This window comes from Klebsiella oxytoca (assembly GCF_009707385.1).
GTDB lineage: Bacteria > Pseudomonadota > Gammaproteobacteria > Enterobacterales > Enterobacteriaceae > Klebsiella > Klebsiella oxytoca_C.
This window is the reverse complement of the sequence record NZ_CP046115.1, coordinates 5,230,782-5,287,610: the sequence shown is the minus strand read 5'-3', so window position 1 is coordinate 5,287,610 and position 56,829 is coordinate 5,230,782. Positions and strand designations below refer to the sequence as shown.

Sequence of the window (56,829 nt, the reverse complement as noted above, 5' to 3'; positions counted from 1 at the left end):
GTACCGTTCTCAGCGTGGTTTATACTTGCCGTTCTGCCCCATCAAACCTTAGTATTTCTTAGGAACTACGCATTTTTTGCGCAAAAACCCTGGCATTTCTAAGCATCGCAGGTTGACACATTTTATCCAAAGTTACGGGGTTTTCTGACTAAAACCGAAGCTCTTCATAACGAAAAACCCAGTAATCACAAGGCCTGTAGGCTGATTTACACTTTTCTTTATTTTGTCCTAAAACCTTAGCATTTCTTAGCATACCAACTTGACACTTTTCTCCTGAAAGCCGTCCTTGAACTTAATAATTCTGTATATTTCGGCTCGTATTTTGCCAGGAGGCCGCGATAGCAAGAGTCACAGGGCGGGTTAACACTTTGGGTGGACGTTTTGATGGAGGCGGCTCTGAGTTGAAACTTTTGCCCTTGGGCAATGGCTTACAGCGTACATTTCAACACTAACTTTCATCCTCCCCCATGTGCTCGTGGAAGCGCTTTAAACGAGCCTCATCTGTTTCAGTCGGCGTACACAATGCCTTAAGCCCCTTTATTGACCAACGGTCCCACTCAGGGTCAATATGGTCTCCTTTCCCGCGTAATTTCATCCTCAGGCAATCTGCGAGGATAAAATCTTGGATGAAGTCTATAGCATTGCCCAACTGGTGGAATCCATGAAAATAGTGCTCACAATCGTCAGGTTCGTGATAAAGCCTGACAACCTCTTCCCCGTCTTCATCACACAGGTATTCAATATCGTATGAAATTAACTGGGTGGCGGCTTCCAGCAGCTGTTTCGCTTCTTCCTGGCTTTGCGCCGCAGGGAACTTATCATGATTGGTATGAATCCATTCAATCACCTGCGAGGCAGACAGGAGCAGGTAGTTATTACCCTCAGAATCCTGGTTGCCATGCTGCATTTGTTCCGTAGCCTCAACGTCAATCTTGTTACCGGACATCACTACTTCACCCTTAGCTACCCAGTCATAAACTGTCTGGCGGCTCACACCACAGTGACGGGCATAAGCTGCTTTAGTTAACAACATATACACTCCATAAAAATTAAGCCTACCCCACTACATTATAAGTTTCAAAAAGATGAGTATTACTGCTCTTTATTAATAAACTCATCTGGAAGTGATAAATGTAGTCTGTAGCGCACGGGGTTCTCTTTTACTGGGTTTTCATTAAAAACTATTTCATATTTTGGGAAGGCTGGAAAGACCAACGACACACACGACAAAAACACATCTTCGAAGAATGTAATTAAAAACGAAAGTATTTCATTTGCTTCTTCATGAACATACTTAAGTCCCTGTCCTTGTAACCCCCATTTAGGAGCGTTTAATTCGTTTCCATTTTCAAAACTAAAATTATTGACTATCAACGGAGTATCAGTTGTGGCGGCATGTTCCTGAGCATTCCTAAAACTATAAATATGCTCGCACATCGGCAAGTATTCTTTTAGAACATTGATTAGCATTGTCGCTTCCTGATGATTTGCCTTTACTTCCTGTAACAATTTATCAATTCGCCCATGTTTGCTCTTTAATGGTAAGAAATAATTCACCATTACAGAAACTTCCTGAATGCATCGCTTGGCTGAAATTAAAAAATCCGTTGCATATCCATCTAGACCTTTTAGCTGAGGGAAGTATGCATGAGCCTTACCATTCATGACATTTTCATTTTCAATAAACTTTTTGATTTCAGCATTCGAATTATCTATCAAAGACTGCAGGGAGAGCAAGTAATTCAAAAGAACATTTTTGATATCTCTCGCCTTACTATTAATTTGAATGCGATTACTATCCTCATTAGAGTAAAGTTGCCTTAAAAACTCATTAGTCATAATTACAGTATTAGCAACTAAGGGGTTAGATGCTCCAAAGTCAGAAGTTTTAGTATAAACCCAAGGTACGTTTTGATGTTCTCTCTTAGGATCAATGCTATCTGGAGTCATGAGTTTATATGTAGATTGTTCTGTGTAAACCTCCATAAACTCGCCAAAATCTATCATAGTGATGATTTCACCTTTCTCTCCTTCAGGTAAACCAAACGAACCAGCTTCATCACGTGAATGCATATCTCTCCCGTTAGACACAATATGTTTATATCAACATCAGTAAAGCCCCAATTCATGAGGCTTATGCATGATTAGTTACAGAGAGCTCTTTTTCGCTCCCTCAATCTCCGCCTGACAGACATCATCATTTGTAAATGTATACTGTAGGTAAACATATCCCTGTGCAGAACTGTTCGCTCTGGCTTCGATAGAAATAGCGCCAATATTATTTTTTAGCGGCGTTTCTTTTGTGCCTTTCCAGGTGGCGGATAGGAAGCGCTCTTTTTTATTTAGCCCCATCATCCAGTCCTGAGGCTCTTTCCAGATTGAACCAGCCAGTAAAAGGTCTGTGGTTTCTGCCTTTCCATAAAGTGAGCTTAACGAGCTACTTAAATCTTCAAACCGGGATTTTAAGGCAAGCCCATAGCTATCGGTATCAATGTTTTTACCGACAGCCCTAATTTGACATAAGCCAGCTTTAGGCGAGATCAACAAACCATACATTTCAAAATCCGCGTTTTGCTTTGGTAGTTTATCGGAAGTATAGAGATTCACGCTGTCCGGTAGTGGTTTTAGCTTTGCCCCGATCATATCTTCGATATTTTTCTGGGTCAGACCAGCCTCAAGACCGAACGGGCCTTCAGCGGGTGGCAAAAGAGGGGGTTGTTCTTGTGTAGTTTTAGCCGTTGCTTCCTTCTTGTCACTGGCGGTTGCTGCACTGTCCTGAATTGGTGCCAGCTTAACTTCAGCGAGACCATACTTAGCGGTTAGATATTTTTGCTGCAGCATAGCCATGCTTTGTTCTTCAGTGGCAACGGCTGATAGTTTGAGTACCTGTATCAAACCGCCAGTGTACTGGCTGGCATCTGCTTTAGCTTCGTTGATTTTTGCAGTCAGATTATCGATCTCTGTTTTAATGGAGGCCGCAAGTTCAGGGTCTGGCTTGGTACCAGAGACTACTAAATCAATTTTGGCACCGGACTCAATAGCATTTATACGCTGTTCCAAAAGAGCCTTATTCGTTCCCAAAACTTCAAGTCTTGCGGTGGTTAAATTCTTGATCAGCCCACCAGAAAATTGTTGATCAACTTCTTTCGCTGCTGAGATTTCGACCTCAGTCTGTGATAGCTCAGTCTTAAGAGCCGCAACTTCCTGTTTTTGTTCCGGGGTTAACTCTTGTGGCCCACACCCGGTTAACATCGTTATGCCCACTAATGTTGCAATCAAAGTTTTCTTCATATCCCTATCCCAGTTGAAAGTATTCGGATTAATCCTATCAGGAAGTTAGGTGTATTAGAATTTGTCAGTCTTGGTCATATTCAATGCCTGATGAATGTCCTCCGACTGTTCCTGCTTGATACGCCTCACCAGGCCGTCGGCATCCACGCCACCAGCAGTTATGTTGTAGTGGTTTGTCTGATTAATGGTTCCTCCGGTATGGCTGCTGGTGGATGAAACCACAGGAGCGCCATAGCCACTAAGGTACTGCATGGGGTCGTAATTCATCCCGCTGCTTATGACGCGTGATATATCACCTTTGGAAAGATAATTGCCCCCGTTCTCATGATCGATAATCCCCTTCATGAGATTAACCATCGTCTGGGTATCGCCTGCAGATATCACCGCATTGGGATCTAAGCCTGTTTTTTTCGACAGCGCCTGAATGTATGCGCCGACGTTGTTGCCATCAGATGACGGGGCGTAGGTCTTCACAATGGAGGATATGGTATTTTTCCCGCGTTGAAGATAGAGCCCCAGCTGGCGATGAAGTGCCGCTACGCCCTCGTCCATAGAATCAAAAGTGGCAAACCTTCCCCCGGGGCCACCTTCCAGCGAAGCGCCACGCTGACCCGCAAAATTAAGATTGCCGGGATTATTGTTACGGATCCCCCGCGGGAGCGAAGTACCACCGTTTGCCTGTCCTGTGACACCAGGTAAGCCGTCACGATTATCAACCCATTTCCCTCCGTTCCAGTGGGCATCCCCTTTCCCCATGAGAGCATCACCGAAGTCTCCCCAGGTCTGGGCAGTACGCAAACGCTGGAAGTAATCAAAGTTCCCAAAGGCAGTATTCAGTGCACTATCCAGCAAGGGTTCAGTCATGTAAGCCGTACCTGCAGCAAGAGCCAGCTGCGGAACCATTCCTAATGCACTTCCTCCTGCGGCCGCCGCAGCGGAACCGCCACCGGAAAACTTAATTGCCGCCCCTCGGGTGAATAAGCCTTTCAGCAATGCAGCTGCCCCGAGCGTGCCACCAGCCATTGTGCCATAAGCCAGCGCCTTAGATGCCCCTGGGTGCTCTCTGATGAAATCTGAAATTATACCCAGTACATCATTAATCACTGGGTAAAGGTCAGAACCTATACTTTCAGCCAGCTGGCTGAACTGGGTCTGAAGCATACCCAGCATTTCTGCCAGACGGTAGCGGCGGATGTAGCCGGTTGTTGGAATTGCGGATTGTGCGGAAGGTTGATTTCTCATATATCCCGTTACCTCTTTCTGATGGCTGATGGTTCGTAACGGGATAATTAAATCAGAGAAATTTAAATCAGTCGGGATTTTAAAGGTTAAAATCCGGATATCAGGATAGGATCCCAATCCTAACACTAACGGGCTCCTTCTTCTTTTAACCATCGCGCAAGTGTCTTAGGATCAGCATCAAGGGGGGCATCACTTAGTAGTTTACTAACAGCTCTGTGTAATTGTGTCTCACTATATGCCCGTTGCTTTTCTTGGGTTATGCCAAGCAAAGCCAAAAGGGTCTTTAATGGCGTATCAGGGTTCACACCGTTCAGAATCATTAGCTGTTGTATTAAAGCTTCTTTTTTAGGAGCCTTTCTTTTGTTTTTGATTGATTCTTCAATTTTGTTTAAGTCTTTAATTGGACGAGTTTTATCTCCAGTTACAATACTATCCATAACTCTACCTTTATTAGTGTAAATATATTCTATCTGTTTCCTAGATATGTATAAATCATTCTTTGTCAATGTGATTATATCTGGCAAGTTTTCTTCAATGAATAAATCCTCATTTTCCCCTCCAAAAAAATCAAGCTCTTTGATATCAGATGCCGAAAGATGAAAATCAGGTTCTTCTTCCCTATCTGAAGCATGAATGGCTAAGTCAAGGAATTCAAAAGTTACGGAATGGTGGTTTGCTAACTTCTCATAAATATTATCATTCATATTTCTCACAAAGAAACACCATAAACCCTCGGCATGACCATAAATTAAACCCTCATCATTTCGCTGTATATCATATGCAAGGGTTGCATTGTCTAAAGTGTATATTAGATCAGATGTATTGGGGTCCGCCATAATCACACTCGGTGTAAAATTTGATGATTTTGAGAAGCTAATGCTAGGTTGCAAGAGGCCTTTTCTGTTTAACTGTTTATTAAGCCAAGTAAGATATGAGTCATTAGTATTATATGTTTCAATGACCGCCGGCATCCAGTCTATTTTTAAGCACAATTGAATTGCGTTGATCTCTGCCCAATGTAGTAAATCATTAATATGACATCCAAGTAATTCTGCAGAACGTTCAAGTTTGCAATATTCTATTGCTGGGATGTTTTTATCAGCCCATATATTTTTTTTCATTGTTTCATTCATTACGTTACCTTTAACTCATTCTTGAAGGAGTGTCAGAACTAAGCGGTATGCCTCTCTATGCCTTCCCCTAAGTCCAAAACTATTTTCATGTAGTCAGTCTTTTAATTAATGTCTGTTGCATTCTTCAATAGGTGTCTAACTCCAATAGTAAATTTGCCCAAAGAGACAATGCTGCTTTACGCTCTTGAAAATACTGGTGACGGTTATAAATACCTTCTACGCCTCTTATGCGGTGGTTTAGGCATCTTTCAGCCACGAGTGGATCGATACCTAGTGCGGCTAAATGAGTTCGCGCTGTACGTCGAAAATCATGAATTGTAAAGTTGGGAATGTCTGACATTTCAGCACGTACCTTTGCCAGCGCAACGGGGAGGGTGCTTTCTTGGATGTGGGGGATCATTCTGTGTTGCATTTTTCGCGCAGGTAAGACCCAAACACTGTTACATGAGAAGGTATGAAGTTCGCGTAACCATTCAACTGCTGGCTGGGGTAGTGGTATATCTATAGCATCGCCGTTTTTGCTACGCTCTTCAGGCAAGTGCCAGATAGCGCTATCTAAATCAAACTCCTCCCAGCGGGCGGCGCAAAGCTCCATTTTGCGGACACAGAGAGTAAGTAACAGCTTAAAGGTAAGTTCGTTCTGACGGCTAAAACCTTTTGCCACACGCATAGCTTGGAAGAACCGTATAAGTTCAGCGCGGCTTAACCAGCGATCACGGGCAATTTCCTTTCCACCAGCATCGGAAACTTCAAATGCAGAACAGGGATTTACCTCGAGGTGCATACGTTTAATGCCATAGTCGAAAATACGGCGTGTCCAACGAAGTACATCTGTTGCGATGGTGGGGGCTCCGCGATCAACAATACCTTTCAGCATATTGTCGATATGACGAGGCTTGACCTCTTCCACTTTCATATGACCGATGCATGGGTTTATATCCTTGTCGATGCGTCTACGAAGAATATCAGGGTGTTTCCAACGTGGAAGGATTTGTCGTTGGAAGTATTCGGCTGCAAGATCAGAAACGCGTAGGGCATTTTTCTCCGCCTCAATCTTCGCCAGCGCTTCAGCTTTACGTTTCTGCTTCTCTGCTGCTACGTCATAACCCAACGCGATACGAGCAGATAACTCTTTTGCTACCTCTCTGGCTTTGGAAAGGGACAGGTCGGCATAAGAGCCAATGAGCATGGCACGAGATCTCCCAGCAAGCTTGTAGCGGAACCGCCATGTTGGAGTTTTATCTACTTCTCTGAACCTCAAATAAAGGCCATTACCGTCCGAACGGCCTTCAAATCGCTCTCCCGACTTTATCCATGCGCGGATCTGCATGTCTGTAAGCTTTGGCATTGGTCATATATCCGAACTTGAAATTGAGGTGTACCCAAAGTGGAATTTTTTATCTGCAAAAGGTACACCCTTGGGTACACCTTTAACTTGCGCTTCCGTGATTCTTTATGATAGCTCATGATAACAAAAAAGCCCGCTAGAGTGCGGGCTTGGCAGGTTTTTGATTTTTGATAGAGGTCAATAAAACCTTACTCTATGTTCTGGATCTGCTCGCGCATTTGTTCGATCAGCACTTTCAGCTCAATAGCGGAGTTCGTCACTTCGGCATTGATTGATTTAGACGCCAGCGTGTTGGACTCACGGTTGAATTCCTGCATCATAAAGTCGAGGCGACGGCCGACCGCTTCTTTCTTTTTCAGGATGTTCCACGTCTCTTTCACGTGCGCTTCCAGACGATCCAGCTCTTCTGCAACGTCGATACGCTGCGCCATCAGCACCAGCTCCTGCTCGAGGCGGTTGTTTTCCAGCTGCACTTCCGCGTCTTCCAGCTTAGAGACCAGACGCTCGCGCTGCCACTGCAAAATTTCCGGCATATGGGCGCGCACTTTAGCTACTTCAGCGGTGACCCCGTCCAGACGCTGCTCGATAAGCGCTTTTAACGCCTGGCCTTCGGTTTCGCGAGCGACGATAAAGTCATCCAGCGCGCCGTTCAGCGCATTAAGAATTTCGGCGGCGATAGCATCCAGATCCTGCTCATGAGCCGACATCACGCCGGGCCAGCGCAGGATGTCGACCGGATTGATTTCACCCTCATCGCTCTGCATTTTGACCCAGTTGGCGGCGTTAACCAGCTGCTTCGCCAGTTTTTCGTTGAGAATCAGCTCGCCCTGAGCGCTCGGATCCTGCTCAAAACGCAGGGTGCACTCGACTTTACCGCGGGTCAGACGAGAGCGAATACGTTCGCGTACCACAGGCTCCAGGCTACGGAACTGCTCCGGCAGGCGGAAGTAGGTTTCCAGATATCGTTGGTTTACCGAGCGCAGTTCCCACGCGGCGCTACCCCATTCACCCTTGATTTCACGCCGGGCGTAGGCGGTCATACTGCGGATCATAGACGTTCCTGTTTTTAAAGGAGAGTGGGATGGATTATAGCTTTCGAGGCCTTATCAGGATAGGAATAAGCGCGCATTATCCGTATAATGCGCAGCCACATTCGTTTCAAGCCGGAGAACATCATGCGTCCAGCAGGCCGTAGCGCTAATCAAGTGCGCCCAGTAACCCTGACCCGTAACTACACAAAACACGCAGAAGGCTCCGTGCTGGTCGAATTTGGTGACACCAAAGTATTGTGCACCGCTTCTATTGATGAAGGCGTGCCGCGCTTTCTGAAAGGCCAGGGCCAGGGGTGGATCACCGCCGAATATGGCATGCTGCCGCGTTCTACTCATACCCGTAACGCGCGTGAAGCCGCAAAAGGTAAGCAGGGCGGTCGCACCATGGAAATTCAGCGCCTGATCGCGCGCGCGCTGCGCGCTGCGGTTGACCTGAAAGCGCTGGGTGAATTTACCATCACGCTGGACTGCGACGTGCTGCAGGCCGACGGCGGCACCCGTACCGCATCTATCACCGGGGCCTGCGTGGCGTTGGCCGATGCGCTGAATAAGCTGGTCGCGTCCGGTAAGCTGAAAACCAATCCGATGAAAGGAATGGTGGCGGCGGTATCCGTTGGTATCGTTAATGGCGAAGCGATTTGCGATTTAGAGTACGTTGAGGATTCCGCGGCGGAAACCGATATGAACGTGGTGATGACCGAAGATGGTCGCATCATCGAGGTGCAGGGCACGGCGGAAGGCGAGCCGTTCACCCATGAAGAACTGCTCACCCTGCTGGCGTTGGCCCGAGGGGGAATCGAATCTATTGTCACGACGCAGAAAGCGGCGTTGCAAAACTAGTTTTTAAGGCGACTGAGAAGTCGCCTTTTTTTTGTTCGTAGAAAAGTAAGATGAGGAGCGAATCCATGAAACCGTATCAGCGCCAGTTTATTGAGTTTGCGCTTAACAAACAGGTTCTTAAGTTTGGCGAATTTACGCTGAAATCCGGGCGCAAGAGTCCCTATTTCTTCAACGCCGGCCTGTTTAATACCGGGCGCGATCTGGCACTGTTAGGCCGTTTTTACGCCGAAGCGCTGGTGGATTCCGGGATTGATTTTGACCTGCTGTTTGGCCCGGCCTACAAAGGCATTCCGATCGCCACGACCACGGCGGTCGCGCTGGCGGAACACCATGACCGCGATCTGCCTTACTGCTTTAACCGCAAGGAGGCGAAGACGCATGGCGAGGGTGGAAATCTGGTAGGAAGCCCTCTGCAGGGTCGTGTGATGCTGGTGGATGATGTCATCACCGCAGGTACCGCAATTCGAGAATCCATGGAAATTATTCAGGCTAACGGCGCGCAGTTAGCCGGAGTGCTGATTTCTCTGGACCGTCAGGAACGCGGACGCGGCGAAATCTCCGCGATTCAGGAAGTTGAGCGCGACTACGGTTGTAAAGTGGTCTCTATCGTGACGTTGAAAGATCTGATCAGCTATCTCGAAGAGAAGCCGGAAATGGCTGAACATCTGGCAGCCGTTCGCGCCTATCGCGAAGCGTACGGGGTGTAAACAGCAGCGGCTGATTGTCTTTAAAGCAGTCGGCCGCTACGGGAATGACAATCTCGCATTTGGTGCGGAGAAAGTAAGCGTTCTTGCTGGAAGAGATGCAGCCTTTCGGGCTGCATAGAGACAAGAGAGGGTTATTTCAGCTGAGCGGCGACCAGCGGCCAGCGGGCGTCAAAATCGTCCGTCGGACGATATTTAAACTCGCTGCGCACAAAGCGCGACAGCATCCCTTCGCAGAAGGCCAACAGCTGGCTGGCCAGCAGGGATTCATCGACGGTATAGCCTTCGCCTTCACGCATTTTCTTTTCACGCATCACCTGGCGCAGCTGCACTTCAATACGCTCGAACAGCTGGTTGATACGATCCTGAAGCCTGTCTTGTTCAAACATCAGCGCATGGCCGGTCAGAATTCTTGTCAGCCCAGGATTACGCTCGCCAAACCCAAGAATCAACAGAACAATCAGACGCAGGCGCGCCGTAGTGTCTTTTTCATCTTTTAAAATCAAATTGATGCGCGTAATCAGGCTGTCTTCGATAAATTCAATCAGGCTATCAAACATGCGGGTCTTGCTCGGAAAATGCCGATACAGAGCCGCTTCAGATACGCCAACGGACGCCGCCAGCTTCGCCGTGGTGATACGCTGACTCCCATCGCTGGATTCAAGCATTAGCGCCAGAGATTGAAGTATTTCTTCGCGACGATTCCTTTTCGCAGTTTGTTTTTCTGCCATGTTTTAAAATACCCCTGAAAAAAAGCACTTGTCAGGCAGGCATCCACAAAGCGACCGCAAGCTGTTGCCTGCGGTGATGTTATTGCATTAGTGCGCTTTGCGATGCAGGTTCCACTTCATCTTTGGGACAGCCCGTTTATCGGCGACGCCCCGAAGATTTTTGTCTATTGCCGGGCTTATTTACGCCCTGAGTGACCGAAGCCGCCTTCGCCGCGATCGGTAGCGTCGAAATCTTCCACCAGGTTAAATTCCGCCTGTACAACGGGCACAAACACCATTTGCGCGAGACGCTCGCCGGGTTCAATAGTGAAGCTTTGCTGGCTGCGGTTCCAGACGGAAACCATCAGCTGGCCCTGATAGTCGGAATCGATCAGACCGACCAGGTTACCCAGGACGACGCCGTGTTTATGACCCAGCCCGGAGCGGGGGAGTATAACCGCTGCCAGAGACGGATCGGCAATATGAATCGCCAGGCCGGTCGGTACGAGGGTCGTTGCGCCTGGAGCCAGCTCTACGGCGTCATCGAGACAGGCTCGCAGGTCAAGCCCGGCGGAACCGGAGGTGGCATAGGTCGGCAGAGGGAATTGCTGGCCAACACGCGGGTCCAGAATCTTAACGTCGATTTTTTTCATCATAACGGGTAACGATCTCGTCGAGTAATAATTGGCCCAGAAGTTCCTTGCGCTCAAGTGGTAAGCGCTTCTCTCCCTCCTGCCAGAAAAGGTGTAATGCGTTGCTGTCGCTGTTAAATCCCTGATTAGGCTGTGAAACATCATTAGCGCAAATCAGATCAAGATTTTTGCGGGCTCGCTTTTGCCGTGCGTATTCTTCCACATTATTCGTTTCGGCGGCAAACCCAACGACGTAAGGGCGGTTGACCTTAAGCGCAGCGACCCCTGCGACGATATCCGGATTTTTAACCATTTTCAGGGTTAATTCATCACCTTGTTTTTTGATTTTTTCTTCGGCGATGACGACGGCACGGTAGTCGGCGACCGCCGCGCAGCCAATAAAAATATGCTGCCGGGAGACACCTTTTTGCACTGCTGATTCCATCTCAAGCGCTGTCGTGACGTCAACTCTTTGCACAAACGGCGGCGTTGGCAGCGAAACCGGACCGCTCACCAGCGTGACGTTCGCTCCTCGATGCGCGGCAGCGGCGGCAATAGCGAAGCCCATCTTACCAGAACTGTGGTTAGTGATATAACGCACCGGATCCAGCGGCTCGCGGGTTGGGCCCGCGGTAATCATGATGTTGAGATGTTGCAAATCTTTGACAGGAGAGAAATGCTGCGCGGCCAAATCCACAATCGTCAGCGGGTCCAGCATCCGTCCTGGGCCAATATCACCGCAGGCCTGACTGCCGCTATCCGGCCCCCACACCAGCAGGCCTCGGGCGGCAATGGTGTCAAGATTATGCTGAGTGGCGGCGGCGCGATACATCTGCTGGTTCATCGCTGGCACGACGGCGACCGGTGACGGCGTAGCGAGACAAATCGTCGATACGAGGTCATTAGCCATCCCCGCTGCGACGCGGGCGATTAAATCGGCGGTGGCGGGGGCGAGAATAACCAGATCGGCCCATTTCCCCAGCTCTATATGGCCCATCGCCGCTTCGGCGGCCGGGTCGAGAAGGCTGTCGGAGACCGGATAACCGGACACCGCCTGTAAACTTAACGGCGTAATGAAGGCTTTGGCGGCTTCCGTCATGGCGACGCGGACATCCGCGCCGCGGTCGCGCAGGCGGCGCACCAGTTCCGGCGTTTTATAAGCGGCAATACCGCCGCTCACGCCAAGAACGATCTTTTTACCAGCCAGACTCATCATGATTTTTTCCTGTTGCGGGACACCAGAATTCGCGCATCTTATCACAATCCTTTCGGCATCGTGTGCCTGGTGGAGATCCACTTTGCGAGGCGTTACGCACGGATAAAACTTGCGTATCGGCAGTGCGAAACGGCTGTGCCAGGATAGTGCGGAGTGGGAAGGAGAAGCCGCGATGGATATACAGGAATCCCTGATGCCGAGGGAAAAGATGCAGCGTTACGGTATTGAAGTTTTGACGGATAGCGAACTGCTGGCGCTGTTTTTACGCACCGGAACGCGTACGCAGGATGTAATGACATTTGCCCAGGATTTACTGCAGCGCTTTGGCTCGCTCTATGGTCTGCTATCGGCGGAGGAGTCGCAGTTTGACGAGGTTGAAGGAATTGGTCTGGCGAAATATGCGCAGCTAAAAGGTATTGCCGAACTGGCGCGACGCTATTTCAGTTTGCGGATGACGGAAGAACCCGCATTGGTTACTCCATCAATGACGCGGGAATTTCTGCAAAGCCAGCTGGCCGATGAAGAACGTGAGATCTTCATGGTGATCTTTTTAGACAATCAGAACCGGGTATTGAAACATAGCCGGCTTTTTTCTGGTACGCTTAGCCACGTTGAGGTGCATCCGCGAGAAATCGTACGCGAAGCCATCAAAGTGAACGCCGCAGCGGTGATCCTGGCACATAATCATCCATCCGGTAGCCCTGAGCCTAGCAAGGCCGACAGGCTGATTACCGAAAGAGTGATAAAATGCTGTCGATTCATGGATATACGCGTGCTTGATCACCTTGTTATTGGCCGCGGAGCGTACGTATCTTTTGCTGAGCGTGGCTGGATTTAGCCCCGATCAATCGATCCATCGGGATCTTTGTCTGTTCGGGACTTGAGCACATCGCAGAGTCAGCGTATACTACGCCACCTTTGAGAATCTCGGGTTTGGCATTTGGGCCTGGCAATCGAGAGTTCGCATATACACGAAATCATTCAAGTTGTATTGAGGCGGCAAGGGAGTGAATCCTCTGAGCTTACATAGGTAAGTGACTGGGATGAACGAGCGCAGCCAACTAAAGAGACGGCTTGAAGGATAAAGTGTATAGAACTGCGATGACCGGGCTGTAAAGCCTGACGAGGCGCCAATACCCCATACGAAGCTCGAGCTAATTTGATTTTTGGAGAATAGACATGTCCCGAGTCTGCCAAGTTACTGGCAAGCGTCCGGTGACCGGTAACAACCGTTCCCACGCACTGAACGCGACTAAACGCCGTTTCCTGCCGAACCTGCACTCTCACCGTTTCTGGGTTGAGAGCGAGAAGCGTTTTGTCACCCTGCGCGTATCTGCTAAAGGTATGCGTGTTATTGATAAGAAAGGCATCGATACAGTTCTGTCCGAACTGCGTGCCCGTGGCGAAAAGTACTAAGTACTTAGAGGAAATAAATCATGGCTAAAGGTATTCGTGAGAAAATCAAGCTGGTTTCTTCTGCTGGTACTGGTCACTTCTATACCACTACGAAGAACAAGCGTACTAAGCCGGAAAAACTGGAACTGAAAAAGTTCGATCCAGTTGTCCGTCAGCACGTTTTATACAAAGAAGCTAAAATCAAATAATTTTAGATTCCTTGTAAAGAAGAACCCCGCCTCGGCGGGGTTTTTTGTTTCTGCTTTATAGCAGCACTTCCTGCCTGCGAAATTTATCCCACATCTCTGATTTGCCGCTATTCATTAACTACATGAATGAATTGGTTTTTCTTGTCTTACCTGCATGTGGTGTTTATCCTTCCGGTACAGAAAACCACCGACAAGGATTGTTATGACCTCTTTAATTCCGGATGTTTCATTTATTGATAATAGTGAACAGCGTACGCCTTTAATTTTGGTTCTCGATTGTTCCGGTAGTATGGACGGCCGACCGATAGCCCAGCTAAATCAGGGGCTCAAGCTACTGGAAGAAGAGCTTAAGCATGATGTCATCGCCGCTAAACGCGTTCGCCTGCTGGTGATTAAATACGGCGGTTATGATGAATGTGAGCTATACGGCGACTGGTGTGATGCGATGGACTTCACGGCTCCCGTGCTTGAAGCCAATGGCCTGACGCCAACCGGGCAGGCCGTTAGCCTGGCGCTGAGCGAAATCGAAGCTGAAAAGCAGCGCCTGAAAGCGGCTGGCGTGCCCTATACCCGTCCCTGGCTGTTTTTAATGTCTGATGGTGAGCCCACGGATAACTGGCAAGCCGCGGCTCAAGAGTGTCGTGAAGCGCAGGCGGCAAATAAAGTCGCTGTTTTCCCGATTAGCGTAGGAAAAGAAGCCACTGAATCAATGGGCCACTTCAGCCGTAGCGGCATTAATGGCGTGAAGCAGCTAAAAGGATTGCAGTTCCGCGAGCTGTTCCTCTGGCTGAGCGCCAGCATGCAGGTGGTTTCGCAGTCGACGCCAGGCGGCAAAGCGCAGCTGCCGCCGACGGATAGCTGGTCAGAAATTTCGGTCTGACGCGATGAACTGGCGCGTTTACGCTTCGTCGGTCATCGGCAGCAGCCACCGACAAAATAACCTTCCCTGCCAGGATGCCTTTTGCTATCGCAATTTGGGTGAGCGTCTGGTGGCCGTCGTTTGTGACGGCGCAGGCTCAGCCGCCTATGGCGAGCAGGGGGCGGCTTTGGTCAGTCGGGAGCTGGTCGAGGGGCTGGCAAAATTTACCGCCGTACCCGACGAAAATCAGCTGACTACTCTGGTGGAAAGCGTGCGTGACACCATTCTGCTACAGGCGCAGGAGCGGGAGCTCTCCGCAGGCGATTTTGCCTGTACCGTTGTGGCCGCGTGGCTGGGGGAGAGCGCCTCAACGGTGTTGCATATCGGCGACGGCGTCGCGGCGCTGAGTATCGATGCTAATGAGTATTTATCTTTACCTGAAAATGGGGAATACGCTAACCAGACCTGGTTCCTTACCAGCCACGACTGGCGCGAACATTTACGCATCAGCCAGTTTGTCGGTCGCGCCACGCAGCTGGTGATGATGTCAGACGGCGTGCAGCCGTTTGCGTTGAATCGTAGCGGTGACGCGCTATTTGCTCCCTTCATTGCGCCGGTGATGAACTATCTGCGCCAGATTCCGGAAAAGCAGGGCAGTGAAGCATTGCGGATAACCCTCGACGATCCTCGTACCTGGGCCATAACGGGTGACGACAAAACGCTACTTATCGCTTTACGCAATGAAGAATAAAAAAACACTGAACTGCTATACCGAACAGCGCCGCCCGGTACGTCTGGGGAAACTCATCAAGAGCGGCGGTGCGGGCAGCGTCTATTTCCTGGCGGATGACCCTGCCGGCGTTGCGAAAATTTATCATCCCCATATTGATACCAGCTATTACCAGCGTAAGCTCCGCGCTATGCTGGCGCAGCGCCCGGAAATCCCTGCGCCGGCAGAAGGTGAGGCGATTGTTCAGCTGGCATGGCCTGATTATTTGCTTTTCGATGAGCGCAGGCGCGTCGTTGGTTTTGTTATGCCTGTCCTGGATACTCAGCGCACCATTGAGCTGGAGTATATTTTACAGGCGCGGCAGGCGAAGGCGCAGAATCTTCCGGAAGGTATCGGCGCAAAAGTGAGCCTCGCCTGTAATCTCGCCACCCTGGTTTCGGCGCTGCACGCGCGTCAGCACCGGGTTATCGACATGAAGCCGGTCAACCTGCGCTTTTATCGCGACAGCCTGTATATCGCGCTGCTGGACTGCGATGGCTTTAGCATCCAGGGTGTAGGTGAACGTTTCCCGGCCGGGCAGTTTACGCCGGATTACCTGGCGCCGGAGTTTCAGCGCATCGGGCAGGTACCCGGAGAACAGGAAGAGGCTCAGGATCGCTTTTCGCTGGCAGTCATTATTTTCCAGCTGCTTAACCACGGTATCCATCCCTATAGCGGCCGTTCACAAACGGCGAAGGTGCCTGATGATTTATCAGGGCGTATTGCCGCAGGCTGCTACGCCTACGGTATCAATGCCGCAAAAAATATCGCCCCGGTACCGGCCAGTACCCACCATCTGCTACCGGCTGAGCTGCGTGAACTGTTTGACCGCGCGTTTAGCGGTTCACCAGCCCGACGCCCTTCCGCTGATGAATGGGCGCAGGTACTGCGTCCTTATGCGCTACGCAGCACGCAAAAAATTATACTCTGTAGTCAGAAGCATCAGCATTTCGCCGGGATGCCGTGCCTGGTCTGCGCACGTGAAAAAAAGGTTGTAGAAGGCGTAAAGCAGGCGAAGCAGCATAAGCAAACGCAAACTGTTCGCCAGCGTCCTGCGCCCATCAAGCGCCAGCCTCGCGTTGCGCCAGCCGCTGCGATACCTCGTCAGCCAACCGGGCCAGGGCCGTTAACGCTGCTGTGGCGCAATATGCGCAGCAAAGTTCCTGCATTTGTATGGCATGGCGCACTGGCTGTGATTAGTACGCTGGTGATGGCCATATTAGCGCGTAATTTTACCCAACTGAGTGGTCCCTGGCATGCCTGGTACGATAACGCGGCGTTAATCCTGATTTTTGTCTGGATAGCCGTGATGGGGCTGCTGGCGATTCTTCGGAGTAAGCCATAAATGATTACGCCGAAGTTAAAGCACCTGCTGGTCATCTTGTCTTTGATTGTGCTTTTTGTCGCGCCGAATATGGTGCTCTTTCTCTGGTCTGTCCCCTTTATGTTGGTGGATAAGCTTTCGCTTTTACCGGCGGCGCTGAATGCTCCCCAGCGTTTATTGCTCTACGGCCTGTGGCTGGGGGGCGCTCTCTACTTTTCCGCGCTGATGTGGGTCGCAGTCACCCGGCGTAATAAAGGCTATCTGGCCGCCGCCGTGGCGCAGATTGTTTTCGTCATCGGTATCACGTTATTCAATGTCCCCATCGGCGAGCAGAACCAGCGGCGCTGGCAGAGTATGAATCAGCTGGAGTTACCCGCCTGGCAGGATTTTCTCTATGACCGCCATGCCCGTTTTATTCAGATAACCCTGCGCGGGGAGCCGTTTAATCAACACAACATTATCGAGCAATTTCTCGCGCAGAAAAGGCCTCTGGCGGAGCTGCCGCTTGGCTGGAATAAAGACGATGCCGCTGCCGCTGATGCGCTCTGGCAGCAGGCATTGGGCTATCGTGAGCAAGAGGCAAAGGCCCTTCCGAAGATGGAGGATTATTTGTCCTGGATGCCGGACCGTGGCGATCTGACGCTGGCTGCGGCCGTCCTGACGCTGACCACGGATGCCAATAAAGCGCTGGCGGAAAGAGCATTTCGCCAGGCAATCGCCATTGCGCCGGAAAACCCTGACGCCTGGCTGGGCTGGGCATTAGCGCTGATCCAGTCTCGTGATGATGAGCGGGTGCGAAATTCGCAGTTTCAGCCGCTCACGCAAAGCATCACCAGCGGATTATTGATGGCAGAGGGCCTGAAGGATAGCCCGCGCCAGCCAGCCCTACAGCAGCGGTTAGAGGCATATATTGCTCAAATGCCGCCTGAAGATCGGCAAATCCTGCAAATTCTGCGGGCCAGAATGCAGGCCCGCTCCTGCGATTCACCGCTGGCAGAGAATGAAAATGGGGACGCCGAAAAGGTCTTACCCCTGGCGCGATCGATCGTGTTTAAACAAGGCTCCGTGCGTAGCGCCAGCCCGATTAACGAGCGCTTTCCAGGGCACGTAAGCATTGAGGCCGAAAGATATGGGATTGCGAAAGAGTCGGTGTCTCCAATGTTCTATCCGACGATAAATAAATTTATCAAGTCGGCGACAACGGTGCTCTCGGTCGATACGCACGTTAGCGGCGATCTATTAAACGTGGTGGTCGAATGCAGTAGCGGCGTTCCGGAGTTTGACAAAGCGGCGCTGCATTATGCGCAGCAGTGGCGTTTTCACTCTAACCCGCAGGGAAAGCGCTTGTTGGTGCCGGTGACGTTTATCAGCGATCGTCTGGCGCCAGAGGAACACTATCGGGAGATGGAGGCACGGGCGATGCGTATCGCCCGACTGGCGGCCCGGCATAATAACGCCGGGATGGAAACTGCCGCGCAAGAGATGACCGCGCAATTCACCCGGATGAAAGCGCTGTTTCCGCAGAAGAAGCTCAGCGCGGAAGAGGCGCGAAATTTACAGCTTATCTACCTTAAAAAGCGGGATAAAAGTACCAAAGGCAGAATGGAAGCCTTCACCGAAATGACAGAGGCGATGGAAGCCCTGGTCGATACGCATCCGTACTATGCGCCGTTATTGAAGGATCTGGCGCTGCGAAAAAGCTTTGCTTCTTTTGAAGAGAATCGGGCAACGTGGGCGCAGCTGCTGGCGCTGGCTCCGGAAGACCCGCAGGTATGGATGGCCTGGGGTAGCCTGTGGGCCGAGCGCGATCCTGAACTGTATATCGGCGCGATGATCTATTCCCTGCTGCTACAGCCCCTCGCCGCGGATACCGAGCAGAAAATAGCCAATATCAAAACTAAGCTGCTGATGCGGGTTGGCATGGGTGAACGTAATGCGATTCTTTCGGCAAAAGTATATGCGGATTATGTCGATATCCTCGGGGAAAGAGCGAAAGGTGAAGATACCGCAAAGGCCGGGGATATCCTGCCGGTGAGCAAAATACTGGAGCGTTATGAAACTATTGTTCCCAATGACTCGTCAGTGAGTATGACGGTTGATATCGATCGGAATGAGGTGTTAAACGCGCCTTTCTTCAACGTTGAGTGGAAGAGACCGCAGGCGCAGGGAGATAAACAGGCTGAGCTGAGCGTTGATATTGATAAAAATGGCGCTCCGACGCTGGTGCTGGTAAGCAAAAGCAGCGAAGTGGAAGAGTATGATGCGCGGGCGGTCGATATGCTTTGGCGCTGGAAATTTAAGCCGCAGCCTGACGGCAGGAGAATAACTATCAGAGTGAATTTTCAGCACTAAACGCGTCGTTACCTCCTGAAAGAGGTAAAATAGGGGCGCCTGCTGTTTTAACATGAGAAAAATATGCCTGAATTACCAGAAGTTGAAACCAGCCGTCGCGGTATTGAGCCGCATCTGGTTGGTGCCACCATCCTGCATGCTGTTGTGCGCAACGGACGTTTGCGCTGGCCGGTTTCCGAAGAGATCTACCGCCTCAGCGACGTACCGGTTCTTAGCGTGCGTCGCCGCGCGAAATATCTGCTGCTGGAGCTGCCGGACGGCTGGATTATCGTCCACCTTGGGATGTCGGGAAGCCTGCGGATCCTGAGTGAAGAGCTGCCCGCAGAGAAGCACGATCACGTAGACCTCGTGATGAGTAACGGTAAGGTTCTGCGTTATACCGATCCGCGTCGTTTTGGCGCCTGGCTGTGGACTAAAGAGCTGGAAGGCCATCCGGTGCTGGCGCATCTGGGGCCGGAGCCGCTGAGCGATGAGTTCAACGCCGATTATCTCCAGCAGCGGTGCGCGAAGAAGAAAACCGCGATTAAGCCCTGGCTGATGGATAACAAGCTGGTGGTTGGCGTTGGCAATATCTACGCCAGCGAATCGCTGTTCTCGGCGGGTATCCATCCCGATCGGCTGGCGTCTTCTTTATCGCGAGAGGAGTGCGAACAGCTGGTGAAGGTCATCAAGCTGGTACTGCTGCGTTCAATTGAACAGGGAGGGACGACGCTGAAAGATTTCCTGCAAAGTGACGGTAAACCGGGCTATTTTGCCCAGGAGCTACAGGTTTATGGTCGTAAGGGCGAACCGTGCCGCATTTGCGGGACGCCGGTTATTGGCAGTAAACACGCCCAGCGGGCGACGTTTTATTGCCGCCAGTGCCAGAAGTAGTGGGCGGTGGTTACCTTGATCCCGGCTCGCGCTGCGCTTAGTCGGGCTACAGGTTTCCCGTTGTCTGCGGACTGGTAGCCCGGGTAAGGCGTTTACGCCGCGACCCGGGGTCGTTCTCTACAGCTTCTTCAGCAGCGCCTGGTGTACGTTCGCCGGCAAAAAGTGGGAAACATCGCCCTGATGGCGCGCCACCTCTTTTACCAGCGAAGAGGAGATAAACGACCACTCTTTGCACGGCATCAGAAACACGCTCTCCAGGGTTGGCATCAGGTGACGGTTCATGTGCGCCAGCTGCATCTCATATTCAAAATCCGCTACCGCCCGCAGGCCGCGAATTAAAATATTCGCCTGCTGCGCGCGGGCAAAATTGGCCATTAAATCGCTAAAGCCGATAACCTCAACGTTGACCAGATGCGCCGTTGCCTGGGTGGCCAGCGCGATGCGTTCGTCGAGAGTAAACATCGGTTTTTTGCTCGGACTGGCGGCGATAGCCAGCAGCACCTTATCAAACATGCTGGCCGCACGGGTGACGATATCAATATGGCCGTTAGTGATTGGATCGAAGGTGCCCGGATAGATCGCTTTTGTGCTCATAATTACACTTTCTCCGAGTAGCCGCGGCCCAGAGCCCACAGCTCGGTGTATTTATTAAACGTGTATTGCGCGTTGACTACCGCCAACAGCCAGCCTTGTTTTCCATCCAGAACGCCGCCGCGCAGCAGCAGCGTTTTCACGAAGGCTCCCAGCGTATGGCCGAAGATAGCGACCAGCGAGGTCTTTTTACCTCTCTGATGGCGCTCAAGCGCCCAGGCGGCGGCGTAGGCCAGCTGCTTTTGCTGAAAGCCGGAGAAGTCACGACAGGTCAGATGCAGCAGATCGCCCGACAGCTCGATAACCTGCGCATCTTTACTGTTGAGAGATTCGTGAACCAGATTATCGTTATAGCGGTAACGGTCGCGTTCGTACAGGCGCATCACGCGGTCAGGATACCAGCCGCTGTGGCGCATAAAGCGGCCGAGAAAATAGTTACGCCGGGCGATGCTGTATATTGCTCCGGTTTTCGGTGCGGCCAACACGCGACGGATGGACTGTTCAAGCTCCGGAGTAACGCGCTCATCGGTGTCGATCATCAGCACGTAATCACCGGTGGCATAGTCCTGGGCGCGCTGGCGCTGAATGCCGTAGCCCTGCCAGTCATGATTGATATATACCTGAACGCCCAGGCTACGGGCTAATTCAACGGTATTGTCGCTGCTGCCGGAATCCAGCAGCACTATCTCATCTGCCCAGCTGACCGACGCCAGACAATCAGGCAGCAGATCCGCCGCGTTTTTGGCGATCATCACGACCGAGAGTCGAGGCGACATTAGTGGCTCCGCTGCGGCAGATAAGGTTGCAGTAACTGTAGCAGGCGGGAGAGCGCGCCCTGGTTTTGGTGCAGAACTTCCACCGCGTGACGACCGTACCACAGACGGTAATCTTCATCGGTCAGCAGGTTGGATACCTGCGTCACCAGCGAGGCGGCGTCGGTCACGGTAATGAGCCCATCGTCCTGCTGCAGCTTGGCGCAGATATCTTTGAAGTTGAAAGTGTGTGGTCCCATCAGCACCGGAATAGCGTGAGCTGCGGGTTCGAGCGGATTATGGCCGCCGCGCTCCACCAGGCTACCGCCGACAAACGCGAGATCGGCAATGCCGTACAGCAGCATCAGCTCACCCATGGTATCGCCAATTACCACCTGGGTGCTGCTCGAAGGGATTTCGCCGGTGCTGCGCAGGGTGTAGCTCATTCCCGCTTTCTGCACCATCTCGCGGGCGTCGCCGAAGCGTTCCGGATGGCGAGGGACAAGGATCAGCAGCAGATTGGGGAAACGCTCAAGCAGCTTTTTATGCGCCTGAAGAATAATTTGTTCCTCGCCGTCGTGGGTGCTGGTGGCAATCCATACCTGGCGGTGCGGCGCCCACTGGCGGCGCAGGGTGATGGCGCGAGCGGCCAGTTCAGGCGTCACTGAGATATCAAACTTCAGGCTACCGGTCACCGCCAGCTGATTACGTTTCAGACCGAGAGCGATAAAGCGGTTGGCGTCTTCTTCATTCTGCGCGGCGATAAGCGTAATGCGGCTCAGCAGCCGACTCATAAATTTACCCAGTTTGGCATAACCTTTCGCCGAGCGTTCGGACAGGCGGGCGTTGGCGATAACCAGCGGGATTTTACGCTTATGCAGCGTAGCGACCATATTCGGCCACAGTTCGGTTTCCATCACGATAACCAGCTTTGGCTGGACGGTATTGAAGAAGCGATTCATCGCGCCGGGGAGATCGTAAGGCAGGTAGACGTGATGCACGTCTTTGCCGAAAGCGGACATTGCGCGTTCAGAGCCGGTTGGCGTCATGGTAGTGACGGTGATCGGCAGATAAGGGTAACGGTGGCGTAACGCGCGTACCAGCGGGATAGCCGCCAGGGTTTCGCCTACGGAAACGGAATGCAGCAGAATACCATCTGGTTCTACCTTGTTCTGACAGAAGCCATAACGTTCCGCCCAGCGTTTGCGATAGGCAGGGGCCTTACGACTGCGTAAAAGCAGCCGCAGCCACACCAGCGGCTGAATAAGGTAAAGTAGAGCGGTATAAAGCAATTCCAAGCGATTTATCCGTATTTATGTTTTTGCGGGCAAATTCTAAGCATTTAACCCGCGTAAAGCTATCTCTTTGGCGGAAACTACGGGATTCAGTATTAAGCCGCGTCGCGATAGCGCTTGATGCGCAGATAGCGGCGTCCAAGACGCCAGCGTAGGCGGAATGTACGGGCGTTTTTCCAGATCAGACTCCAGATACCGCGGTCAAAGAACTCTTTAATAATAATATGCTTTTTTGACTCATCTTTCATGCTATCGAAAGTATGAATAATTCCGAGCCCCTCTTTGGCTATTTGCCAGCGGCAGGCGGAAATATCGCGAACCTTATCCGGATAGCGCTGGTTGATGGCCTCCAGCATCTCGAGAATCTTCATATAGTGGCGCGCCGAGCGCATCAGCGTATCGTCGTTGTCCGGCTTATGCGACACCGATTCCGAATGGATGTAGTAATCGTAGAACTGCTCGCTGGTGTACTGCACGCGTTCTGCCGCCAGCAGCACTTCCGTGGTCCACGGAATATCCTGATGACGCAGGCCAGGCTCGAAATGGAACTGGTGACCGGCGATAAACTCGCGGCGGTAAATATTCAGCCAGGTGACATGCAGGAACTTACGAGAATCCAGCGCCTTTTTTAACCAGACGTGGCCGGGCAATACGCCGGTCGACTGCAGCCGATCGAGCGGAAAAATAGGATGGATATCTTTTTTCGTCTCGTAGACGTAGCGGCCGTTGCAGGTAGCGACGTCAAGGTTGCCTTTTTCCGCCATTTCCAGAAGAGTGCGGTACATACCGGGATAAAGCTTGTCGTCGATGTCCGGGAAAGTCAGGTATTTACCCGTAGCCACGGCAAGACCGGTATTGCGCGCCACCGACACGCCCTGGTTTTCCTGCTCCAGCACGAGCACGTTTTGCAGGCGGTCTTTCCACTGGTCGATGATGGCCAGGCTGCCGTCCGTCGACCCGTCGTTCACCAGGATCAGTTCATAGCTTTCCAGCTGCTGTTGCTCAAGGCATTCGAAGAACTGCGCAAGGAATTTTTCGCCGTTATAGACGGCGGCTACGATGCTTAGTAAAGGCGTTTGACTCATAAATCATTCGATCCTGGTTGAATAACGGCGTCAGGCGCTGCGCAACTGACGATACTGCTGACAAATCGACGCGACGCTGAACTTTTCCAGCGCCGATGCATCAATAGCAGGCGGGCTATGGTAAATGCTTTGCATCGTCTGAGCCAGCGCCGGGCTGTTCAGGTCCGCCAGGCCGCGCGACAGCTCACCGGTCAGAATCTCGGTCACGCCGCCGGGGCAGCGGGTGCTGGCCACCGGCGTATCCAGCAGCAACGCCTCCACCACCACGTTGCCAAAACCTTCGCTATCGGAGCTCAGGACCAGCATCCGCGCGCCTTTAATCCACGGCAGCGGGTTTTTCTGGAAGCCTTTAAACAGCACGCGATCGCCAACCTGTAGCTGCTGCGCCAGCTGGCGCAGGCGCTGCTCTTGTTCCGGTTTTCCCTGTCCCAGCAGCACCAGCGGCGCCTCGATGCCGCTTTGCGCGTAAGCCTCAATCAGGCGGTCATGGCGTTTACCGGGATGAAAGCGGCCCACGTGGATAATATAGTCGCCGTCGGGGCGCTCGCTGGGCTCTTCAGCCGCGGCGCGCAGGGCAGCGATATCAAACGGGTTATAGATGGTTTTTAGCTGGGCCGGGCGAATCGCAAACTGTTCAACCAGGTCTCTGCCGACCGCATCGGAGACGGTCACGACGTTGCGTCCCTGGTAAACGCGCTTGATCTTCTGCTGCTTCATCCAGCGGTCAAAACCGGTGCGATGGCCGAGATAAGAGGTGGAGAACACGCCGTGCAGGCAGAACCAGACGTTACGCCCGTTCAGCAGGCGGCAGCGGGAGACAATGCGGTCAGTTTTATGCAGATTCGAGAGCACCAGATCGAAACGGCCCTGCTGCTCCGCTTGATTGATAGCTGCATCAAGCTGGCGCGCGCGCCGGGATAGCTCGGTCAGCTTGCGCCACGGTTTGCGACAGCGGTCGGCGATAACCTGATAATCCAGCCCTTCCGGTAGCGGGTAATCGCAGACGTCGCGCAGGGAAAAAAGCGACACCTGCTCGCCTTCTTTAAGAAACTGTTCCGCCAGCGTCAGCACCACTTTTTCCGCGCCGCCGCCGGGCAGGCCGTCGATAACAAACAGTATGCGCATCGTTATTTCACCAAATCCTGATAAAGGGAGAGCAGCTGCGTCGAGAGGCGTTCGCTGGTGCAGGTCATGATCCGCTCACGGGCGCGTTCGCCTTCCGCCGAGCCTAACGCCCGGGCGGGCAGGGCGTTGACTGATTCCTGCAGGGCGGGGATATCCAGCGTGTCGCAAACGTAGCCGTTACTGCCCTGAACGATAAACTCCGCGCCGCCGCAGCCGGTGGTGGTAATGACCGGCAGGCCGCAGGCCATCGCCTCAAGAATGACGTTGGGGAACGGATCGTACAGCGTCGGCAGCAGCAGGCCGTCGGCCATCTGATAAAACGGCAGGGTTTCCGACTGCATGCCGAAAAAGCGCACCCGATCCTCGCAGTTCAGCGTTTTCGCCAGCTGCTGGTATCGACCCTGCTCTTTATCTTTACCTACCACCAGCAGATAGCGGTTAGTCGGTGCGATGGCGCGGATTGCCGCATCCAGCCCCTTACGCTCAAAGCCGGAGCCGACGTAGATCAGGCAGGTCGCCTGCAGCGGCAGATTCCATTTGCTGCGTAGCGCAACAAAAGCGTCTTCCGTTGGCGGCAGAAAGCGCTGGTTATCGATAGCGTTGTAGATAACGTGAATTTTTTCCGCCGGCAGGCCGAAGTCTTCAACGATCTCGCGTTTAATCATCTCCGCGTTACAAATGACGCCGCGCAGGTGCGAGTCCTGGTACATTTCGCGTTCAGCCTGCATCACATAGCGATGGTAGCGGTCGGCAAACAGCAGGCGGCTTTTCCAGCCGGGCAAAATGCGCGAGCGCTGCTGTAGCCAGCGACGATGCACGCCGTCTCCGGCGCGGTACAGGTCGCAGCCGGGGATACGCTCATGGCTTTGCACCAGGTCAAATGATTCGCGCTGCCACAGCTGGCGGGCGGCATTGGCAAATCCTCGCTCGCGGCTGATCCGCCCCCACTTGCGCGGATTACAGATATGGATGTTCCACTCGGGCTTCACCGGGCCCTGCCACTCGCGGGTGATGACGTTCAGTTCAAGGTCGCTGTCGTCGAGGGCCTCCAGCGCTCGGGAGACAAAGCGTTCCGCGCCGCCGTCCGGGCGATACTTCTGGCGTACCAGAGCCAGCCTGAATTTACTCATGCCAGTACCTTTTTCGCCGCCGCGATAACCGCGTCGGTGGGAATTAAATCGAGATAACGTTCGTCCGTGCCGGTATCGATATCATCAGGGTCGGGAATCGAGCCGAAATCCCCTGCCCAGATAACCTCGCCTTGCGCCTGCCAGGGACGCCAGAAGGTGAGCTTCGAGGGGCCGAAAAGCGCAACCAGCGGCGTACCCAGCGCAGCGGCCATGTGCATTGGCACCGAGTCGACGCCGATAAACAGACGGGCATGATCGATGACGGATGCCAGCTGGCGCAGAGTGAGCTGCCCGGAGAGGGAGTGCAGGCGAGCATTGGGGCAGCCCGCCATAATAGTGTCTATCATCTGCTTCTCTTTGGCGTCAGGGCCGGAGGTTAGTATGACCGGATAGCCCGCTGCGGAGAGAGCGTTAATCAGGGCGCTCATCCGCTCTTCGCGCCAGCATTTAAAGAACCAGCGGGAGGTCGGCTGAATGACGATATAGTTGTCCTGAAATCCTTCCGGCAGCAGCGCACGGCTGGCGAGCCAGTCCTGTTCGCTGTAGCCCATTTTCGCCGGCGCGTCGTTAATATCCAGCCCTAACGGCGCCAGAATCGACAGATTCTGCTGCACGGTGTGTAGATAATGATGCTGCTGCGTTGAGGCGAGAGCGGTATGGCAAAAACGCCACGCCGGGTGACGACGTTTCGGAAAATCAAAGCCGATACGGGTGGCCGCGCCGGTTAACTTAGTGATGATCGCGCTGGGCCACTGGTCAGCAAGGTTAAGCACCATATCATAGCGCTGCTGGCGGAGCGTACGAATCAACTGCCACTCCATTTTAAGCTGATGACCTGTTCCCTGTTTTTTCCAGCGTCGGTCAATGCCGTAAATATGGCTGATATCAGTATTTGCTGCGAGCATATCCCGGGTTTCTTCATAAAGCAGCACATCCACAATGGCGGCGGGATATTGCTGCTTTAGCGCATAAATAAGCGGGGTTATCAACAACATGTCGCCATGATGACGAAGCTTGATGACCAGGATTCGCGCCGGGTTCACGCGGCCGGAAGTGCGGTTTTCAGGCGTCATACTCTGTTCTTCATTCAGGATCCGGGTTCCGATTCTAGGGGATCAGATAGATTGAGAGAAGCGTTGTCTTGCTCTACCATGACCCGATACGTATGGCCTGAGGACGTTTTCGTGCACAAACCCGCATTTCTCATCACGATTGATACAGAGGGCGATAACCTCTGGCAAAAACATGACAGCATCACCACCGAGAATGCGCGCTATTTACCGCGTTTTCAGCAGCTTTGCGAAAAGTATGGCTTCAAACCGGTTTATTTGACCAACTATGAAATGGCCATCGACCCGGTCTATATCGAATTCGCTAAAGACGTGATTGCCCGGGGAACGGCGGAAGTTGGTATGCATCTGCATGCCTGGAACAGCCCGCCAACCGACCCGCTGACGGACGATGACTGGCGGCATAAACCGTATCTGATCGAATATAGCGATGCGGCGATGCGTAACAAAGTCGACTATATGACCCGTTTGCTGGAGGATACCTTCCAGACCAAAATGGTCAGCCACCGGGCCGGGCGCTGGGCGTTCGATGAGCGCTACGCGCGTCTGCTGGTGGAGTATGGCTATCTGGTCGACTGCTCGGTTACCCCTCGGGTCAACTGGAAAACGGCCAAGGGCGCGCCGCAGGGCGACGGCGGCACCGATTATCGCCGCTTCCCGCAGCATGCCTATTTCATTGATGAAAATGATATCAGCCGCGAAGGGCATTCCCCACTTCTGGAAGTGCCGATGAGCATTCAGTACAAGCATTCCGCGTGGATGAACGGTCTGAAACAGGGTTACGACCGTCTGCGGGGAAAAGTGCGCTCGCCGTCCGTTCACTGGCTGCGTCCGATGGGCGGCAACGTTGAGACGATGAAGAAAGTCGTGGAGCAGACGTTGACTCAGGGTAATGACTACGTCGAATATATGCTCCACTCTTCTGAGTACATGCCCGGCGGCAGCCCTACCTTTAAAAATGAGCAGGATATTGAGCGCTTATATGCCGATCTGGAGGCCTTTTTCAGCTGGCTGGCTCCACAGGTGAAAGGAATGACGCTGGCGGATTACTATAATATTAAAAAGAGATAAGCGGTTCATTTTTATGTGAACTTAGCGTTCTTATTATAATGGACTTTGATTCTTATCAGGGTAATAAAATTATAGCTATCATCTTAAACCTGACAGAAGGAGTTTATGTTAGGTTTAAGCGTATTTCCGATATTTATGATAAAATATTTAAACTAACAAAGTCACAACAATCAGAAAAAACCTATGTCTAAAAAGCAAAAAATCCTGTTCGTTGTTGACATGCTTAGCGGTAGAGGGGGCATGGAAAATGTTACCCGGCAGCTTATTTTACAGTTAAATTCTGCGCCGCAGTATTCAGCGGGGCTTTTTATTCTGAATGATGGTGGTCGTTATGCTTCCGCAGCATGGCGTGAAGGCATTGTCTGGGGACAAAGCCGGAGGGTGACGGGTAATCATAAAATATCAAGATTGTTTCATATTTTGCAGCTGGCATTTTTTATGCTGACGAATCGCCCCGATCGAATCATTGTCCTGAATACTATTCCCTGTTTGATAACCCGCCGCGCAATGACACTATCTGCAGTAAAGGCAAAATTATCAACCTGGATGCATTTACCGCCACGAGATCGGTATCGTCCACAATACCTTTTACTTGCCGAGCATCATTTTGCTATTAGCCGGGATATTGCCGAGCAGTTTTTAACGCTGGGGGCTACGCCAGAGTCAATTGACGTGGTTTTCAACCCAGTGAAAAAAAGCACAGCGGTTATCACGCGACCACAGGCGTTGAAATTGCTCTATGTAGGACGAGTTCATTTTGCTGGCCAGAAGAACCTTAAAGAACTTTTCGACGCGCTCAGTCGGCTTGAAATCCCCTGGTCGCTTGATATTGTTGGCGATGGCGAAGATCTGCCGCAATGCAAGAGTTACGTTGAGACTTTGGGATTGCAGCAGAATATCACCTGGCACGGCTGGCATGAAAATGCCTGGCAGTATATTGAAGATAATATCCGGGAAGCCTCTTGTTTAGTGCTGACCTCTACTCAGGAGGGGCTACCTTTAGTGTTATTAGAGGCAATATCCCGGGGGATTTATTGCATATCTTCAAATTGTGTCAGCGGTCCGTCTGATATCATTGTAAATGGTGTAAATGGATATTTATATGAGCCGGGAAATGTAGGCGAACTGGTAAATAATCTCACTGCTATCGGTTCTGGAGAACGTCTTCCTGAGCATGATGTTATAAAAAATAGCATCTGTGATTTTTATGAGGATGCCTATATGTCAAGGTTCAAAGACTTTTTGGAAAAATAAAAATGTCTAAGATAAAAAGCGCTATATCTCGCTCGCTAACGCCAGAAAAGGGTGTTGGAGCATTTTTCTTTTTACTTCTTATAGCTATGTCGATAGAGCTATACACTAATGGCCTGGCGCAAAAATTATTTTATTTTTCTGGCTATATATCTGTTATTTTTATTGCGTACGCGCTTATTAAAAATAGGCAGCTGTTAAGTACACTGAGGCCAGCCTTACCATTTTTGATGGCATTGTTTATTATCGGGCTGGTTCGGTATGGTTGGTTTTTGTATGCGAAAACGGATACTTCACAGTTCAGTGAGTTCGACCTCAATAATTTAAGGAATTACGATCTCGGTGGTAAACGGTTTTTACTATCGGCATTTATTTTAAGCGTAGCGATAGTTTTCTCAAAACATTTAACTGATAAAGTTATCGCGTCAGGAAGAATTATTGTTCTTGCTGGTTTAGTTATTTCCTTAGTGTATGGCATGTATGAGTTCTACTACGTGACGCATGAGAGGATAAAGTTAACCGCGGATGCTGCAAGTAGCTCATCATATATGGTTTTATTTATGTACACTACCTATCTGACGTTGTCAAAGGACGCTGTACGTAGCAAGAATCTTATTGTCGATATTTTTGCAGCGGTAATCACATTTGCACTTTTGATGTTATGTGACACCAGAGTCTCGATTCTGGCTTTTATTGGCGTGACAACCATATATTGTTTATATAATAAAAGCTTACGCTCCTGTGTTCGCAATAAGTTTTTTGTGGGTGGCTTTGTTGGACTAATTATCGTAGTTATTTCTTTAACCGGAAACCGCTGGATAGATGGTATCCATAATATCCAGAACTACAAAACCGATAGCTCCACCTCTTTAGGCGCCAGAGTGGCAATTTGGGATAGTGGATTAACATACATTGATAAACACTACGGGTTTAGCACTCCGCAGGAAAGAACAGCGTATGCACAGGCGTTTATTAAAGAAAATCATCCGGGGAATACGGAGGGATATAATAACGTCAAATATAATATGCATAATGACTTTCTTGAAACGTTAACGCTGCAGGGTATAATAGGTGTTATTTCCTTAGCTTTTATTTATATCGCTTTTGCTATTGTGGCAATTCGTCACCGAATCATGACTTCGGTGTTATTGCCATTATTTGTGCTTTTTGTTTGTGGGTTAACTGATTCAGTATTAATAAATTCTCAAACGGTGATGCTATTTTTAATATCAGTTATTATTTCAGCCTCGTTACCTGTATCTAATAAGTAAAGATGGGGAGCGAGGCTCCCCATTGAAAATTACTTTCTAATGATGCGTTGAGCCACATCGATAATTTCCTCCACCTCTATAGTGGAGATAGGATGATACTTATCGCGCGTCAAGATTTGCACTGCTTCCGGATAGCCAGGACCCCAGGTCAGGTTATTCTGAAATTTACCGTGCATGTCATTGCCATAAAGAGCAATCAGAGGCTTACGGTACGCTGCTGCGATATGCACGATAGAGGTATCTGGTGTGATGACAAGATCGGCATGTTTGACAAGTGACATTGCGCTAAACAATGAACTGTACGGGTTTTTATATACTCCGGGAGGAAGTTCGGTAGTAATTTTATTGTTTGGATCAAGGATAATTATATTATAACCAGGAAGGCGCTTTATTATTTCCTGGCAAAGCTGTTGAAGTTGATGGAGTGATAGCTCACGTTTGCTATCGGCAGCAAAAGGATTGATGACTATGTTTTTAGCTTCAGGCAGGCCTTGCAAAAAGTCGGCAACCTCGACATCAATCTCTTCAGGATAAAAAAGGTCGTATGAAGTATCAATATGCGTAAAGCCCAGCTCAGACATTAATAATGCATAACGATTAGTAATATGCTGCTGAAAGCCAGAGAAAGTTATCGATTTATTATAAACATTATACTTTTCTTTATTAAAACCAATAACATTCCGGGTGTTAATTTTCAGTAAAAACCGCAGGCTGGCAGGCGATATTTTATCGCCCATATCGATAACAAGATCGTAACTCTCGTTGGCCAGGCTTGGCGCATTGCCGTGCCGATCGTAAAGGTGAATTTTGTGGATGTAAGGGTTGTGCTTAATAGCGATGATATTGTTCGCCGTCGCTAATATATCAACGGTATAACCATTGTTATACATTTCTCGTATCAGCGAAGTGGAGACGATCATATCTCCAATTTTCCCGTCATCACGTAAAAGCAGGATTTTTGCATCTTTCTTTAATGCAAACTCTTTTTTAACTCGATGGTCCCATGTCCAACGAGCAAGGGTCATTCGTAGCGCTTTAAAAAAATAATTCCGTTTTCTGTTCCAGGCCCGTAATGTCGCAAATTTTTTCTGGTGATGAGCTTTCATTTTGTTTCTGGACTCTCGCGAAAAGAACTCAGGTCCGTAAGATGGGATGTTTCCAGCAGGTTGCATACATGCTGAGCAGAAATATCCCCCGTGCTGTTGCCACTTTCCGGACGCACGACGTGCTGATTTTTACCGTAGCCGCCAATCAGCCCCGGATCGGTCGGGCCGTAGAGCGTGAAGTTGGGTTTATCGAGCGCGGCGGTTAAGTGGCTCAACCCCGTGTCGACGGAAACCACCCCGCGCGCGCCAGCCAGCACCTGAGCAACCTGCTCCAGACTCATACGCGCCAGGACGTCGACAAAATCGTGCCCTTCCGCCAGCCGTTTGGCTCGCGCCTCTTCATGCGGCGCACCCCACGGCAGTTTAATGCGTACGCCGCTGTTGGCCAGCAGGTCGATAAGCTCCCGCCAGTTCGCTTCCGGCCAGTGTTTGTCATCACGGGTGGTGGCATGCAGGAATACCAGATATGGCTCGGCGGGCGTGTCATTCTGGCGCAAAAAATGACGGGCGATAGCGTAGTCGCCCTGGGTTTCCGGCTTGGCGTAGCCAAGGCTTTTAGCGAACAGTTCGCGGGTGCGCTCAACGGCGTGCTGCTGTTTAGCGATATGATGGCGGCGATTGTAGAACAGGCTGGCCAGCGGTTCGCGGGCGGTTTGCCAGTCCATGCCGTGCTTAACGCCGTGGGCCAGTCTTGTTACCAGCGCGGCGCTTTTCACCAGCCCCTGAGCATCAATGATGGCATCGTACTTTTCCGCCTGGATAGCCTGGCGAAATATTTTGCGCTCGGCTTTAATCGGCGCGGAAAACCACGCTTTGCGCCAACGGCGGATCGCTACCGGGATGACCCGGTCAACGGCTTCATGCCAGGAAGGGATCTGGGCGAAACCCTCCTCAACGACCCAGTCGAAACGAATGTTGGGAAAGGCCTGCGCGGCGTCGGTCAGCGCGGGTAGAGTATGCAATACGTCGCCCATGGACGAAGTTTTTACGATCAGGACCCGCACAGTCAGGCTTCCTCTGTTTCCGTTTTTTCCGTCAACAGCGCGTTCAGCTCTTCGAGTACTCGCTGTGGGGTAATATCAATCAGGCTCTGATGATAGCCTTCGGCGGCATCGCCTTTACGTACTTTGTGGTAACCGCTAATCAGGCGAATAACCCGCGCTTTATGCGACAGCGGCGGAGTGAAGTCCGGGCTGCTTGGGCCGTAGAGCGCGACCAGCGGGCGGTCCAGCGCCGCGGCGACGTGCATCAGGCCGGAGTCGTTGCTGACGACTGCTTTACAGGCGGCAATCAGAATAACGGCCTGTTCAAGCTGGGTTTCCCCGGCAAGATTGCGGCACCACGCCTGCTGTTCGGTATTCAGCGTAGCAACGATCTCTTTGCCCGCTTCATTATCCTTGGCGGAACCGAAGAGGACTATCTGATAACCGTCGTCAATAAGCTGCTTCGCCAGCTCGGCGTAGTGATAGTGCGGCCAGCGCTTAGCCGGGCCAAACTCTGCGCCGGGGCAGAAGCCGACGATCGGGCGATCGGCTGAGATATTAAATGCGCTACAGGCCTGAGATTTTTCGCCTTCATGAACCTGCAGCTGCGGCCAGAGCAGAGGCTGCGGCAGGTCTTTAGCGCAGCGCATCACCCCTTTGTCGTACGCCAGACCAACGTAGCGTTCGACCATCAGCGGCCAGGCGTCTTTATCGAGCTTGCGGGCATCGTTCAGCAGCCCGTAACGCATCTCGCCGAGCCAGCCGGTACGATGCGGTATCCCCGCGAAGAACGGTACCAGGGCCGATTTAAACGAGTTCGGCAGCACGTAAGCGCGATCGTAGCGACGCTCGCGCAGGCTGTGTCCGAGCTTACGTCGTTCGCCGAGTTCCAGCGCGCCGTGGCCGAGCGGCATGGCAATCGCTTCGTTAACTTCCGGCATGCGCGACAGCAGCGGACGGCACCACGCGGGCGCCATCACGTCAATTATCGCCTGGGGATAGCGCGCCCTGAGCGTACGATAGAGACTTTGCGACATCATCATGTCGCCCACCCATGATGGGCCCACCACCAGTATCTTCATTCATTTCATCCTTCAAGCTGTCTCTGCGTTGGCTGCCTTCGTTCACTTCAGTCACATAGTTATCCTATGTTCCTGAAGATTCACTCAGTTGCCGCCTTAATACCGCCCGAATGATTTTATGAATTCGCATGATTGTCGCGGTTGAGCCAGGCCATATATTCCGTTACGCCTTCGGCGACGGTCTTGAACGGTTTGTCGTAGCCCGCAGCGCGCAGGTTAGTGAGATCCGCCTGGGTAAACGCCTGATAGCGGCCTTTCAGCTTGTCCGGGAACGGAATGTATTCGATGCTGCCTTTCTTATGATAAGCCAGCGTCGCGTCTGCAACGGCCTGGAAAGACTCCGCGCGGCCGGTGCCGAGGTTAAAGATGCCGGAAACGCCGTTTTCCCAGAACCACAGGTTCACTGCCGCCACATCGCCGACGTAGACGAAGTCACGCTTAAAGCCATCGCTGCCTTCAAACAGTTTCGGGCTTTCGCCGTTGTTCAGCTGGGTATTGAGATGGAAAGCAACGCTGGCCATGCTGCCTTTATGGCCTTCGCGCGGCCCGTAGACGTTAAAATAGCGGAAGCCGACGATCTGCGAATTCGCTTCCGGCAGGATCTGGCGGACATATTCATCAAACAGAAACTTGGAGTAGCCATAAACGTTGAGCGGCTGCTCGTATTCGCGGGATTCGATAAAATCGCTGGTGCGTCCGCCGTAGGTCGCCGCAGAAGAGGCGTACAGGAACGGAATTTCGCGCTCCAGGCAGTAGTGCAGAACCTCTTTTGAATACTGATAGTTGTTGTCCATCATGTACTTGCCGTCCCACTCGGTGGTGGAAGAGCAGGCGCCTTCATGGAAAATAGCGTCGATATCGCCGAACTCTTCGCCCGCCATTATCTGGATCAGAAAATCTTCTTTATCCATGTAGTCGGCAATGTTCAGGTCCACAAGATTAACGAATTTGGTGCCGTCTTTCAGGTTGTCAACGACCAGAATGTCGGTAATGCCCTGGTCATTCAGCGCCTTAACGATATTGCTGCCGATAAAGCCTGCGCCGCCGGTAACGATGATCATAACTGTAGCCTTTGAAGTTGGGAGTCCAGAGACAATCCGGACATGAATACTCCTATCATATCACCACATCGACGAGGCTTCAGCCATTCGCCGATAAGGGGGATGTAGCTCGTGATTTATGCTGCAAATAATTCATGCAGTAATGCATCATCTCGTATCAGCGTATATCTTTAGGTAATATACCCGTCATACATCAAGTTACAGGTACGTTGGTTTTCCTCGCTCACCCCAGTCACTTACCAGAGTAAGCTCCTGGGGATTCGCTGCGTCACCGCCTTCCTGCAACTCGAATTATTTAGGGTAATATGTGCCAAATTTTGCCGAATCTGGAGAGTTGTAATGCGTGGTGATTTTTACAAACAGTTAACCAATGACCTTAATACCGCGCGTGCGGAAGGGTTGTTCAAAGAAGAACGTATTATCACTTCGGCTCAGCAGGCGGATATCACCGTCGGCGGTAGCCAGGTAATTAACTTCTGCGCCAATAACTATCTGGGCCTCGCGAACCACCCGGAGCTGATTGCCGCAGCGAAAAGCGGGATGGATAGCCACGGTTTCGGCATGGCCTCCGTGCGCTTTATCTGCGGTACTCAGGACAGCCATAAGGCGCTTGAGAAGAAACTGGCCGATTTTCTCGGTATGGAAGATGCGATTCTGTACTCTTCCTGCTTTGATGCCAACGGCGGCCTGTTTGAAACCCTGCTTGGTGCGGAAGACGCGATTATCTCCGATGCTCTGAACCACGCTTCTATCATCGATGGCGTGCGCCTGTGTAAAGCGAAGCGTTTCCGCTATGCCAACAACGACATGCAGGAGCTCGAAGCTCGCCTGAAAGAGGCCCGCGAAGCCGGCGCGCGTCATGTGCTGATCGCCACCGACGGCGTGTTCTCAATGGATGGCGTGATTGCCAACCTGAAAGGCGTCTGCGATCTCGCGGATAAATATGATGCGCTGGTGATGGTTGACGACTCACACGCCGTTGGTTTTGTCGGCGAAAACGGTCGCGGTTCCCATGAATACTGCGACGTGATGGGCCGCGTCGATATTATCACCGGTACGCTTGGTAAAGCGCTGGGCGGCGCGTCCGGCGGCTATACGGCAGCACGTAAAGAAGTTGTCGAGTGGCTGCGTCAGCGCTCGCGCCCATATTTGTTCTCCAACTCGCTGGCGCCGGCAATTGTCGCCGCCTCCATCAAAGTTCTGGAGATGGTGGAAGCCGGCAGCGAGCTGCGCGACCGCCTGTGGTCTAACGCGCGCCTGTTCCGCGAAAAAATGTCCGCCGCAGGATTCACACTGGCGGGCGCCGATCACGCCATTATCCCGGTGATGCTCGGCGAGGCCACCGTGGCGCAGAAGTTTGCCAGCGAGCTGCAAAAAGAGGGTATTTACGTCACCGGATTCTTCTATCCGGTGGTACCAAAAGGCCAGGCGCGTATCCGTACCCAGATGTCTGCGGCGCATACCCCTGAACAAATTGAACGTGCGGTGGAAGCCTTTACCCGCATCGGTAAACAACTGGGCGTGATTGCCTGAGGGTGTGAGATGAAAGCGTTATCCAAACTGAAGGCGGAAGAAGGCATCTGGATGACCGATGTACCGGAACCGGAAGTCGGCCACAATGATTTGCTGATTAAAATCCGCAAGACCGCGATTTGCGGTACCGATGTGCATATCTATAACTGGGACGAGTGGTCGCAAAAGACTATTCCGGTTCCGATGGTGGTAGGTCATGAATACGTCGGCGAAGTCGTGGGTATCGGTCAGGAAGTGCGCGGTTTTAAGCTTGGCGACCGCGTTTCCGGCGAAGGGCATATTACCTGCGGCCACTGTCGTAATTGCCGTGCCGGGCGTACGCACCTGTGCCGCAATACGACGGGCGTTGGCGTCAACCGTCCAGGCTGCTTTGCCGAGTATCTGGTGATCCCGGCATTTAACGCTTTTAAAATCCCGGACAATATCTCTGACGATCTGGCGTCGATTTTCGACCCGTTTGGCAACGCAGTGCATACCGCGCTCTCTTTCGATCTCGTCGGCGAGGACGTGCTGGTTTCCGGCGCGGGTCCAATCGGCGTGATGGCAGCCGCGGTGGCGAAGCACGTCGGCGCGCGTAACGTCGTGATCACCGACGTTAATGAATATCGTCTGGAGCTGGCGCGTAAAATGGGCGTCACCCGGGCGGTAAACGTTTCGCAAGAGAACCTTAACGATGTGATGGCTGAGCTGGGCATGACTGAAGGTTTCGACGTGGGGCTGGAGATGTCCGGCGCGCCGCCAGCCTTCCGCACTATGCTGGATACCATGAACCACGGTGGGCGCATCGCTATGCTTGGTATTCCGCCGTCGGATATGTCGATCGACTGGACCAAAGTCATTTTCAAAGGGCTGTTTATCAAAGGGATTTATGGCCGCGAAATGTTTGAAACCTGGTACAAGATGGCCGCGCTCATCCAGTCCGGTCTCGATTTGTCGCCGATTATCACGCATCGCTTTGGCATTGATGACTTCCAGCAGGGCTTTGACGCTATGCGCTCCGGCCAGTCCGGGAAAGTCATCCTGAGCTGGGATTAATTCCATCCTGGCTGGCATTTAAAAAGCGCCTGCGGGCGCTTTTTTGAGAGTTATCCTACATTTTTGCGATCCTTAATCCACTCCGCACATTTTCTAAATCGCTTTTTCAGCTTTTCGTTTATACAGTCGGGTTAACCATGATTTAACCCTGTTAAGACTATGATTAAACTATCTGTATGCTTATTGACCTGTAATTCATCCCGCTTATTACGGGAGGTATTACCCCCATTGATGAAGGTAGCCGATGAATTTATCGTCATCGACTCAGGCAGCACGGATGCCACGCTGCAGATTTGCCAACAATTCGCTCTCACGGTACATCACCATCCCTATACCGCTCACGGTGCACAAATGAATTATGCCACCTCCCTGGCCAGCCACGACTGGGTTCTGTGCATGGATAGCGATGAGATCCTTGATGATGACGTGGTGGCAGCTATTCTGGCTTTGAAGGCGGGCGATGAGCCGGCTCCAGACTGCGCATGGCGTCTGCCGCGCTACTGGTTCGTGCTGGGAGAACAGGTACGAACCATCTATCCGGTATCATCGCCGGATTTCCCGGTTCGCCTGTTTAATCGTTCCGCTGCCAGGTTCAACGATCGGCCTGTAGACGATCAGGTTATCGGTTTTACGCACTCCACCAGGCTCCCGGGCTTCGTGCGCCACGATACCTTCTACTCCCTGCATGAAGTGTTCAGTAAGCTCAATAGCTACACGACACGGCTGGTGAAATATCAGAAGATCAGGCCATCAATCGGACGAGGGGTGATTAGCGCCATTGGCGCATTCTTTAAGTGGTATCTGTTCAGCGGAGCGTGGCGAAAGGGCAAGGTTGGGGTAGTTACCGGCCTTTACGCGACTTTTTACAGCTTTCTTAAATATTTTAAAGCCTGGTATGCCCATCAGGATAAGCCGAAATCCGCGGCGGATAAGCACACGGATTCACGAACGATTTAGTTGGTGGGTTTATCCCAGCCCTGCCACTTCAGCTGGTAGTACTGTACCAGGGCGCTCTGGCTGATGCTTTCGCTCAGAATAGTAAAGAAGCGGCTGGCATTAACCGGCTGCGGCGGATGCTTCGGTTTACATAGCTTCACGCCCCGGAACGGGTTGCGCGGCGGCTGTTGTGGCGGCGGTGCACTATTCGGCGTTGAGGTATCCACCTGCGGCTCGTTTAGCAGGCTGCTCGGGCGTACCAGCGTGATATCCGGCGGCAGGCTATATACCATCTGCTGCAGCACGCGCACCGTTGTCGGGTGCGGGTGCCCGATAGCAATCGCAGAGCCGTTGCGCCGTGCCAAAGCGATGGCGCGGTTAAACTGATAGCGTATATCCGCTTCGTTCTGGGTATCGTCAAGGAACACCTTGCGCTTAATCACCTTCACTCCGGTGCCCTGCGCCGCGCGCATGGCCTGGGTGTTGCCAATCGTGACGCTATCAAGGAAGTAAAGATTGTAGCGTTCAAGTGCCTGCATCACCTTCTGCATACCGAAGAGATTCGACGTCATGGCGCTGCCCATATGGTTATTCAGCCCCACGGCGTACGGAACCTTGCCGTAGGCTTCGCGGATAATGCGCTCAATCTCGCTGCTGTTCATATCCGGGCGGAGCGTGTCTTTTTCCAGCGGCTGCTTGCTCAGCGGCGCCATCGGCAGGTGAATCAGCACTTCGTGGCCGAGATTATGCGCTTTAGTCGCCATTTCTCGAGCGTGGGGCGCATTAGGGAGTACGGCAACGGAGATCGTCGCTGGCAGCGCCAGCACCTGGTTTTCCGTTTGAGGACGATAGCCAAAGTCGTCAATAACAATGGAGAGTTTGCCGGCAAAAACCGGCGACGCCATAACCAGCGTACTGGTTACCGCGAGTGCAATTCTGCGAAATTGAAGCAAAACTTATCTTCCCAACCACGGCTGTGGATTGACCGCCTGACCCTGGCGGCGAATTTCGAAATAGAGCGACGGACGGCCTTGACCGCCGCTGCTGCCTACGAGAGCAATCGGCTGGCCCGCCCGGACCTGAGTGCCGACGCTGACCAGCGCGCTTTGGTTATAGCCGTAAAGACTCATGTCGCCTTTGCCGTGTTCAACGACCACCACCAGGCCATAGCCCTGCAGCCAGTCGGCGAGAATAACCCGACCATCGGCAACGGCTTTGACCTCAGTGCCTTCAGACGCAGCGATAACCATCCCCTTCCAACGTAGTTCACCTTGCAGCTGTTCGCCATAGCGATGGAGAATTGAGCCGCGAACCGGCCAGAATGCCTGGCCGCGAGGTGAGCCTAGTCCGCCGGTTCGGGACATCAGCGAGCGTTCGCTTTCGGTCGGTTTGTAGGTGGTGCCTTTACGTGAAGCTTCCTGTTGGCGATCGCGCACGTCCTGAGCTTCTCTGGCTTCACGATCGGCGCGCGCTTTGGCCGCCGCCGCCGCCTGGGCGATGCGACCGCGCAGACGTGATTCGTTAGCCCGCATTTCGCTGAGCTGCTGCTGACCTTTCTGGATAGAGGATTCCAGGCCAGCGAGGGTCTTTTTACGTTCGTTACGCGCCTGTTCCAGCTTGCTCTGCTGGGCACGCTGTTCGTAAACCAGGGTTTGCTGCTGGCTCTGTTTCTCTTCCAGCATGCTTTTTTGCACCGCTACGTCTTCGCGGGTCTTCTTAAGCTCGGCAATGGTTTCCTGACGCGCCTGGTTCAGATAGCCGAAGTAGGCCTGCATGCGCTGGTTACGCTGCCCCTCTTCGCCGCTAAGGATCATCTGGATACCGGTATGCGGCCCCTGACGAAACGCGGCATCAAGCTGTGCAGAAAGATTGCGTTCCTGCGAGGCGCGCTGACGCTCCAGCTTCGCAAGGGCTGCGTTCATTTCATCGATCTGCTTATTCAGCTGATTCAACGTTTCTTGGGTTTCACGCAGCTTGCGCGCGGCGGCGGAAATAGCCTCCTCCTGCGCTTTAAGCTGAGCGACCAGGGAGGCACGCTGCTGCTGCTGTTGCTTAATCGCCCGCTGCTTAGCGGCGATATCGGCCTGAATGGATTTTAGCTGGTCGCGCTCGTCGGCGTGAGCAGATGCGGCGCACAGCAATACGCCAGCGCTAAGCGCGCTGGCGTAAAGAACGGATCGAACTGCCGTTGCGATCCATGTAGTTGAATAAGTCGCCTTTCCCCTCATGGGGAAGGATTATTCCACGATGAACAGCGGCTTGCCAGTCATCTCTTGCGGGATTTCCATTCCCATCAGCGTCAGCATGGTCGGCGCGATGTCGGAAAGTTTGCCGCCGTTGACCGCTTTGACGTTTTTATCGCCAACATAAATCAGCGGAACCGGCAGGTTGGTGTGAGCGGTATGCGCCTGACCGGTGGCCGGGTCACGCATCTGCTCGGCGTTGCCGTGGTCTGCGGTGATAAGCAGCTGTCCGCCAACGGATTCAACGGCTTTGCTGACCTGGTCGATACAGTGATCCAGCGCTTCCACCGCTTTAACGGCGGCTTCCATCACCCCGGTGTGGCCAACCATATCGCCGTTCGGGTAGTTACAAATGATGGTGTCGAACTGGCCGCCTTTGATGGCTGCAACCAGTTTTTCGGTCAGCTCAGCGGAGCTCATTTCCGGCTGCAGATCGTAGGTCGCCACTTTCGGCGAATTGATCAGAATGCGCTCTTCACCTTTGAACGGTTCTTCAACGCCGCCGTTAAAGAAGAAGGTCACGTGAGCGTATTTTTCGGTTTCGGAGATACGCAGCTGGGTTTTGTCTTTTTTCGCCATCCATTCGCCGAAGGTATTCACCAGAGAAGCCGGTGGGTAAGCACAGGCGACTTTGATATCGGCGGCGTATTCGGTGAGCATAACGAAATCGAGATTCACCACTTTCTTACGGGCAAAACCGTCGAAATCGGCGTTAACGAAGGCGCGGGTGATTTCGCGTGCGCGGTCGGCACGGAAGTTCATGAAAATCAGGGCGTCGCCGTCTTCCATAGCCGCATCGGCCTGGCCTGCAGCGCGGATAACGGTCGCTTTCACGAATTCATCGTTTTCATCGCGCGCATAGGCAGCCTGCAGGCCCGCAACGGCGGTATCGGCCTGGAACTCGCCTTTTGCCAGGGTCATCAGATCGTAAGCCTGCTCAACGCGATCCCAACGGTTGTCGCGGTCCATAGCGTAGTAGCGGCCAATGATGGAGGCAACGCGGCCTTTACCCAGCGCGGCAAATTTTTCTTCAAATTTCGCCAGCGTCTTTTCAGCGCTGCGCGGCGGGGTATCGCGGCCGTCAAGGAAGGCGTGCAGATAGATTTTTTCCGCGCCGCGCTCGGCTGCCAGCTCAACCATTGCCATGATGTGATCTTCGTGGCTGTGGACGCCGCCCGGAGACATCAGGCCCATAATATGCACGGCTTTGCCCGCTGCAATGGCTTTATCGACTGCGCCGGTTAGTACCGGGTTTGCGAAGAAGGTACGTTCTTTGATTTCAACGTCCAGACGGGTCAGATCCTGATACACGATGCGGCCCGCGCCGAGGTTGACGTGGCCCACTTCGGAGTTACCCATTTGCCGATCCGGCAGACCAACTTCCAGGCCTGAGGCATCAATCAGGGTATGCGGGCGTTTCGCCCACAGTGCGTCCATTACGGGGGTTTTAGCGCTGTAAATAGCGTTATCCTGCTGGTCTTCACGGTAGCCGTAGCCATCCAGGATCACCAGTACCATAGGTTTTTTAGAAACCGACATTGCGACAACCTCATGCTCAAAGACAGAAAATTTGCGTAATTTTACTACAGCTGAATCGATCAAATCACCGTAAAAGATCAAAGAAAGAGGGCGGCCCGAGCGCATTGCTACGATAAGAGCGGATTTTTTTCGTGACGGACCGCAGAAAATACATTACATCACGCTCACTGGCTGTATTTGCCGCAATGCACAGGTATACTCCTTCCCTGGTTTTTTTATCACTTAGTCGGGAGTTGTAACCCCCCATGCAAGAAATTATGCAATTCATCAGCCGTCACCCCGTTCTGAGCATCGCGTGGGTCGCGCTGCTGGCGGCGGTGCTGTTCACTACGTTTAAAGGGCTGATGTCAAAAGTTAAAGTCATCACCCGTGGTGAAGCGACGCGCCTGATCAACAAAGAAGATGCCGTGGTTGTCGACCTGCGTCAGCGTGACGATTTCCGCAAAGGCCATATTGCGGGTTCCGTTAACCTGCTGCCGAGCGATATCAAAGCAAATAACGTCGGCGAGTTGGAAAAGTACAAAGCACAACCCATTATAGTGGTAGACGGCTCAGGTATGCAGGCGCAAGAACCCGCCAGCGCGCTGAACAAAGCCGGTTTTGAAAAGGTCTTCGTACTGAAGGAAGGCATCGCTGGCTGGAGCGGCGAGAACCTTCCGCTGGTACGCGGTAAATAATTTACCCGCGTCTTTATGGCGCAGCGCAGTTTCCTTTATGGCGGCTATTCGCCAGCGGGAGAATAATGCCTGCGTTGTAAAACCCTCACGGGTAAAAACAGGAGTGAAGTCATGGCCAATATTGATATCTATACCAAAGCGACCTGCCCGTTTTGCGTGCGTGCGAAAGCGCTGCTGAACAGCAAGGGCGTGACGTTCAACGAGTTGCCTATCGATGGCGATGCTGCGAAACGCGAAGAGATGATTCAGCGCAGCGGTAGAACGACGGTTCCGCAGATTTTTATTGATGCGCAGCACATTGGCGGCTGTGACGACTTGTATGCGCTTGATTCACGTGGTGGACTCGATCCCCTCCTGCGCTAATTTTTGCGCTCATCCCCATTGGACGGGCGTACTTAAGGACAACACGAAAGGGTTTTACTATGTCAGAACAAAACAGCACCGAAATGACTTTCCAGATTCAGCGCATCTACACGAAGGATATTTCTTTCGAAGCGCCGAACGCTCCGCAAGTTTTCCAGAAAGATTGGCAGCCGGAAGTTAAACTTGATCTGGATACTGCTTCCAGCCAGCTGGCTGAAGGCGTGTATGAAGTGGTGCTGCGCGTGACCGTTACTGCCTCACTGGGCGAAGAAACCGCATTCCTGTGCGAAGTACAGCAGGGCGGTATTTTCTCCATCGAAGGCATTGAAGGCACCCAGATGGCGCACTGCCTCGGCGCATACTGCCCGACCATTCTGTTCCCGTACGCGCGTGAGTGCATCACCAGCCTGGTTTCTCGCGGTACCTTCCCGCAACTGAACCTTGCGCCAGTGAACTTCGATGCGCTGTTTATGAACTATCTGCAGCAGCAGGCTGGCGAAGGTGCTGAACAACATCAGGATGCCTGATGAACGCGCTTAACGCTGCAATGACTGTGATCGGTGCCGGCTCTTACGGCACCGCTCTTGCCATCACCCTGGCAAGAAATGGCCACCACGTTGTGCTGTGGGGCCATGACCCGAAACATATTGCGACGCTGCAGCACGATCGCTGTAACGCCGCATTTCTTCCTGATGTTCCTTTCCCAGATACGTTGCATCTGGAGAGCGATCTGGCGACCGCGCTGGCTGCCAGCCGCGATATCCTGGTTGTCGTGCCGAGCCACGTGTTTGGCGAAGTGCTGCGGCAGATTAAACCGCTGATGCGTCCTGACGCTCGCCTGGTTTGGGCGACAAAAGGCCTCGAAGCGGAAACCGGACGTCTGCTGCAGGACGTGGCGCGCGAAGCGCTGGGCGATGATATCCCGCTGGCGGTGATTTCCGGCCCGACCTTCGCGAAAGAGTTGGCGGCAGGCCTGCCGACGGCTATCTCGCTGGCGTCTACGGATCCGCAGTTCGCGGACGATCTGCAAAGCCTGCTGCACTGCGGTAAGAGTTTCCGCGTCTATATCAATCCGGACTTCATCGGCGTTCAGCTCGGCGGCGCGGTGAAAAACGTTATCGCTATCGGCGCCGGCATGTCTGACGGTATCGGTTTTGGCGCTAACGCGAGAACTGCGCTGATTACTCGCGGGCTGGTCGAGATGTCTCGTCTTGGGGAGGCCCTTGGCGCCGATCCCGAGACCTTTATGGGCATGGCGGGCCTGGGCGATCTGGTGCTGACCTGCACCGATAATCAGTCGCGTAACCGCCGCTTTGGCATGATGCTCGGTCAGGGCATGGATGTGCAAAGCGCGCAGGATAAAATTGGCCAGGTGGTCGAAGGTTACCGCAATACCAAAGAGGTTCGCGTTCTGGCGCAGCGTTTAGGCGTCGAAATGCCAATAACCGAGGAAATTTATCAGGTATTGTATTGCGGAAAAATTGCGCGCGAGGCAGCATTGACCTTATTAGGTCGTGCTCGCAAGGATGAGCGTAGCAACTAACTGAGATGGAACCTGGATCACCTGAATGACCCGGCCAGCAAAGAACTGGCCGGTCATTATTATATCGCCTGGAGTCAGCAATGCCGTGTGAAGAACTGGATATCGTCTGGAATAACATCAAAGCCGAAGCTCGGGCTTTAGCTGACTGTGAGCCGATGCTCGCCAGTTTTTACCACGCCACGCTACTCAAGCACGAAAATCTCGGCAGCGCCCTGAGCTATATGCTGGCAAACAAGCTTGCCTCGCCGATTATGCCCGCCATCGCCATTCGTGAAGTGGTGGAAGAGGCCTATGCCGCCGACCCGGAAATGATTGCCTCCGCCGCCTGCGATATTCAGGCGGTGCGCACCCGCGACCCTGCGGTTGATAAATACTCAACGCCGCTGCTCTACCTGAAGGGCTTTCATGCCCTGCAGGCCTATCGTATCGGCCACTGGCTGTGGAATCAGGGGCGCCGGGCGCTGGCTATCTTCCTGCAAAACCAGGTTTCCGTCTCGTTCCAGGTCGATATCCACCCGGCAGCGAAGATTGGCCGCGGGATCATGCTCGACCACGCCACCGGTATCGTGGTCGGTGAAACGGCGGTGATTGAAGATGATGTATCCATTCTGCAATCGGTTACCCTTGGCGGTACCGGTAAAACCAGCGGCGACCGTCACCCGAAAATTCGCGAAGGCGTGATGATTGGCGCCGGGGCGAAGATCCTCGGCAACATCGAAGTCGGGCGCGGAGCAAAAATCGGCGCAGGCTCAGTGGTGCTGCAGCCAGTGCCGCCGCATACCACCGCAGCAGGTGTTCCTGCGCGCATCGTCGGCAAGCCGGAGAGCGATAAGCCGGCGATGGATATGGATCAGCACTTTAACGGGATACACCACACTTTTGAGTACGGCGACGGGATTTAATTGATTTCCCGGAGGCGATGCTGCGCATCTGTCCGGGCTACAAAACAGAGTGTTGTCTGGTGGCCCGGACAGGCGCTACGCGCCGCCTCCGGGAGAAAGCCAGCATGTAGCCCGGATAAGGCGCTGTGCGCCGCAATCCGGGAATCGCTCAGGCTAGCTGCGCAGCACCGCGCCGGGATACCCCAGCTGACGCCAGGCTTCATACACCACCACCGACACCGCGTTTGACAGGTTCATGCTGCGGCTGTCCGGCATCATTGGAATACGGATTTTTTGCTCCGGCGGCAGGGCATCCAGAATGCTGCCTGGCAGTCCGCGAGTTTCCGGGCCAAACATCAGATAATCGCCGTCCTGATAGCTGACCGCGCTGTGCGCCGGGGTTCCTTTGGTGGTCAGGGCGAACAGGCGCTGCGGCTTTGCGTTTTCAATAAACGCGGCGTAATCATGATAGCGTTGGACGGCGGCGAATTCGTGATAATCCAGCCCGGCGCGGCGCAGTCGTTTATCGTCCCAGGTGAAGCCCATGGGCTCAATAATATGCAGATTGAAACCGGTGTTGGCGCACAGTCGGATAATATTCCCGGTATTTGGTGGGATTTCTGGTTCGAATAAGACGATGTTAAGCATGCTGCCCCCTTGATAGCGGGGGGCAGAATAGCAGATATTTGGTGAACCCTCACCCCGTGGTAGAGGGTGAGGGGAAAACCACCGCTAACCTGCCTGCCGGACGGTTTCCTCCCCTTGTGGGAGAGGGCCAGTGTGGGGAGTAACCGCTGCGTTTCCCGCTTTGATCGTATCAAAAGTCCGCAGCGCATCGGCGTTTTGTACCAGAGAGTCGCGGCTGATTTCTCCGATGGTTTTCGCGCCGGTCAGCGTCATTGCCACCTTCATCTCTTTCTCGATCAGGTTCAACAGATTGGCCACTCCCTGCTTGCCGTGAGTGGCTAACGCATACAGATAGGCGCGGCCAAGCAGCACGCTATCGGCGCCGAGGGCAATCATGCGCACGACATCGAGGCCGTTGCGGATGCCGCTGTCGGCGAGGATGGTAATGTCGCCTTTAACCGCATCGGCAATCGCGGGCAGAGCACGGGCGGAAGAGAGAACGCCATCAAGCTGGCGGCCGCCGTGGTTAGAAACCACGATGCCATCTGCGCCGAAGCGCACCGCGTCGCGGGCATCATCCGGATCGAGGATCCCCTTGATCACCATCGGCCCGTCCCAGAACTCGCGGATCCACTCAAGGTCTTTCCAGGAGATCGACGGATCGAAGTTATTCGCCAGCCAGCCGATGTAATCTTCCAGGCCGGTTGGTTTGCCGAGGTAGGCGGAGATATTGCCTAAATCGTGCGGACGACCGTTTAATCCGACGTCCCATGACCACTGCGGATGGGTCATTGCCTGCCAGTAGCGGCGCATTGCCGCATTCGGGCCGCTCATCCCGGAGTGGGCATCACGATAGCGTGCACCGGGCGTTGGCATATCGACGGTAAAGACCAGCGTGGAGCAGCCCGCCGCCTTAGCCCGCTCCAGCGCGTTGCGCATAAAACCGCGGTCACGCAGAACGTAGAGCTGGAACCACATCGGGCGCTTGATGGTTGGGGCGACTTCTTCAATCGGACAAACGGAAACGGTAGAGAGAGTGAAAGGGATGCCTTTTTCATCCGCTGCGCCTGCAGCCTGGACTTCACCGCGGCGGGCGTACATGCCGCATAGGCCGACAGGGGCCAGCGCCGTTGGCATCGCCAGCTTCTCGTTGAATAAGGTGGTTTCCAGGCTCAGGTCTGACATATTGCGCAGAATACGCTGACGCAGGGCCACGTCGGACAGGTCTTCAACGTTGCGGCGTAAAGTGTGCTCGGCGTAAGCGCCGCCGTCGATATAGTGGAACAGGAACGGTGGCAGGATACGCTGTGCGGCGGCGCGGTAGTCGCTGGCGGCGGAAATAATCATCACAAGTTCTCCCTGGAATTGTCGTTATGGTCTCCGGGCAGGCGGGTAATTCGCGCCTGGCGGGCCTGGTCTTCATCAAAGCGTTTGATAGTGGCGTGGACAAAGCCCAAATGGGCCATCATCGCCTGTCTGGCACCATCGGGATCGCCGGCGATAATCGCCTCCATGACCGCCTGGTGCTGTTCGGTCAGGCGAGCGAACACCGGCGGAACGAGGTACATCCGCTGGCGGCTCTCCTTGACCGAGGATTGTAAGAGGTCGAAAAAACCGCGCATGGTTTGCAGCAGTACTACGTTGTGCGAGGCTTCGGCAATCGCCAGATGGAAACGGACGTCGGCCTGCGAGGCCAGGTCCGGGTCTTCACTTTGGGTGGCTTCAAAGCAGAGGCGGATTTTCTCTTTTTCGGCATCGGTTGCCCGCATCGCCGCGTGCCAGGCTGTGCTGGCCTCGATGGCGTGGCGGGCTTCGAGGATATCGAAACTGTAATCAGGATCGTCGGAGAGCAGCGTTTTCAGCGGCTGAACGATATTTTGCTCCGACCACGCTTCGTGCTGCCAGCGCACGAAGGTGCCGCCGCCGCGACGGCTGAGCAGCACCCCTTCGTTGACTAACATCGCCAGCGCTTCACGCAGCGAATTGCGCGATACGCCAAGCTGCATTGCCAGCTGGCGCTCGGCGGGCAATCGCATGCCCGCCTCCAGTTGTTGTTCTTCAATCAGCGCCCGCACGCGACGGGCTACGTCGTCGGCAAGGCGTTTAGGCATCACTATCACGGGATCATCCAGGTTAAGACGTACGCCTGCAGCGTGGTGATCGCGCCGACCATACAGGTAAAAATCAGGCTGTGTTTTACGGTAAAGCGGAACAGATCGGACTCCCTGCCCACCAGACCAACCGCCGCGCAGGCGATAGCGATGGACTGAGGGGAGATCATTTTTCCGGTTACGCCGCCGGTGGTGTTCGCCGCGACCAGCAGGATATCGGAGACGCCAATCTGCTGGGCCGCCGTCGCCTGCAGCGCGGCAAACAGCGCGTTAGACGATGTATCCGAACCGGTCAGAAATACCCCCAGCCAGCCGAGGAACGGCGAGAAGAAGGTAAACGCATGGCCGGTGTGCGCCAGCGCAAGCGCCAGAGTTGAGGATAGTCCGGAATAGTTGGAAATAAAGGCGAACGCCAGCACCATACCGATGGAGTAAATCGGCAGCGCCAGCTCTTTCAGCGTGCTGCCGAAGGTGGAGATCGCGTCTTTTGGCTTCATGCGCAGCCAGACGATAGAGAGCAGCGCGGCGAACAGAATGGCGGTACCGGTCGCTGAGAGCCAGTCAAATTTGTAGATCGCAGCATACGGCGTGGCTTCGTTAACCACCGGCGGCATGCGAGCCACCATCTTGTCGAGGAACGGCACGGAAATATTAATGACAAAGTCGTACATTGCGCCGCCTGGAGCGAACAGCGCTTTAAACGGCGGTACGCTCCACAGAGTCACGGTCGCGGTGAGGAACAGGAACGGAGACCAGGCGCGAATCACCTGACCCGCCGTGTAGTGAGTTCGGGCCAGACTCATGTCGACCTGCGACGCGCCCATATCGCCGAAGCGGAAGATACGTACCGGCTGCCAGCGTTTGAGGAACAGCGTCAGGCAGACCAGCGACACCAGCGAAGAGATAATATCCGGCAGTTCCGGGCCGAGGAAGTTAGAGCTGAGGTACTGAGCGATAGCAAAAGAGCCGCCGGCGACCATAACCGCAGGCCAGGTCTCTTTAATGCCGCGCCAGCCGTCCATAATCGCCATGATCCAGAACAGGACGATGATGGTCAGAAAGGGGAGCTGCCGGCCAACCATCTGACCGATTTCGAAGCTATCGAGTCCCGTCACCTGTCCGGCGACCAGAATCGGAATACCCATTGCGCCGAACGCTACCGGAGCGGTGTTGACGATTAGACACAGGCCTGCTGCATACAGCGGGTTAAAGCCGAGCCCTACCAGCAATGCTGCGGTGATGGCGACCGGTGCGCCAAAACCGGCGGCACCTTCGAGAAACGCACCGAAGGAGAAACCGACGATCAGCATTTGCAGACGCTGGTCTGGGGTAATCGATAAAATCGATGAGCGGATAATATCGAACTGTCCGGTCTTGACCGAGATTTTATAGACGAAGACCGCAGCGATAATAATCCACGCGATGGGCCACAGGCCGTAGAAGAAACCGTAGACGACCGAGGCCAGCGCGTGGTCAACCGGCATTTTGTAGAACAGCAGGGCGACGGATAGCGCGATGACCACGGTCCAGGTTGCAGCAACGTATCCTTTTAGCTTGAGCTTAATCAGGGCAAAGAAGAAAAACAGAATCGGTAGCGATGCGATGAGACTTGAAAGCCAGATGTTACCGGCCGGATCGTAATTTTGTTGCCAGAGGTTCATGCAGGTCTCCATCGGGCCTTGATGATGTAGCGCTGAGTCTTATGCTCTTTGCAGGTCACATCATTTGTAAAATTGGCCCAGCCAAATTGCGATGTAGGGTTAACGACAACGAATGGTTAATCAGATGTTATCAATGAGCAATATATTTGTGACCAAAAATGATAGATATGTGAACCATTGGGCGCTTTAAGAAATAATTGGTAGGGCCAATTGAGGGAGGTGAACAGCGTTAGAACCAGAATAGATCCCGGAGGCGATGCTGCGCATCTGTCCGGGCTACCCTCTCGCAGAGGGCAGCGAACCCGTAGCCCGGCTAAGCGTAGCGCGAGCCGGGAGATTCACGGGATGAAAATATCAGAACTCGGTTTTTGAGAAGCCGGTCATTTCTTTCAGGCCCATTTCGCGGCCCAGGGCGGTCATCGGATGGACAACAACCAGACCGCGCACGCTTTTCTTGAGCTTGCCCATATCGGCCTGTTCTTTTTTGGTGATGGCGCGACGGTGCGGCATGCTCATCAGCTTTTGCGCTTCTTTGCTCAGCTTCTGGCCCTGAACTTCACGCAGCCGCACAAGCTCTGTCTCAATAGTGGTTTTCTCTTTTTCCAGCTCGGCATACTTGTCTGCGGCTTCAACCAGAGACAGGTCAGCCTGCTGGTGACGGATGGCGTCGAGACGATCGCTCAGACGCTTAATTTCATTTTTTTCGACTTCTTTCATGGTGGCTTAATCTATTAAGAAAGGGGCATTATCAGACTATAGTATGTGCTGTTGCGGGTGTTGTGGGTAGTTATTTATCAAAACGCCGCGGATTTTTTGCGAATAACAGTCACCGAGATTAATTATAATTAATTGAATATAGTGACTATTTTTATTAATAGTGAGCTAATGTTCATTTCTGTGAAGTCTGTCGGGCATTAAGCACGTTTTCCTCATCTGTATTGCGTTTTTTTAGCTAATTCTAAATAGGATCATTCCCGAGCAGAGGAGAGCGTGATGGCGAAAATCGGCGACGGTGTACCGCGTATTATTGATAAAGCCGTAGACTTTATGGCTTCAAGCCAGGCTTTTATGGAATATCTAAAAAAATGTCCACGTTTAAAGCAGATACCGCCGGATATTCCGACTGAAAAAGAAGAGCTATATCTGCGTCGTCTCGAGTACTATCGTCAGCTTTATCGGCCGACGTGCGAACAGCAAGAGACGGAATCAGGGCGTTGATTTTTGAAAGGCTTTTTTTAAGCTGATTTTAGAAATCAGCTCGGTCAGAGATAGCATCATTGTTGAACGAACAACCTGCTGGTAGCGCAGCTTTTGCATTGCCAGCAGGTCTGCATCGCTCTCATCGAACTGCGGCGTTGGCGGCAGAGCGGCGACGCAGTGCAGTTCGCCAAACGGTCCAAGAATCTCATCATCGGTAAAGCTGTACTCATTACCATCGTGATTCAACTCTTCGCGCAGGGCCATCAGCAGCTCGGCATCTTCATATTCGGCACGGCTAATCACCCCAAGGCCGTAGATCAGCTTCAGGCGTACAGAAAGGTCGCCAAGCGGCCCGTCGCCATCCAGCAACGGTTCCACTGCGTATTTTACCGCGTAGTCGTCTTTACGGAACACCTGAAGCACCAGGATATTGACTGCCTCCGTCAGCAGTTCAACGGTGGCGATCAGGAAGCTTCTTACGGTTTTGCCAGCATTCAGACGTTCAAGCACACGGTTTTCAAATGCCTGTGTTTCTTCCATTATTGCCTGCATATCTGACAGGAGTAGTAATGGGCGCGACTCGAGCCGCGCCAGGTCTTGTCTCATTTAACGGCGTTGTAATCGTTAACGGCTTCCGCCACCACGGCGCTTGCCGCGTCCAGACCAGAAATCTGCGCCAGCGCGGCCTGAGGGCCTTTCTCGGCAATCAGCGCCACCAGCTCCTGAGCCTGCGGGTCTTCTTCGCTGCGGAAGTGCATGGCAGCGGCGATACCTTTCACCAGGTTCAGATGCGGCAGGCCATATTCCAGCGTACCCAGCAGCGGCTTAATTAAGCGATCGCCCGCGCTCAGTTTGCGCAGCGGCTGGCGGCCAACGCGTTCAACGTCATCTTTCAGGTACGGGTTTTCAAAACGACCAATAATTTTCTGGATGTAAGCGGCGTGCTTTTGCGCATCAAAGGCATAGCGTTTAATCAGTACCGCGCCGCTTTCTTCCATAGCACCTTTGACCACCGCGCGAATTTTCTCATCGAGAATCGCGTCACGAATCGTCTGGTGACCCGCCAGTTTTCCGAGGTAGGCGGTTATAGCATGTCCAGTGTTTAAGGTGAATAGCTTACGTTCGACAAATGCCATCAGGTTATCGGTTAATTCCATACCCGGGATGTTTGGCAGCTCGCCCTTGAACTGGGTCTTGTCGACAATCCACTCGCTGAAGGTTTCTACGGTGACTTCCAGCGGATCGTGAGTGGCGGAAGCAGACGGTGGAACAATGCGGTCAACGGCGGAATCAACGAAGCCGACGTTGGTTTCAACCCAGGCTTTATCTTCTTCCGCCAGTGCATTGAAAACGTGGCCTTTCAGCTGAGTCGTACCGCGGACCATGTTCTCGCAGGCGATAATATTTAGCGGGGCCGTAACGCCCTGCGCCTTACGTTTGGCCAGGCCTTTGGCAATTGCCGGGGCGATACGCTCCAGCACGACCGGGCCGACGGCGGTGGTCACCAGGTCAACGCGAGAGATCAGGTCAATAACGTCGTCACCAATGCTGCTGACGGCATCGACGCCGGAAACGGTATCGACCTGCTCATTTTCGCCTACTACGTGAACCTGATAGCTATGACGGGCATTCAGGGCATCAAGTACGACCTGATTTACATCCGCAAACGTCAGCTGTATCCCCGCGTCTGCCAGCAGTTTGCCGATAAAGCCACGACCGATATTACCTGCGCCAAAATGTAATGCTTTCATAGTATTAACCTTCAATTAATGTTTTTACCTGAGAGGGCTGGGGTGAGGCTTTTCCCTCACCCTAACCCTCTCCCCACGCATGGGGAGAGAGGAGGCGTTGCCCGGCGTACAGCCGGGCAACAGGTTACGCTTTCAGCAGCGTCAGCACTTCTTCAACGCTGGTGGTTTTCGCCAGACGCTCAATCACCGATTCATCGTCCAGCGCGTTGGTCAGGCTGGTAATTACCTGAATATGCTCGTTATTACGCGCGGCGATACCGATAACCAGACGAGCAACGTCATCCGCTTCTTCACCGAAGCGTACGCCTTCCGGATACTGGCAGAAGACGATGCCGGTTTTCAGGACGCGATCTTTAGCTTCGATGGTGCCGTGCGGAACCGCGATGGACTCACCCAGATAGGTGGAGGTCAGCTTTTCACGATCCAGCATCGCCTGGACATATTCCGGCTCAACGTAGCCACCTTTTACCAGCTGCTCGCCAGCAAACAGAATCGCTTCTTCTTTGGTGGCGGCTTTGCGGCCAAGGAAGATGTTCTCCGCACCGAGTTTGAACAGGTTGGTGTCAGCCTCGTCGAAGCTGTCTTTCAGGCTATCGCGGACTTTTTCTTCGTTCTCATTATGGCGCTGTGCCGCAACCAGACGTTCGGTCAGGCTGGTATACAGGCCGCTGTCGAGGAAGTTGGTCAGCGAAATATGCTGCGCCTGCGGCACCTGACGCATTGCACGTTCGGTCAGGTCGCGGTGGGTGATGACCAGGTCAACATCCGGCGGCAGATTGTTAATCGCACAGTTGGTAACGGAGATATTGCCTAGTCCGGCATCCTGCACTTTCTTACGCAGCACGCCTGCGCCCATGGCGCTGGAGCCCATACCAGCGTCGCAGGCGACGATGATTTTGCGTACGTGGCTCAGATCGTTTGCGACATCACCAGCGGCCAGCGGAGTGGCGCCGCCTTTGGATTCGGCTTTCATATCGTGCATGCGGCGGGTCGCGGCTTCGATATCATCTTCTTCTTTCACTTTGCTGGTTTTCAGCAGAATGGCTGAGACCACGAAGGAGACGGCCATCGCGGCAACAATCGCGGCGATGTTAGCGAAGTAGGCACCTTTCGGCGTCATCGCCAGCACGGCGAGGATAGAACCCGGAGAGGCCGGAGAAACCAGACCGCCGTTAAGGAGGGTCAGGGTGAACACGCCGGTCATACCGCCAAGAATAACCGCCAGAATCAGACGCGGGTTCATCAGCACGTACGGGAAGTAAATCTCGTGAATACCGCCGAGGAAGTGGATGATTGCCGCACCGCCCGCAGACTGTTTCGCGCTACCGCGACCGAAGAACATGTACGCCAGCAGGACGCCCATACCCGGACCCGGGTTAGCTTCAATCAGGAAGAAGATAGACTTGCCGAGATCGTGAGATTGCTGAATACCCAGCGGCGAGAAAATACCGTGGTTGATGGCGTTGTTGAGGAACAGGATTTTAGCCGGTTCAACAAAGATAGACGCCAGCGGCAGCATGTCGTGCGCCACCATGAAGTTAACGCCAGCGGCGAGGATTTTCGACAGAACTTCAACCGCCGGGCCAATGCCGAGGAACGCCAGGATAGCGAGGATCATACCGATGATGCCGGCGGAGAAGTTATTCACCAGCATCTCAAAACCGGACTTGATCTTACCGTCTACCCACACGTCGAATTTTTTAATAGCCCAGCCGCCCAGTGGACCGGCGATCATGGAGCCGAGGAACATCGGCATATCCGCGCCGACGATCACGCCCATGGTGGTGATTGCGCCGACCACGCCGCCGCGCTCGCCGCCAACCAGCTTACCGCCGGTATAACCGATCAGCAGAGGCAGCAGATAGGTGATCATCGGACCGACCAGCTTCGCCAGCGTTTCGTTCGGTAACCAGCCTGTCGGAATGAATAATGCGGTGATAATACCCCACGCGATAAACGCGCCGATATTTGGCATCACCATATTGCTGAGGAAACGACCAAAGCTTTGCACTTTGATCTTGATATCGGATGACATAAAACACCCCTTCTTCTGTTTTTGCTATCGGCAGGCTGAAAGCCCGAGGCTTGTTGTTAATAAGGCGGCAGAGGTAGCCGGGCCCTGAGTGATAGAGCGAAATCTGGCACTGAATCGTTAAGCTGTCCAGTCGGTGGGTCTTTGTGTGATATATGTCACATTAATATAGGGCGTAAATGGTCATTTGTAGTGATTTGCGTCACAAAAATGATGTGTAAAAAAACAACAGCGCTGCGCTTAAGGGGTAAGAATACGGTTTTATGTGATTAATATCACAAATATAAATTGACGTTTTGTTGTTTGTTTGTGATTTGCATCACAAAATATTTTGACCTGGATTTTCCCTGATGTGATCTCGGGCAGATTATGCCGTGTTCAACTTGAAGATGTGTAACTCAATAACTCGTTCCGCTGAAGAAGATTTTAGTCGTCAATGGCGAAAATGAAACGGGTGAATTATGCTCAGTTTGTCGACCGTTTTTGCATTGGGTCCGACGCATATCCCATAAATAATTAGCGTAAATTCGAGGAAATTATGTTTCTCAATTATTTTGCGCTCGGCGTTTTGATCTTTGTCTTTCTGGTGATTTTTTATGGAATCATCATTCTCCATGATATTCCTTACCTGATTGCTAAGAAACGTAACCATCCGCATGCCGATGCCATTCACGTTGCGGGCTGGGTGAGTCTGTTTACTCTGCACGTTATCTGGCCGTTTTTATGGATTTGGGCCACGCTTTACCAGCCCGAGCGCGGTTGGGGAATGCAGCACCGACGGGATGGGATGCCGGCGGAAGCGCAGGAAGATGAGGACGAAATCAGTCAGTTACGCCAGCGAGTCAGCGTACTTGAACAACAAATCACTGCGCTACAGCCATCAGTCCAACCACCTTCGGTGGAGAAATAAATCATGGATTTGCTGATTATTTTAACCTACGTGGCAATTGCCTGGTCGATATTTAAAATATTTAAGATCCCGGTAAATAAATGGACGGTTCCCACCGCGGCGCTGGGCGGCGTATTTATTGTTAGCGCGCTTATTTTATTAATGAATTACAACCATCCATATACATTTACCGCACAAAAAGCGGTGATTTCTATTCCTGTTACTCCGCAGGTTACCGGCGTGGTCAGCAGCGTCACGGATAAAGCAAATCAACGAGTTAAAAAAGGGGAGATCCTGTTTACTATCGATCCTGCACGTTATCAGGCGCGGGTAGACAGGCTGCAGGCTGACCTTGTTACCGCGCTTCACGGTATTAACAATCTTAAGGCGCAACTTTCTGAGGCCCAGGCAAACACCACGCGCGTTTCCGCGGAGCGCGACCGTCTCTATAAGGACTATCAGCGGTATCTGAAGGGAAGCCAGGCACGGGTTAATCCCTTTTCTGAAAGCGATATCGATAATGCCCGGCAAAACTATCTCGCTCAGGATGCGATGGTAAAGGGCTCGGTCGCCGAGCAGGCGCAAATCCAGAGTCAGCTCGACAGCATGGTTAACGGCGAGCAGTCGCAGGTGGTGAGCCTGCGCGCGCAGCTGGCGGAGGCGAAATATAACCTCGATCAAACCACGGTGCGTGCGCCCAGCGACGGCTATATCACCCAGGTTTTAATTCGCCCTGGAACCTATGCCGCCTCGCTACCGCTGCGTCCGGTGATGGTGTTTATCCCGCAGCAAAAACGGCTGATAGTGGCCCAGTTCCGGCAAAATTCGCTGCTCAGGCTGGAGAAGGGCGACGATGCTGAAGCGGTTTTCAACGCGCTGCCGGGACAGGTCTTTCGCGGCAAACTGGTGAGTATTCTACCGGTAGTGCCGGGCGGAACGTATCAGGCTCAGGGCACGCTGCAAGCATTGACGGTTACGCCGGGTAG

The 56,829-nt window shown here is 52.9% G+C and carries 56 protein-coding genes (1 of these 56 cut by a window edge); 24 read left to right on the top strand and 32 right to left on the bottom strand.

The features are described 5' to 3' along the window. Window positions 1-448 precede the first annotated feature (448 nt). The 7 genes from GJ746_RS25475 to GJ746_RS24655 form a co-directional block, all read right to left on the bottom strand. Window positions 449-1,033, bottom strand: a complete 585-nt coding sequence (locus tag GJ746_RS25475; RefSeq protein WP_227852726.1) for a helix-turn-helix transcriptional regulator — start codon at window positions 1,031-1,033, stop codon at window positions 449-451. Window positions 1,034-1,092: 59 nt separating this feature from the next. Beyond that, window positions 1,093-2,073, bottom strand: a complete 981-nt coding sequence (locus GJ746_RS24680) for a hypothetical protein (RefSeq protein WP_154682520.1) — start codon at window positions 2,071-2,073, stop codon at window positions 1,093-1,095. 75 nt (window positions 2,074-2,148) lie between these two features. Continuing rightward, window positions 2,149-3,291: a hypothetical protein gene (locus GJ746_RS24675; RefSeq protein WP_154682519.1), complete on the bottom strand. Its 1,143-nt coding sequence runs from the start codon at window positions 3,289-3,291 to the stop codon at window positions 2,149-2,151. 54 nt (window positions 3,292-3,345) lie between these two features. Beyond that, complete coding sequence (locus GJ746_RS24670) at window positions 3,346-4,659, bottom strand: hypothetical protein (protein WP_154682518.1); 1,314 nt, start codon at window positions 4,657-4,659, stop codon at window positions 3,346-3,348. After that, window positions 4,659-5,666 (bottom strand): hypothetical protein, encoded by a 1,008-nt coding sequence (locus GJ746_RS24665; RefSeq protein WP_154682517.1) that lies wholly within the window; start codon window positions 5,664-5,666, stop codon window positions 4,659-4,661. Before GJ746_RS24665 ends, GJ746_RS24670 begins: the two co-directional genes overlap by 1 nt. Window positions 5,667-5,790: 124 nt before the next feature. Further along, window positions 5,791-7,014, bottom strand: a complete 1,224-nt coding sequence (locus GJ746_RS24660; RefSeq protein ID WP_154682516.1) for a tyrosine-type recombinase/integrase — start codon at window positions 7,012-7,014, stop codon at window positions 5,791-5,793. Between the two features lie 188 nt (window positions 7,015-7,202). After that, entirely contained in the window at window positions 7,203-8,066 is an 864-nt protein-coding gene (locus tag GJ746_RS24655; protein WP_154682515.1) for a YicC/YloC family endoribonuclease, read from the bottom strand. Window positions 8,067-8,189: 123 nt separating this feature from the next. Between GJ746_RS24655 and rph the strand changes: the two genes are divergently transcribed. Together rph and pyrE are read left to right on the top strand one after the other, a co-directional pair. Then, window positions 8,190-8,906, top strand: coding sequence for a ribonuclease PH (rph, locus tag GJ746_RS24650; protein WP_154682514.1), 717 nt, complete (start codon window positions 8,190-8,192; stop codon window positions 8,904-8,906). Between the two features lie 65 nt (window positions 8,907-8,971). Then, window positions 8,972-9,613 (top strand): orotate phosphoribosyltransferase, encoded by a 642-nt coding sequence (gene pyrE, locus GJ746_RS24645; protein ID WP_154682513.1) that lies wholly within the window; start codon window positions 8,972-8,974, stop codon window positions 9,611-9,613. A 131-nt stretch (window positions 9,614-9,744) separates the two neighbouring features. Here pyrE and slmA read toward each other — a convergent pair whose 3' ends face one another. The 3 genes from slmA to coaBC form a co-directional block, all read right to left on the bottom strand. Continuing rightward, window positions 9,745-10,341 (bottom strand): nucleoid occlusion factor SlmA, encoded by a 597-nt coding sequence (gene slmA, locus GJ746_RS24640; RefSeq protein WP_070556430.1) that lies wholly within the window; start codon window positions 10,339-10,341, stop codon window positions 9,745-9,747. 176 nt (window positions 10,342-10,517) lie between these two features. Continuing rightward, window positions 10,518-10,976 carry a dUTP diphosphatase gene (gene dut, locus GJ746_RS24635; RefSeq protein WP_195908777.1) on the bottom strand — a complete coding sequence of 153 codons (459 nt, stop codon included), beginning with the start codon at window positions 10,974-10,976 and terminating at the stop codon, window positions 10,518-10,520. Beyond that, entirely contained in the window at window positions 10,954-12,165 is a 1,212-nt protein-coding gene (coaBC, locus tag GJ746_RS24630) for a bifunctional phosphopantothenoylcysteine decarboxylase/phosphopantothenate--cysteine ligase CoaBC (protein ID WP_154682813.1), read from the bottom strand. The genes dut and coaBC overlap by 23 nt, the downstream gene beginning before the upstream one ends. Before the next feature lie 175 nt (window positions 12,166-12,340). Between coaBC and radC the strand changes: the two genes are divergently transcribed. The 8 genes from radC to mutM all read left to right on the top strand — a co-directional run bounded on the left by radC (window position 12,341) and on the right by mutM (window position 19,949). Further along, the gene (gene radC / locus GJ746_RS24625) at window positions 12,341-13,006 is read left to right on the top strand and encodes a RadC family protein (RefSeq protein WP_154682512.1); all 666 of its coding nucleotides are present in this window, start codon (window positions 12,341-12,343) and stop codon (window positions 13,004-13,006) included. A gap of 341 nt (window positions 13,007-13,347) precedes the next feature. Next, complete coding sequence (gene rpmB, locus GJ746_RS24620) at window positions 13,348-13,584, top strand: 50S ribosomal protein L28 (protein WP_002436699.1); 237 nt, start codon at window positions 13,348-13,350, stop codon at window positions 13,582-13,584. 20 nt (window positions 13,585-13,604) lie between these two features. Beyond that, entirely contained in the window at window positions 13,605-13,772 is a 168-nt protein-coding gene (rpmG, locus tag GJ746_RS24615) for a 50S ribosomal protein L33 (RefSeq protein WP_003024094.1), read from the top strand. A gap of 202 nt (window positions 13,773-13,974) precedes the next feature. Continuing rightward, window positions 13,975-14,652, top strand: a complete 678-nt coding sequence (locus GJ746_RS24610; RefSeq protein ID WP_154682511.1) for a vWA domain-containing protein — start codon at window positions 13,975-13,977, stop codon at window positions 14,650-14,652. Window positions 14,653-14,656: 4 nt separating this feature from the next. Further along, window positions 14,657-15,382 carry a PP2C family serine/threonine-protein phosphatase gene (locus GJ746_RS24605; RefSeq protein ID WP_154682510.1) on the top strand — a complete coding sequence of 242 codons (726 nt, stop codon included), beginning with the start codon at window positions 14,657-14,659 and terminating at the stop codon, window positions 15,380-15,382. Beyond that, the gene (locus GJ746_RS24600) at window positions 15,372-16,745 is read left to right on the top strand and encodes a DNA-binding protein (protein ID WP_154682509.1); all 1,374 of its coding nucleotides are present in this window, start codon (window positions 15,372-15,374) and stop codon (window positions 16,743-16,745) included. Before GJ746_RS24605 ends, GJ746_RS24600 begins: the two co-directional genes overlap by 11 nt. Next, entirely contained in the window at window positions 16,746-19,076 is a 2,331-nt protein-coding gene (locus GJ746_RS24595; protein ID WP_154682508.1) for a TonB family protein, read from the top strand. Between the two features lie 63 nt (window positions 19,077-19,139). Further along, window positions 19,140-19,949 carry a bifunctional DNA-formamidopyrimidine glycosylase/DNA-(apurinic or apyrimidinic site) lyase gene (mutM, locus tag GJ746_RS24590; RefSeq protein ID WP_154682507.1) on the top strand — a complete coding sequence of 270 codons (810 nt, stop codon included), beginning with the start codon at window positions 19,140-19,142 and terminating at the stop codon, window positions 19,947-19,949. 117 nt (window positions 19,950-20,066) lie between these two features. Here the strand turns inward: mutM and coaD are convergent, their stop codons facing one another. The 7 genes from coaD to rfaQ form a co-directional block, all read right to left on the bottom strand. Beyond that, window positions 20,067-20,543, bottom strand: coding sequence for a pantetheine-phosphate adenylyltransferase (gene coaD / locus GJ746_RS24585; protein WP_004106901.1), 477 nt, complete (start codon window positions 20,541-20,543; stop codon window positions 20,067-20,069). A gap of 2 nt (window positions 20,544-20,545) precedes the next feature. Continuing rightward, on the bottom strand, window positions 20,546-21,316 hold the full coding sequence (locus tag GJ746_RS24580; protein ID WP_108704436.1) for a glycosyltransferase family 2 protein: 771 nt from the start codon (window positions 21,314-21,316) through the stop codon (window positions 20,546-20,548). Further along, the gene (gene waaA, locus GJ746_RS24575; protein WP_154682506.1) at window positions 21,316-22,590 is read right to left on the bottom strand and encodes a lipid IV(A) 3-deoxy-D-manno-octulosonic acid transferase; all 1,275 of its coding nucleotides are present in this window, start codon (window positions 22,588-22,590) and stop codon (window positions 21,316-21,318) included. The genes GJ746_RS24580 and waaA overlap by 1 nt, the downstream gene beginning before the upstream one ends. Window positions 22,591-22,682: 92 nt before the next feature. Next, complete coding sequence (locus GJ746_RS24570) at window positions 22,683-23,672, bottom strand: glycosyltransferase (protein ID WP_154682505.1); 990 nt, start codon at window positions 23,670-23,672, stop codon at window positions 22,683-22,685. Window positions 23,673-23,702: 30 nt separating this feature from the next. Next, window positions 23,703-24,797: a glycosyltransferase gene (locus GJ746_RS24565; RefSeq protein ID WP_154682504.1), complete on the bottom strand. Its 1,095-nt coding sequence runs from the start codon at window positions 24,795-24,797 to the stop codon at window positions 23,703-23,705. A gap of 2 nt (window positions 24,798-24,799) precedes the next feature. Beyond that, window positions 24,800-25,927 carry a glycosyltransferase family 4 protein gene (locus GJ746_RS24560; RefSeq protein ID WP_154682503.1) on the bottom strand — a complete coding sequence of 376 codons (1,128 nt, stop codon included), beginning with the start codon at window positions 25,925-25,927 and terminating at the stop codon, window positions 24,800-24,802. Continuing rightward, entirely contained in the window at window positions 25,924-27,000 is a 1,077-nt protein-coding gene (rfaQ, locus tag GJ746_RS24555; protein WP_154682502.1) for a putative lipopolysaccharide heptosyltransferase III, read from the bottom strand. Before rfaQ ends, GJ746_RS24560 begins: the two co-directional genes overlap by 4 nt. 111 nt (window positions 27,001-27,111) lie before the next feature. Here rfaQ and GJ746_RS24550 point away from each other — a divergent pair, with 111 nt between their 5' ends. The 3 genes from GJ746_RS24550 (at window position 27,112) to GJ746_RS24540 (ending at window position 30,590) form a co-directional block, all read left to right on the top strand. Further along, window positions 27,112-28,068: a polysaccharide deacetylase family protein gene (locus GJ746_RS24550; protein WP_154682501.1), complete on the top strand. Its 957-nt coding sequence runs from the start codon at window positions 27,112-27,114 to the stop codon at window positions 28,066-28,068. 183 nt (window positions 28,069-28,251) lie between these two features. Next, window positions 28,252-29,322 carry a glycosyltransferase gene (locus tag GJ746_RS24545; protein WP_154682500.1) on the top strand — a complete coding sequence of 357 codons (1,071 nt, stop codon included), beginning with the start codon at window positions 28,252-28,254 and terminating at the stop codon, window positions 29,320-29,322. A 2-nt stretch (window positions 29,323-29,324) separates the two neighbouring features. After that, window positions 29,325-30,590 (top strand): O-antigen ligase family protein, encoded by a 1,266-nt coding sequence (locus GJ746_RS24540; protein ID WP_154682499.1) that lies wholly within the window; start codon window positions 29,325-29,327, stop codon window positions 30,588-30,590. Between the two features lie 29 nt (window positions 30,591-30,619). On the opposite strand, the gene GJ746_RS24535 is transcribed toward GJ746_RS24540, so the two are convergent. From GJ746_RS24535 to rfaD, 4 genes are all read right to left on the bottom strand, one after another. Next, window positions 30,620-31,696, bottom strand: coding sequence for a glycosyltransferase family 9 protein (locus GJ746_RS24535; protein ID WP_195908776.1), 1,077 nt, complete (start codon window positions 31,694-31,696; stop codon window positions 30,620-30,622). Continuing rightward, complete coding sequence (gene rfaC, locus GJ746_RS24530; RefSeq protein ID WP_154682497.1) at window positions 31,693-32,700, bottom strand: lipopolysaccharide heptosyltransferase RfaC; 1,008 nt, start codon at window positions 32,698-32,700, stop codon at window positions 31,693-31,695. Before rfaC ends, GJ746_RS24535 begins: the two co-directional genes overlap by 4 nt. Before the next feature lie 2 nt (window positions 32,701-32,702). Beyond that, window positions 32,703-33,761 (bottom strand): ADP-heptose--LPS heptosyltransferase RfaF, encoded by a 1,059-nt coding sequence (rfaF, locus tag GJ746_RS24525; protein ID WP_154682496.1) that lies wholly within the window; start codon window positions 33,759-33,761, stop codon window positions 32,703-32,705. Window positions 33,762-33,877: 116 nt separating this feature from the next. Next, window positions 33,878-34,822: an ADP-glyceromanno-heptose 6-epimerase gene (gene rfaD / locus GJ746_RS24520; RefSeq protein WP_154682495.1), complete on the bottom strand. Its 945-nt coding sequence runs from the start codon at window positions 34,820-34,822 to the stop codon at window positions 33,878-33,880. Window positions 34,823-35,161: 339 nt separating this feature from the next. On the opposite strand from rfaD, the gene kbl reads away from it, so the two are divergent. The 3 genes from kbl to GJ746_RS24505 all read left to right on the top strand — a co-directional run bounded on the left by kbl (window position 35,162) and on the right by GJ746_RS24505 (window position 38,347). After that, window positions 35,162-36,355 carry a glycine C-acetyltransferase gene (gene kbl, locus GJ746_RS24515; protein WP_154682494.1) on the top strand — a complete coding sequence of 398 codons (1,194 nt, stop codon included), beginning with the start codon at window positions 35,162-35,164 and terminating at the stop codon, window positions 36,353-36,355. Between the two features lie 9 nt (window positions 36,356-36,364). Then, a complete protein-coding gene (gene tdh / locus GJ746_RS24510; RefSeq protein ID WP_154682493.1) occupies window positions 36,365-37,390 on the top strand; it encodes an L-threonine 3-dehydrogenase in 1,026 nt (341 codons plus the stop codon). A gap of 159 nt (window positions 37,391-37,549) precedes the next feature. Then, window positions 37,550-38,347, top strand: a complete 798-nt coding sequence (locus GJ746_RS24505; RefSeq protein ID WP_154682492.1) for a glycosyltransferase family 2 protein — start codon at window positions 37,550-37,552, stop codon at window positions 38,345-38,347. Here the strand turns inward: GJ746_RS24505 and GJ746_RS24500 are convergent. From GJ746_RS24500 to gpmM, 3 genes are read right to left on the bottom strand one after another with little or no spacing between them, the layout of a single operon-like run. Further along, the gene (locus GJ746_RS24500) at window positions 38,344-39,279 is read right to left on the bottom strand and encodes a divergent polysaccharide deacetylase family protein (protein WP_195908775.1); all 936 of its coding nucleotides are present in this window, start codon (window positions 39,277-39,279) and stop codon (window positions 38,344-38,346) included. The two genes, GJ746_RS24505 and GJ746_RS24500, sit on opposite strands and share 4 nt — an antisense overlap. 3 nt (window positions 39,280-39,282) lie before the next feature. Next, complete coding sequence (gene envC / locus GJ746_RS24495; RefSeq protein WP_154682491.1) at window positions 39,283-40,554, bottom strand: murein hydrolase activator EnvC; 1,272 nt, start codon at window positions 40,552-40,554, stop codon at window positions 39,283-39,285. A gap of 9 nt (window positions 40,555-40,563) precedes the next feature. Beyond that, entirely contained in the window at window positions 40,564-42,108 is a 1,545-nt protein-coding gene (gpmM, locus tag GJ746_RS24490) for a 2,3-bisphosphoglycerate-independent phosphoglycerate mutase (RefSeq protein ID WP_154682490.1), read from the bottom strand. A 245-nt stretch (window positions 42,109-42,353) separates the two neighbouring features. On the opposite strand from gpmM, the gene GJ746_RS24485 reads away from it, so the two are divergent. The 5 genes from GJ746_RS24485 to cysE all read left to right on the top strand — a co-directional run bounded on the left by GJ746_RS24485 (window position 42,354) and on the right by cysE (window position 45,593). Then, a complete protein-coding gene (locus GJ746_RS24485; RefSeq protein ID WP_154682489.1) occupies window positions 42,354-42,785 on the top strand; it encodes a rhodanese-like domain-containing protein in 432 nt (143 codons plus the stop codon). Window positions 42,786-42,896: 111 nt separating this feature from the next. Continuing rightward, the gene (grxC, locus tag GJ746_RS24480; RefSeq protein WP_004106850.1) at window positions 42,897-43,148 is read left to right on the top strand and encodes a glutaredoxin 3; all 252 of its coding nucleotides are present in this window, start codon (window positions 42,897-42,899) and stop codon (window positions 43,146-43,148) included. Between the two features lie 59 nt (window positions 43,149-43,207). Beyond that, window positions 43,208-43,675: a protein-export chaperone SecB gene (gene secB, locus GJ746_RS24475; RefSeq protein WP_154682488.1), complete on the top strand. Its 468-nt coding sequence runs from the start codon at window positions 43,208-43,210 to the stop codon at window positions 43,673-43,675. Further along, window positions 43,675-44,691, top strand: a complete 1,017-nt coding sequence (gene gpsA, locus GJ746_RS24470; RefSeq protein ID WP_154682487.1) for an NAD(P)H-dependent glycerol-3-phosphate dehydrogenase — start codon at window positions 43,675-43,677, stop codon at window positions 44,689-44,691. Before secB ends, gpsA begins: the two co-directional genes overlap by 1 nt. Window positions 44,692-44,771: 80 nt before the next feature. Further along, entirely contained in the window at window positions 44,772-45,593 is an 822-nt protein-coding gene (gene cysE / locus GJ746_RS24465) for a serine O-acetyltransferase (protein WP_004106845.1), read from the top strand. A 153-nt stretch (window positions 45,594-45,746) separates the two neighbouring features. Here the strand turns inward: cysE and trmL are convergent, their stop codons facing one another. The 5 genes from trmL to GJ746_RS24440 all read right to left on the bottom strand — a co-directional run bounded on the left by trmL (window position 45,747) and on the right by GJ746_RS24440 (window position 50,688). Further along, window positions 45,747-46,220, bottom strand: coding sequence for a tRNA (uridine(34)/cytosine(34)/5-carboxymethylaminomethyluridine(34)-2'-O)-methyltransferase TrmL (trmL, locus tag GJ746_RS24460; protein ID WP_154682486.1), 474 nt, complete (start codon window positions 46,218-46,220; stop codon window positions 45,747-45,749). Between the two features lie 84 nt (window positions 46,221-46,304). After that, window positions 46,305-47,546, bottom strand: a complete 1,242-nt coding sequence (gene lldD, locus GJ746_RS24455; RefSeq protein WP_154682810.1) for an FMN-dependent L-lactate dehydrogenase LldD — start codon at window positions 47,544-47,546, stop codon at window positions 46,305-46,307. After that, complete coding sequence (lldR, locus tag GJ746_RS24450) at window positions 47,546-48,319, bottom strand: transcriptional regulator LldR (protein WP_154682485.1); 774 nt, start codon at window positions 48,317-48,319, stop codon at window positions 47,546-47,548. Before lldR ends, lldD begins: the two co-directional genes overlap by 1 nt. Further along, window positions 48,316-49,971, bottom strand: a complete 1,656-nt coding sequence (gene lldP / locus GJ746_RS24445; protein WP_154682484.1) for an L-lactate permease — start codon at window positions 49,969-49,971, stop codon at window positions 48,316-48,318. The genes lldR and lldP overlap by 4 nt, the downstream gene beginning before the upstream one ends. Before the next feature lie 354 nt (window positions 49,972-50,325). Further along, complete coding sequence (locus GJ746_RS24440) at window positions 50,326-50,688, bottom strand: YibL family ribosome-associated protein (RefSeq protein ID WP_154682483.1); 363 nt, start codon at window positions 50,686-50,688, stop codon at window positions 50,326-50,328. Window positions 50,689-50,964: 276 nt separating this feature from the next. Between GJ746_RS24440 and GJ746_RS24435 the strand changes: the two genes are divergently transcribed. Then, on the top strand, window positions 50,965-51,189 hold the full coding sequence (locus GJ746_RS24435) for a hypothetical protein (protein ID WP_154682482.1): 225 nt from the start codon (window positions 50,965-50,967) through the stop codon (window positions 51,187-51,189). On the opposite strand, the gene mtlR is transcribed toward GJ746_RS24435, so the two are convergent. From mtlR to mtlA, 3 genes are all read right to left on the bottom strand, one after another. Further along, window positions 51,178-51,777 (bottom strand): mannitol operon repressor MtlR, encoded by a 600-nt coding sequence (gene mtlR, locus GJ746_RS24430; RefSeq protein WP_154682481.1) that lies wholly within the window; start codon window positions 51,775-51,777, stop codon window positions 51,178-51,180. The two genes, GJ746_RS24435 and mtlR, sit on opposite strands and share 12 nt — an antisense overlap. Next, window positions 51,774-52,922: a mannitol-1-phosphate 5-dehydrogenase gene (mtlD, locus tag GJ746_RS24425; protein WP_154682480.1), complete on the bottom strand. Its 1,149-nt coding sequence runs from the start codon at window positions 52,920-52,922 to the stop codon at window positions 51,774-51,776. Before mtlD ends, mtlR begins: the two co-directional genes overlap by 4 nt. Window positions 52,923-53,046: 124 nt before the next feature. Continuing rightward, entirely contained in the window at window positions 53,047-54,957 is a 1,911-nt protein-coding gene (gene mtlA, locus GJ746_RS24420) for a PTS mannitol transporter subunit IICBA (RefSeq protein ID WP_154682479.1), read from the bottom strand. Window positions 54,958-55,492: 535 nt separating this feature from the next. Between mtlA and GJ746_RS24415 the strand changes: the two genes are divergently transcribed. Beyond that, window positions 55,493-55,864, top strand: coding sequence for a DUF3302 domain-containing protein (locus GJ746_RS24415; RefSeq protein ID WP_154682478.1), 372 nt, complete (start codon window positions 55,493-55,495; stop codon window positions 55,862-55,864). A 3-nt stretch (window positions 55,865-55,867) separates the two neighbouring features. Then, window positions 55,868-56,829: the 5' portion of an HlyD family secretion protein gene (locus GJ746_RS24410; RefSeq protein WP_154682477.1), read on the top strand. 175 nt of this gene lie beyond the right edge of the window; 962 of the gene's 1,137 nt are visible here — the first part of the coding sequence; its start codon is at window positions 55,868-55,870; its stop codon lies off the right edge, out of view.

Bases quoted from the DNA above. Each gene is read 5' to 3' on its own strand.
- tdh (WP_154682493.1), top strand. From the start codon at position 36,365: ATGAAAGCGTTATCCAAACTGAAGGCGGAAGAAGGCATCTGGATGACC.
- GJ746_RS24565 (WP_154682504.1), bottom strand. From the start codon at position 24,797: ATGCGCATACTGTTTGTTATCGACGGCCTGCCCGGCGGCGGCGCGGAA.
- rph (WP_154682514.1), top strand. From the start codon at position 8,190: ATGCGTCCAGCAGGCCGTAGCGCTAATCAAGTGCGCCCAGTAACCCTG.
- mtlD (WP_154682480.1), bottom strand. From the start codon at position 52,922: ATGAAAGCATTACATTTTGGCGCAGGTAATATCGGTCGTGGCTTTATC.
- mtlR (WP_154682481.1), bottom strand. From the start codon at position 51,777: ATGAGACAAGACCTGGCGCGGCTCGAGTCGCGCCCATTACTACTCCTG.
- envC (WP_154682491.1), bottom strand. From the start codon at position 40,554: ATGAGGGGAAAGGCGACTTATTCAACTACATGGATCGCAACGGCAGTT.
- rfaF (WP_154682496.1), bottom strand. From the start codon at position 33,761: ATGAAGATACTGGTGGTGGGCCCATCATGGGTGGGCGACATGATGATG.
- grxC (WP_004106850.1), top strand. From the start codon at position 42,897: ATGGCCAATATTGATATCTATACCAAAGCGACCTGCCCGTTTTGCGTG.
- dut (WP_195908777.1), bottom strand. From the start codon at position 10,976: ATGATGAAAAAAATCGACGTTAAGATTCTGGACCCGCGTGTTGGCCAG.
- cysE (WP_004106845.1), top strand. From the start codon at position 44,772: ATGCCGTGTGAAGAACTGGATATCGTCTGGAATAACATCAAAGCCGAA.
- GJ746_RS24505 (WP_154682492.1), top strand. From the start codon at position 37,550: ATGATTAAACTATCTGTATGCTTATTGACCTGTAATTCATCCCGCTTA.
- mutM (WP_154682507.1), top strand. From the start codon at position 19,140: ATGCCTGAATTACCAGAAGTTGAAACCAGCCGTCGCGGTATTGAGCCG.
- GJ746_RS24665 (WP_154682517.1), bottom strand. From the start codon at position 5,666: ATGAATGAAACAATGAAAAAAAATATATGGGCTGATAAAAACATCCCA.
- GJ746_RS24655 (WP_154682515.1), bottom strand. From the start codon at position 8,066: ATGATCCGCAGTATGACCGCCTACGCCCGGCGTGAAATCAAGGGTGAA.
- trmL (WP_154682486.1), bottom strand. From the start codon at position 46,220: ATGCTTAACATCGTCTTATTCGAACCAGAAATCCCACCAAATACCGGG.
- GJ746_RS24540 (WP_154682499.1), top strand. From the start codon at position 29,325: ATGTCTAAGATAAAAAGCGCTATATCTCGCTCGCTAACGCCAGAAAAG.
- GJ746_RS24440 (WP_154682483.1), bottom strand. From the start codon at position 50,688: ATGAAAGAAGTCGAAAAAAATGAAATTAAGCGTCTGAGCGATCGTCTC.
- lldP (WP_154682484.1), bottom strand. From the start codon at position 49,971: ATGAACCTCTGGCAACAAAATTACGATCCGGCCGGTAACATCTGGCTT.
- rpmG (WP_003024094.1), top strand. From the start codon at position 13,605: ATGGCTAAAGGTATTCGTGAGAAAATCAAGCTGGTTTCTTCTGCTGGT.
- GJ746_RS24675 (WP_154682519.1), bottom strand. From the start codon at position 3,291: ATGAAGAAAACTTTGATTGCAACATTAGTGGGCATAACGATGTTAACC.
- gpmM (WP_154682490.1), bottom strand. From the start codon at position 42,108: ATGTCGGTTTCTAAAAAACCTATGGTACTGGTGATCCTGGATGGCTAC.
- GJ746_RS24485 (WP_154682489.1), top strand. From the start codon at position 42,354: ATGCAAGAAATTATGCAATTCATCAGCCGTCACCCCGTTCTGAGCATC.
- GJ746_RS24605 (WP_154682510.1), top strand. From the start codon at position 14,657: ATGAACTGGCGCGTTTACGCTTCGTCGGTCATCGGCAGCAGCCACCGA.
- coaD (WP_004106901.1), bottom strand. From the start codon at position 20,543: ATGAGCACAAAAGCGATCTATCCGGGCACCTTCGATCCAATCACTAAC.
- pyrE (WP_154682513.1), top strand. From the start codon at position 8,972: ATGAAACCGTATCAGCGCCAGTTTATTGAGTTTGCGCTTAACAAACAG.
- GJ746_RS24580 (WP_108704436.1), bottom strand. From the start codon at position 21,316: ATGTCGCCTCGACTCTCGGTCGTGATGATCGCCAAAAACGCGGCGGAT.
- secB (WP_154682488.1), top strand. From the start codon at position 43,208: ATGTCAGAACAAAACAGCACCGAAATGACTTTCCAGATTCAGCGCATC.
- rfaD (WP_154682495.1), bottom strand. From the start codon at position 34,822: ATGATCATCGTTACCGGCGGCGCAGGCTTTATCGGCAGCAATATCGTT.
- mtlA (WP_154682479.1), bottom strand. From the start codon at position 54,957: ATGTCATCCGATATCAAGATCAAAGTGCAAAGCTTTGGTCGTTTCCTC.
- lldD (WP_154682810.1), bottom strand. From the start codon at position 47,546: ATGATTATTTCCGCCGCCAGCGACTACCGCGCCGCCGCACAGCGTATC.
- coaBC (WP_154682813.1), bottom strand. From the start codon at position 12,165: ATGAGTCTGGCTGGTAAAAAGATCGTTCTTGGCGTGAGCGGCGGTATT.
- rpmB (WP_002436699.1), top strand. From the start codon at position 13,348: ATGTCCCGAGTCTGCCAAGTTACTGGCAAGCGTCCGGTGACCGGTAAC.
- GJ746_RS25475 (WP_227852726.1), bottom strand. From the start codon at position 1,033: ATGTTGTTAACTAAAGCAGCTTATGCCCGTCACTGTGGTGTGAGCCGC.
- GJ746_RS24570 (WP_154682505.1), bottom strand. From the start codon at position 23,672: ATGAGTCAAACGCCTTTACTAAGCATCGTAGCCGCCGTCTATAACGGC.
- GJ746_RS24680 (WP_154682520.1), bottom strand. From the start codon at position 2,073: ATGCATTCACGTGATGAAGCTGGTTCGTTTGGTTTACCTGAAGGAGAG.
- gpsA (WP_154682487.1), top strand. From the start codon at position 43,675: ATGAACGCGCTTAACGCTGCAATGACTGTGATCGGTGCCGGCTCTTAC.
- kbl (WP_154682494.1), top strand. From the start codon at position 35,162: ATGCGTGGTGATTTTTACAAACAGTTAACCAATGACCTTAATACCGCG.
- GJ746_RS24660 (WP_154682516.1), bottom strand. From the start codon at position 7,014: ATGCCAAAGCTTACAGACATGCAGATCCGCGCATGGATAAAGTCGGGA.
- GJ746_RS24435 (WP_154682482.1), top strand. From the start codon at position 50,965: ATGGCGAAAATCGGCGACGGTGTACCGCGTATTATTGATAAAGCCGTA.
- GJ746_RS24535 (WP_195908776.1), bottom strand. From the start codon at position 31,696: ATGAAAGCTCATCACCAGAAAAAATTTGCGACATTACGGGCCTGGAAC.
- GJ746_RS24600 (WP_154682509.1), top strand. From the start codon at position 15,372: ATGAAGAATAAAAAAACACTGAACTGCTATACCGAACAGCGCCGCCCG.
- GJ746_RS24595 (WP_154682508.1), top strand. From the start codon at position 16,746: ATGATTACGCCGAAGTTAAAGCACCTGCTGGTCATCTTGTCTTTGATT.
- GJ746_RS24610 (WP_154682511.1), top strand. From the start codon at position 13,975: ATGACCTCTTTAATTCCGGATGTTTCATTTATTGATAATAGTGAACAG.
- GJ746_RS24560 (WP_154682503.1), bottom strand. From the start codon at position 25,927: ATGAGTAAATTCAGGCTGGCTCTGGTACGCCAGAAGTATCGCCCGGAC.
- radC (WP_154682512.1), top strand. From the start codon at position 12,341: ATGGATATACAGGAATCCCTGATGCCGAGGGAAAAGATGCAGCGTTAC.
- rfaQ (WP_154682502.1), bottom strand. From the start codon at position 27,000: ATGACGCCTGAAAACCGCACTTCCGGCCGCGTGAACCCGGCGCGAATC.
- slmA (WP_070556430.1), bottom strand. From the start codon at position 10,341: ATGGCAGAAAAACAAACTGCGAAAAGGAATCGTCGCGAAGAAATACTT.
- GJ746_RS24545 (WP_154682500.1), top strand. From the start codon at position 28,252: ATGTCTAAAAAGCAAAAAATCCTGTTCGTTGTTGACATGCTTAGCGGT.
- GJ746_RS24415 (WP_154682478.1), top strand. From the start codon at position 55,493: ATGTTTCTCAATTATTTTGCGCTCGGCGTTTTGATCTTTGTCTTTCTG.